The sequence below is a fragment of the Paraburkholderia sp. AV2 genome, assembly GCF_054968425.1.
Map to the genome: position 1 here is coordinate 1 of NZ_JBANLK010000012.1, position 57,671 is coordinate 57,671.

A 57,671-nucleotide genomic window follows, 5' to 3' on the forward strand; every position below is an offset into this window, starting at 1 on the left:
CGACCCCCTAGATCTACCCTATTGCCCGAGCGGCGGCCGCGACAGTTGTTTATATGAGACAGGCTAGCGCGCCTTCGGGGCGGCGCTGCGGCGCCCCGCGCCGCGTATGCTCGCCATCTACGCGCTGCTGTGCGCCTTGCTTGCGCTCCTCTACTGGAAGATGCCGCAAGGCTTCCTGCCCACCGAAGACGAAGGCCAGTTGCAGGTGATGATCCAGTTGCCGGCCGGCGCGACCCAGGCGCGCACGTTCGATGCGGTCAAGCGCGTGGAGGCGATCCTGCGCGCGCACGAGGCCGTGGGCAACGTGACGAGCGTGGTGGGCTGGAGCTTCGCGGGCAGCGGGCAAAACGTGGCGATGGCGTTCGTCGAACTGAAGCCGTGGGGCCACCGTCATGAGGATGCCGAAACGTTGCGCGATGCGCTGAACAGCCAGTTCGGCGGGTTCCTCGACGCCGATGTGGAGGCGCAACTGCCGCCGCCGGTGCCGGGTATCGGCCACTCGGAAGGCTTCACCTACCGGCTCGAAGACCGCGGCGGCCTGGGCATGGAGGGCCTCAAGGCCGCGCGCGACCAGTTGATCGACGCGGCCGGCAAGAGCCGCGTGGTGACGGGCGTGCATTCGGAAGACCTGCCCGACGCGCCGCGCGTGGAGCTCGACATCGACCGCAACCGGGCGTACGCCTACGGCGTGCCGTTCGACCGCATCGCCGACGTGCTCGGCAGCACGTTCGGCTCGAATTATGTCGACGATTTTCCGGCGGGCGGGCGCATGCGCCGCGTGATCGTCGAGGCCGACGCGGCCACGCGCATGAGCGATAGCCAGTTGCTCGATCTACCCGTGCAGAACACGGCGGGCGGCACGGTGGCGATGTCGTCGATCGCCTCGACGCACTGGACCGTCGGTCCCGTGATCCTGAGCCGCTACAACGGCTATCCGTCGGTCGACGTGACGGGGCGCGCCGCGTCGGGCCACAGCTCGGGCGAGGCGATGGCGGAGATGGAGAGGCTCGCGCTCGCGCTGCCTGTGAGCGTCTCGGGCGAATGGACCGACACCGCATTCGAGGAGGCCGAGGCCGCGCGGCAGACGCCGCTCCTGATCGGCCTCTCGCTGCTGGCGGTGTTCATGGTGCTGGCCGCGCTCTACGAAAGCTGGATCACGCCGTTTTCGGTGCTGCTCGTTGTGCCGCTCGGAGCGATTGGCGCCGTATCGGCCATGTTGCTGCGCGGGTTGCCCAACGACATTTACTTCAAGGTGGGCATGGTGACGGTGATCGGTCTCGCCGCGAAGAACGCGATTCTGATCGTGCAGGCCGCGAACGTGCGTCGTGTGCGCGGCATGCCGCTCGGCGCGGCCGTGGTGGGGGCGAGCGCCGAGCGCCTGCGGCCCATCGTGATGACCTCGGCGGCGTTCCTGCTCGGCGTGTTGCCGCTCGTGCTCTCGCGCGGCGGCGGCGCGGAGAGCCGGCATTCGATCGGCACCGGCGTGTTCGGCGGCGTGATCGCGGCCACGGTGCTGGGGCTCGTGTTCACGCCGGTGCTCTATTTCGCGGTGGCAAGGCGCGCACGCGGCAGTCGCGCGCCGGCCACGGCGCAACACGAGCACGGCGTGCGCGTGCCGCAGACAGTGGAAGACGACGAGCCGGAGCTACGCTAAGTGGCCTGAGGGCTTCCGGGAATGGAGGGCCCCGCTGTCGTCCGGCGGGAGCCCAATGTCCGTTTTAGAAGAGGCGCGGCGTGCCTACCCACACGAGCACGGTTTCCTGTTCGGAGGTATTGGTCCACGCGTGCGGCACCGTCGACTCATAGTGCGCGCTGTCGCCCACACCCAGCACGAACGACTGCCCTTCGAGCGTGAGCGTCACCTCGCCGGAGAGCACGTGCAGGAACTCTTCACCCGCGTGCGTGGTGACTTCGCTCGGACGGTCGCCGGGCGGCATGCGCACGAGAATCGCTTCGAGCTGGCGTCCGCCGGAAGGGTTCGTGAGGCGTGCGTAGAGATCGGTGGAATCGGCGAAGCCGAAGAACTTGAGATCCTGGCCCCGGCACACGCAGCCCGCTTCGGTGGGCGTATCCACGAAGTAGCTGACCGGCACGCCGAGCGCTTTGGCGATGCTCACCAGCGAAGTGATCGAGGGGCTTGCGAGATCGCGCTCTACCTGCGAAAGAAACGGTTTGGAGAGCTGGGCCGCCGTAGCGATGTCGTCCAGGGTGCGGCCCTGTCGCTGGCGCAGCCCGCGAATCTTGCTGCCTACGGAGACGACGTTTTGTGATTCGACGGCTTTCGAAACCATGACGAAATGTAATTGTCAGATGAATACGTTTTAATCTGGAGACGCTCTGGCTTAATGGCGCTTCATTCGTGTTTCATTCGCGCCTCTTTGATTTCCCCGTCGTCATATCCGGTTATCCCCTGGTGGCCACTAATGCCGGTATGCGGTGGTAAATCATCCGATAACGTCTTTGATTTGCGGGCGCTCCCCAAAAGTTTAATTGTATTTCTCGCAGCGTGGGTGCGTGTACGAGGTGGGAAGGGCTCCGGCTCGCCGGGGGTTCTGGCCCGTTGCGTGCCGTGCGGGATGCATGGCTGGTAAGCCTGCACGTTGCGAGCATAGCATTAATTGTCCTTACGAAAAATCACCAATAAATTCAGCCGCGTGTTTTGGCCCGGCGTAATTCAAGCGTATTCGCCATGGCAAACGTTTCGCTTATGCGAGGCGCGGCTGGAATCGCTCGCGGCGCAAGGCGGGTGCGTTACGCCGCTTGCGTCATGCGAGCTTTGCGTATGCCGCCGCAGTGCCGGGTAATCTCGATACAGGTATTGGCACTACCACCCAACTCCCTGTTTTTTATCGCTTTTTCCCGTGTTGGGCCTGCGTGGGGCGGGTATCGCGTGGCATAATCGGCTCACACCGTATTGCCCGTAGTCACTCATTCCCCGCATATCATGGCAAAGACGCTCTACGACAAACTGTGGGACTCGCATGTGGTCCACACGGAAGAAGACGGCACGACGCTCCTCTACATCGACCGTCATCTGCTGCACGAAGTCACCAGCCCGCAGGCCTTCGAGGGTCTGAAGCTGCACGCGCGCCCGGTCTGGCGCATCAGTGCGAACCTGGCGGTCTCCGACCATAACGTGCCCACCACCGACCGCAGCCACGGCATTGCGGATCCGGTCTCGAAGCTCCAGGTCGATACGCTCGACGCGAACTGCGATTCCTATGGAATCACGCAGTTCAAGATGACCGACCAGCGCCAGGGCATCGTCCACATCGTCGGCCCCGAGCAGGGCGCGACGCTGCCGGGCATGACCATCGTGTGCGGCGACTCGCACACGTCCACGCACGGCGCGTTCGGCGCGCTCGCGCACGGTATCGGCACGTCGGAAGTCGAGCACGTGCTCGCCACGCAAACGCTGCTGCAAAAGAAGAGCAAGAACCTGCTCGTGAAGGTGGAAGGGCAGTTGCCGCGCGGCTGCACCGCGAAGGACATCGTGCTCGCCATCATCGGCAAGATCGGCACGGCGGGCGGTACGGGCTACGCCATGGAGTTCGGCGGCTCGATGATCCGCGGCCTCACCATGGAAGGCCGCATGACCGTCTGCAACATGGCGATCGAAGCCGGCGCGCGCGCGGGCATGGTCGCCGTGGACGACACCACGGTCGACTACCTGAAGGGCCGTCCGTTCTCGCCGCAAGGCGCGGAGTGGGACCAGGCCGTCGAATACTGGAAGACCTTCCGTTCCGACGAAGGCGCGCATTTCGACCGCGTGGTCGAGCTGACCGTTGCCGACATCGTTCCGCAGGTCACGTGGGGCACCTCGCCCGAAATGGTCACCTCGGTCGACGGCCGCGTGCCCGATCCCGAGCGGGAGAAGGATCCGGTTAAGCGCGACGCGATGGAGCGCGCGCTGCAATACATGGCGCTCGATCCGAACACGCCGATCGAGTCGATCAAGCCGGACAAGATCTTCATCGGCTCGTGCACGAACGCGCGCATCGAAGACCTGCGCTCGGCCGCTTACGTCGTGAAGAAGCTTGGCCGCCGCGTAGCGCCGAACATTCGCCTCGCCATGGTGGTGCCGGGATCGGGTCTCGTGAAGGCGCAGGCCGAACGCGAAGGGCTCGACAAGGTGTTCGTCGACGCAGGTTTCGAATGGCGCGAGCCGGGCTGCTCGATGTGTCTCGCGATGAACGCCGACCGCCTCGAACCGGGCGAGCGCTGCGCGTCCACCTCGAACCGCAACTTCGAAGGGCGTCAGGGCGCGGGTGGCCGCACCCATCTCGTGAGCCCGGCGATGGCGGCGGCAGCCGCCATCGAAGGCCATTTCGTCGACATTCGCAAGCTGGGCTAAGCGGAGCAAAGCTATGAAGGCAGGCATTTTCTGGCGTCGCACCGCGCTTCTTTCGCTCGTGGGCCTGCTGCTCGCGCTGACGGGCTGCAACACGGTGGCGGGCTTCGGCCAGGACATCACCGACTCGTCGCGCGCGGTGCAGCACGCGCTGTAAGCGCGCTGCGTCTTACCGACGTACCCTGCATCCTTCTGGATTACGGATCATGGAAAAATTCATCGTACACACCGGCGTCGTGGCGCCGCTCGATCGCGAGAACGTGGACACGGACGCGATCATTCCGAAGCAGTTCCTCAAGTCGATCAAGCGCACGGGCTTCGGTCCCAACGCCTTCGACGAATGGCGCTACCTCGACCACGGCGAGCCGGGCCAGGACAATTCGAAGCGCCCGCTCAATCCCGACTTCGTGCTGAACCAGCCGCGCTATCAGGGCGCTTCGGTGCTGCTCGCACGCAAGAACTTCGGCTGCGGCAGCTCGCGCGAGCACGCCCCCTGGGCGCTGCAGCAATACGGCTTTCGCGCGATCATCGCGCCGAGCTTCGCCGACATCTTCTACAACAACTGCTTCAAGAACGGCCTGTTGCCGGTCGTGCTCACCGAGCAGCAGGTGGATCATCTGTTCAACGAAACGGTTGCGTTCAACGGCTTTCAACTGACGATCGACCTCGACAAGCAGGTCGTGCGCACGACCGACGGCGCGGCGGAATATCCGTTCGAGGTGGCCGCGTTCCGCCGCTACTGCCTGCTGAACGGCTTCGACGACATCGGCCTCACGTTGCGCCACGCCGACAAGATCCGCCTGTACGAAGCCGAGCGCATTGCGCGCCAGCCGTGGCTGAGCAACCGCGTGCTCTGAGCGCGAGCCGGACGGCTTGCGCGCATCCGCGTATAGCCGAACCTGCAGCGCAATAACAGCGAAACAACAGCGAAACCCGCGAGGAATCCCAGGATGAAGATTGCAGTGCTGCCGGGCGACGGAATCGGCCCCGAGATCGTGAAAGAAGCCGTCAAGGTGCTGAATGCGCTTGGCGAAAAGTTCGAGATGGAAGAAGCGCCCGTTGGCGGCGCGGGCTACGAGGCGAGCGGCCATCCGCTGCCTGAAGCCACGCTCGCGCTGGCGAAGTCGGCCGACGCGATCCTGTTCGGCGCCGTGGGCGACTGGAAGTACGACTCGCTCGAGCGCGCGCTGCGCCCCGAACAGGCCATCCTGGGTTTGCGCAAGCATCTGGAACTGTTCGCGAACTTCCGTCCGGCGATCTGCTATCCGCAGCTTACGGGCGCCTCGTCGCTGAAGCCCGAGATCGTCTCCGGTCTCGACATTCTGATCGTGCGCGAACTGAACGGCGACATCTACTTCGGCCAGCCGCGCGGCACGCGCGAAGCGCCGGACGGTCTCTTCAAGGGCGCGCGCGAAGGCTTCGACACGATGCGTTATTCGGAGCCCGAAGTACGACGCATCGCGCATGTGGCCTTCCAGGCGGCGCAGAAGCGCCAGAAGAAGCTCACGTCGGTGGACAAGGCCAATGTGCTCGAAACTTCGCAGTTCTGGAAGGACATCATGATCGATGTCTCGAAGGAATATCCGGAAGTCGAGCTTTCGCACATGTACGTCGACAATGCGGCCATGCAGCTCGTGAAGGCGCCGAAGGCGTTCGACGTCGTGGTGACGGGCAACGTGTTCGGCGACATTCTCTCGGACGAAGCGGCCATGCTCACGGGTTCGATCGGCATGCTGCCCTCGGCCTCGCTCGACAAGAACAACAAGGGGCTGTACGAGCCGTCGCACGGCTCGGCGCCGGACATCGCGGGCAAGGGCGTTGCGAATCCGCTCGCCACGATCCTCTCGGCCGCGATGATGCTGCGCTACTCGCTGGGCCGCGCCGGGCAGGCCGATCGCATTGAAAATGCCGTGAAGAAGGTGCTCGAACAGGGCTATCGCACGGGCGACATCCTCACGCCGGGTTGCCGGCAGGTGGGTACGGCGGCGATGGGCGACGCCGTGGTCGCGGCGCTGTAAAGACGGTTTTCGTGTATATTGTGGCGATGGCGACGATCCCCCAGATCACCTCTGTTTCGAAAATCCACGGCGCAGCCCGTGCGATTTCGCTTGCCATCGCCACAAAAGCGACCACGAAAACGACGATTATCAAAACGATCACCATTCGTTGATCGCTCGTCGTGCCCGCTCATCTTCCCCGCGCGGCCACGCCGGGCGAGCGAAGCGGGGAAGTGTCCATTTCAAGGGTAAGTCATGAATGTAGGTCTCGTAGGTTGGCGCGGCATGGTCGGCAGCGTGCTGATGCAGCGCATGCAGGAAGAACGTGATTTCGACCTGATCGAGCCGGTGTTTTTCAGCACCAGCAACGCAGGCGGCGCGGCGCCGTCGAACGCCCGAAACGAGACGAAGCTCAAGGACGCGAACAGCGTCGATGAGCTCAGGAAGTGCGACGTCATCATCACCTGCCAGGGCGGCGACTACACCAACGAGGTGTATCCGAAGCTGCGCGCGGCGGGCTGGAAGGGCTACTGGATCGACGCGGCTTCGGCGCTGCGCATGAAGGACGACGCCGTCATCATCCTCGACCCGGTGAACCTCGACGTCATCAAGGACGCGCTCGTCAAGGGCCAGAAGGACTTCATCGGCGGCAACTGCACCGTGAGCCTCATGCTGATGGCGCTGGGCGGCCTGTTCCGCGAGAACCTCGTCGACTGGATGACGGCCATGACGTATCAGGCCGCATCGGGCGCGGGCGCGCAGAACATGCGCGAACTGCTCGCGCAGATGGGCACGCTCAATGGCGCGGTGGCGGCGGATCTCGCGAATCCTTCGTCGGCGATTCTCGACATCGACCGCAAGGTACTCGCCGCGATGAACAGCGACGCCATGCCGACGCAGCATTTCGGCGTGCCGCTCGCGGGCTCGCTGATTCCGTGGATCGACAAGGATCTCGGCAACGGCATGTCGAAGGAAGAGTGGAAGGGCGGCGCCGAAACCAACAAGATTCTCGGCAAGCCGGCCATGGGCGAGCCGGGATCGATCCCCGTGGACGGTCTGTGCGTGCGGATCGGCGCGATGCGCTGCCACTCGCAGGCGCTCACGATCAAGCTCACGAAGGACGTGCCGCTCGACGAGATCGACGGCATCCTCGCTTCGGCCAACGACTGGGTCAAGGTCGTGCCGAACCAGCGCGAAGCGTCGATGCGCGATCTGTCGCCGGCCGTGGTGACGGGCACGCTCACGGTGCCGGTGGGCCGTCTGCGCAAGCTCGCGATGGGTGGCGAGTATCTGTCGGCCTTCACAGTGGGCGATCAACTGCTGTGGGGTGCCGCCGAACCGCTGCGTCGCATGCTGCGCATTCTGCTCGACAAGTGAATCATTTAAACTACGCGGCTAATGACGCGTAGAGACGATGAAAAGCGCCGCGCCAGTCGCGGCGCTTTTTTATTTGGCACGTCCCGCAGTTCGCTTCCGTATCTGATTCATCGACAACCGCGCGAGCGGTATGCCAGGGCACCTGATGATCGTTCGATTTGATTCTGTTCCCGCAGCCATGGGGCGGCGGGCAGCAAGCGTCGCCATGGCGGCGGCTTTCCTTGCGCTGAGCGGCGTCGCCAGCGCGCAAGGCGGTGCGGCGGCCACGGCCGCTTCGGCGTCTTCCGCATCGGCCCCGGCCGCACCTCAGCCGGCCGCACCGATTGTCGGCCAGTATTCGGTCCATCCGGGGCAATCCCTGCACGACATCGCCATCGATCTCACGCAGTCGCATGACAAAAGTCTGCTTGCCAACGTGAGCCAGGCGCTGTTCGATGCCAATCCCACCGCATTCGCGAAGCACGACCCGAGCCGTTTGAAGATCGGCGCCGTGCTGAACGTGCCCGGCGTGCCGGGCGTCGTGGCGGGGGCTTCCGGCGTGACGGCCGCGTCTGCGCCTGCGCCCGTGGCGGCGGCTTCGGCCCCGGCGGCTGGTGCGGGTGCGAATGCGCCCGCGAGTATGTCCACGGGTGTGCCCACTGCGGCGTCTGCGGCGAGCGCGCCGGCACAGGCTGCGTCGCAAGGCGCGTCTGCCGCCGTGGTGACGGGCGCCAGCGTTGCGGCGGCCGCGCCAGCGAGTGCCGTGTCCGCGGCCTCCATGCCGGCGATGGCAGCCAGTGCGGCGACCGCCGCGAGCGGTGCGAGTGCCCCTGGCGTCGCGGCATCGGGCGCGTCGGCTGGCGCTGCCGCAAACCTGGCTAGTCCGGCGAGCGATACCCATGTCTGGAGCGGCTCGGTCGTCGCCGTGCCCGCTGCCAGCGCGGCGTTCGCCCAAGGGGCGTCGTCGGCGCGGATGTCGGTTCCGCTGTCGAGTCTGCAGCAACTGCTGGAACTCAAGAACCGCGTGCTCATGGCGCTGCAGAAGCATGGCATCGGCAAGCCGGTTCAGGCCGTAGGCGCGAGCGGTGCCATATCCGCGAGCGGGGCTGTCGCTCCCGGAGCGAACCGTCCCGCGCCGGGTGCGGCGAGTCCGGCCGCGAGCACGGCGCAGCCGGATCTGTCGCCCGTGGCCTTGGGCATCGCGGCGGTCATTGGCGCTGCGCTCCTCGCGCTGATTCTTCGTTTGTTGATACGCAAGCGCAAGAAGCCCGTTGTGGCCGATGCAGCGCCGTTGGACGTGCCCGAAGCGCCAGTCGCGAATGAGGCCGCCGAGCTGCCTGTACTGGAGACGCCGCTACACGAGGTATCCGCTGCCTCCGTTGTGCCGCGCGCGCCGGAGGCCGCTACGGCCGTATCGTCGGCCGAAGCTCCGCAGCATGACGAAACGCCCGACCACGCAACCGATGCCGCGCGCCTTCCGGCTGCGGCGGATCTGGACGGCGAAGCGCGTGCGCCGGCACACTTCGAAGCGTCACACGAACAGCCGGAGCAGGGCGCCCAGGCCGCGCCGCAACATGAGGAGCCAGCGGAACAAGGCCCTGCAACGCACGATGTCGAACCGGCCGAGCCGGAAACGCTCGCGGCCGCCAGCGAAGCGGCGCGCTTCGCCGCCGCGGCCGAACCAGGCGCTGCTGCGCTGTCGCCGGAGAGCCTCGTTCCTGAGCGCAACGCAGCAGGCGAAGCTGAAGAACTGGCGCGGGCCGCCGAGCCGGCATTGCCCGAAGCGGTGCCGGAACCGCATGGCGATACGGCACCCGGCGAGCCGGTTGCCGAGCCATCGCTGCCGCCGGCGGAGCCGGAAGTGCCTGCGCTGGATCTGGGCGCACCACATGCCGTGCCCGAGCCGGAACTCAGCCTGCCGCAGCACCATGAGGACACGCCGTTCCCTGAAGTCGCGCCGTTTGCCGAGCCCGTATTGCCCGCAATCGCCGCAGAAGACATGAATTACCCGGCCGTACCGCCCGAGTTCCCGCCCGATGCCGTCCACGCCCTCGGCGGTCTCGACATGCCGCTGCCTCCGCGGATCGAAGCGGGCCCTGCCGACCCGTTCGCGGCACACGCGCCGCTCTCGACGGAGCCGGTGAACTCGCCCGAAACGACGGCGGCGCAAGCGGTGCCGTTCGCCGAGCCGCCCGCGCCGCCGGCCGGCGAGGCCATTGAAGCGGGCACGGCAGGTCCGGGTGCGATCGCGGGCCTCGGTGCCCCGCGCTTCGGCCCGCTTACGCTCGACTTCGACCTGAACCTGCCGCCCGACTTCGCCGAGCCGCTGCCGGTCTTCACACCGGAGCAACTGGCGCGAATCGCGCGCAACAAACTCGAACTCGCGCACGAGTACATCGCGCTCGGCGATCTGGCGGGCGCCCGCTCGCTGATCAACGAGGTGATCGAGTCGAACGACTACGCCACGCGCTCCGACGCGCAGGCGTTGCTCTCGACGCTCGCGCCGCTTTCGTGACCGTAAGCGGACGAGTTCGTATGCGTATCGCGCTAGGCGTTCAATACGACGGGGCCGCGTTCTGCGGCTGGCAATCTCAGCCGCACGGCAAGACGGTGCAGGACGCGCTCGAACGCGCCCTGCGCGAGTTCGCGTGCGTGCCGCTCCCGACCGTCGTGGCGGGCCGCACCGACACGGGCGTCCACGGTCTTGGCCAGGTCCTCCATTTCGACACCGAACTCGATCGCACGCCGTTTTCGTGGGTGCGCGGCACCAACGCGTTCCTGCCCTCGACGGTCGCCGTGCAGTGGGCGCAGCCGATGCCGGAGGCGTTCCACGCGCGCTTCTCGGCGTTCGAGCGTACGTACTACTACGTGCTCTACGTGAACGCGGTGCGCTCGCCGATGCTGGCGAGCCGCGCGGGCTGGATCCATACGCCGCTCGACGTCGACGCGATGCGCGAGGCCGCCGCCCATCTGATCGGCCAGCACGATTTTTCGGCGTTCCGTTCGTCGGAGTGCCAGTCGAAGACGCCGGTCAAGCATCTCTACCAGATCGACATTCGCCCGCAGGGCGATTTCATCCATTTCCGCTTTCGCGCCAATGCGTTTCTGCACCACATGGTTCGCAACCTGATGGGCTGTCTCGTAGCGGTGGGGCGCGGGCGCTATCCGGCGGCCTGGATGGCCGAAGTGCTGGCGGGGCTCGATCGCACGAAGGCCGCGCCGACCTTCATGCCCGACGGACTGTACCTCGCCGAGGTAGGCTATCCTGACGAGTTCCAGGTGCCGGGGCCGCATACGGCGAGCTTGCCGTGGAGCGCTATCTGGGCCTGACCTCGGGGCGCAACATCGAACCGCATACCTTATCCGCCATGACTGCTGCCGATCCTTCCACGGCTCAAGCCGCCGCATCCGCCCAGCGCCGCACGCGCATCAAACTGTGCGGCCTGAGCACGCCCGAGGCGGTCGAACATGCCATCGACCTCGGTGCCGACGCGATCGGCCTCGTGTTCTATCCGAAGAGCCCGCGCTCGGTGACGGTCGCGCAGGCAGTCGAGCTCGCCCACGACATTCCGCCCTTCGTTTCGGTCGTGGGGCTCTTCGTGAACGCGACGCCGCAGTGGATCGGCGAGGTGGCGAGCAACGTCTCGCTCACGCTGCTGCAGTTCCACGGCGACGAAACGCCGGCGCAGTGCGAGGCGCTGGCGGCCGTTGCCGGTTTGCCCTGGTTGCGCGCGCTACGGGTGGCGGCCGATACTCGGCAGGCCGATTTGATAGAATCGGCAAACAGTTATTCGTCAGCCAGCGGCCTCCTGTTCGACACGCACGTCGAGGGGTACGGCGGTGGCGGGAAGGTCTTCGATTGGTCACTTATCCCCGCAGGGCTCGCGCGTCGGGCCGTTTTGAGTGGTGGCTTGAACGCGCAAAACGTCAGTGATGCGATTCGCCAGGTGCGTCCGTACGCCGTCGATGTCTCCAGTGGCATCGAGGTCCCGGGCGCAAAGGGCGTGAAGGATCACGCCCGCATGGCGGCGTTCGTGCGCGCAGTGCGCGAAGCGGACGCGGGATGAAAAACCTTGGCCGGCAAGCCCTCGCGCAACGCGAGCGCGCCCAGGGCCCAAGCGAGTGACTCATGTACAACTTACCTGATGAACGCGGCCATTTCGGCCCTTATGGTGGCGTGTTCGCTGCCGAAACCCTCATGCAGGCGATCGACGAACTGCGCGACGCCTACGAGAAGTTCAAGAACGATCCCGACTTCGTCGCCGAATATGAACGCGAGCTGAAGCATTTCGTCGGCCGTCCGTCGCCGATCTACCATGCCCAGCGCTGGAGCGAGAGGGTGGGCGGCGCGCAGATCTATCTGAAGCGCGAAGACCTGAACCACACCGGCGCCCACAAGGTGAACAACGTGATCGGCCAGGCGCTGCTCGCGAAGCGCATGGGCAAGCCGCGCGTGATCGCCGAAACGGGCGCGGGCCAGCACGGCGTGGCCACGGCCACGATCGCGGCGCGCTTCGGCATGGAGTGCGTGGTCTATATGGGCGCGGAAGACGTGCGCCGCCAGGCCGCGAACGTCTACCGCATGAAGTTGCTGGGCGCGACCGTCGTGCCTGTGGAGTCGGGCTCGCGCACGCTCAAGGACGCGCTCAACGAAGCGATGCGCGACTGGGTCACCAACGTCGAAAACACCTTCTACATCATCGGCACCGTGGCGGGTCCGCACCCGTACCCGATGATGGTGCGCGACTTCCAGCGCGTGATCGGCGACGAATGCCGCGTGCAGATGCCGGAAATGACGGGTCGCCAGCCCGACGCCGTGATCGCGTGCGTGGGCGGCGGATCGAACGCGATGGGCATCTTTTACCCGTATATCGACGACACTTCGGTGCAGTTGATCGGCGTGGAACCGGCCGGCGACGGCATGGAAACGGGCCGTCACGCCGCCTCGCTCGCGGCCGGCACGCCGGGCGTGCTGCACGGCAACCGCACCTACCTGCTGCAGGACGAGAACGGCCAGATCATCGAGACGCATTCGATTTCCGCGGGTCTCGACTATCCGGGCGTCGGTCCCGAGCACGCGTGGCTGAAGGACAGCGGCCGCGCGCAGTACGTGACGATCGACGACGAGGAAGCGCTCAAGGCGTTCCACGACTGCTGCCGGATCGAAGGCATCATTCCGGCGCTCGAATCGAGCCACGCGCTCGCGTACGCGGCGAAGCTGGCCCCGACACTGCCTAAGGACAAGATCCTGCTGGTGAACCTGTCTGGCCGGGGCGACAAGGACATGCACACGGTCGCCGAGCGATCGGGCATCCAGTTCTGAGCGCCCCGAGGTGACTCAAGCGATGCGCGACGAGTTCGACGAGCCGCAAGCCCCGGCGCCCGACAGCGATCTGACCGAAGCGGTTGCCGCAGCCACACCCTGCGCGCAGCCGCCCGAAGGCTCGCTGCCGGTCGTGCCGGACGGCATCCGGCTCCTGAACCGCGATTTTCTGACCGATGCAGCGAACCTGCCCGACGCCTCGATCGACCTGATCGTCGCCGACCCGCCCTACGGGCTCGGCAAGGACTACGGCAACGATTCCGACATGCGTTCGGGCGAGAACTTCCTCGCCTGGACGTATGAATGGCTCGAGCTGGCGATTCCGAAGCTCAAGGCCAGCGGGTCGCTCTACGTGTTCTGCACCTGGCAGTACGCGCCGGAAATCTTCGTCTTCCTCAAGTCGAAGCTCACGATGATCAACGAGATCGTCTGGGACCGGCGTGTGCCGAGCATGGGCGGCACGACGCGCCGATTCACCTCGGTGCACGACAACATCGGTTTCTTCGCGGTGTCGAAGAATTACTACTTCGACCTCGATCCCGTCCGCATCCCGTACGATGCCGTCACGAAGAAGGCGCGTTCGCGCAAGATATTCGAAGGCAGCAGGTGGCTGGAGCTCGGCTACAACCCCAAGGACGTCTGGTCCGTTTCGCGGCTGCATCGCCAGCACGCGGAGCGGGTGGATCATCCCACCCAGAAGCCTCTTGAGATCGTCGAGCGCATGGTGCTCGCGAGCTGCCCGCCGGGCGGCCGCGTGCTGGACCCGTTCATGGGCAGCGGCACCACGGCTGTCGCCTGCGCACGCCAGAAGCGCGAATTCGTCGGCTATGAAATCAACGAAAGTTACTGCGCGATCGCGCGCGAACGCGTGAGCGCGGCCGTTGCTCCGGCGACTGCCGCCTCCGCGCCCGTCGCGCCCGCAACCGCCGTGGCAGGCGCCTGATGCGCCGCCACCGTCGCCACGCGCGCGGTAACGACTGAAACAGAGGACCCTGAAATGTCCCGTATCAAGAACACGTTCGACACGTTGGCCGCCCAAGGCAGGAAAGGCCTCATCCCGTTCATGACCGCCGGCGATCCCGATCCGGCGCGCACCGTCGAATTCATGCACGCGCTCGCCGCCGGCGGCGCGGACGTGATCGAACTGGGCGTGCCGTTCTCGGACCCGATGGCCGACGGCCCGGTGATCCAGCAATCCTCGGAGCGCGCGCTGGCGAAAGGCGTCACGTTGAAGAGCGTGCTGGCCGACGTGAAGCGTTTCCGCGAAACCGACGACAAGACGCCGGTCGTGCTGATGGGCTATGCGAACCCCATCGAACGCATGGGCACCGAGGCATTCGCCGCCGCCGCGAAAGCGGCGGGCGTGGACGGCGTGCTCGTGGTGGACTATCCGCCCGAAGAATGCGTGACCTTCGCCGCGTCGATGAAATCGGCGGGCATCGATCCGATCTTCCTGCTCGCGCCCACCTCGACGGACGAACGTATTGCCGAAGTCGGCCGCGTCGCGAGCGGCTATGTCTATTACGTCTCGCTCAAGGGCGTGACGGGGGCAGCCAATCTGGACGTGGCGAGCATCGCGAGTAAAATGCCGGCCATCAAGTCGCGCGTGCCGCTGCCCGTTGGCGTGGGCTTCGGTATTCGCGACGCGCAGACCGCCGCCGCGGTTGCCGCCGTGAGCGATGCCGTCGTGATCGGCAGCCGTATCGTGCAGTTGCTGGAGCAATCGCCGCCAGATGCCGCAGCCGAAACGCTCAAGGCATTCATTGCAGGCGTCCGCGCTGCGCTGGACGGCAAGGAATAAGAGACCTGCAGGACCTGCGGTAAAATCCACTTTTCGCCATGCGCGGTCGGGGTCGGAACCCGGTTGAGATTGCCGGATTGCTCGTTTGGAGCGTTCCGTCCGCGCCGCGCATCACGAAGGTCAAGGAAGGATAATCAATGAGCTGGCTCGACAAACTGCTGCCGCCGAAGATCAAGCAAACCGATCCGAAAAGCCGCAAGAGCATTCCGGAAGGCCTGTGGATCAAGTGCCCGTCGTGCGAAGCGGTGCTGTACCGCAACGACGTCGAGGCGAACCTCCATGTTTGCCCGAAGTGCGATCACCACATGCGCATCGGCGCGCGCGAGCGTCTCGACGCGCTGCTGGATCCGGAAGGCCGCTATGAGATCGGCCAGGAGATCGTGCCGGTCGACGCGCTCAAGTTCAAGGACAGCCGCAAGTACCCGGACCGCCTGAAAGAGGCGATCGACGAAACCGGCGAAACCGACGCCATGGTCGTGATGGGCGGCGCGATCCACACGCTGCCGGTCGTGGTGGCGTGCTTCGAGTTCTCGTTCATGGGCGGCTCGATGGGCTCCGTGGTGGGCGAGCGCTTCGCGCGCGGCGCGCAGAACGCGCTTGAGCAGCAGGTTCCGTTCATCTGCTTCACGGCCTCGGGCGGCGCGCGCATGCAGGAAAGCCTGCTCTCGCTCATGCAGATGGCCAAGACCACGGCCATGCTGACCAAGCTCGCCGATGCGAAGCTGCCGTTCATCTCCGTGCTGACCGACCCGACCATGGGCGGCGTTTCGGCGAGCTTCGCGTTCCTTGGCGACGTGGTGATCGCCGAGCCGAAGGCGCTGATCGGCTTTGCCGGCCCGCGCGTGATCGAGCAGACCGTGCGCGAGAAGCTGCCGGAAGGCTTCCAGCGCTCGGAATTCCTGATGCAGAAGGGCGCGATCGACATGATCGTGGACCGCCGCAAGCTGCGCGAAGAGATCGCACAACTCATCGCCATCTTGTCGCGCCAGCCCGCGGACGCGGTGGCCTGACGCGTTTCTCCCGCATTTCCCCACGCGCCGCAAGCCTTAGGCAAGCGGCGCGTTGTCATTTCCGCGATAATGCCGTTTTTTCCTCGCAGGCCTGACGGGCTGCGGCCAGCAGAAGCGGCAGGGCGCGCCCCCGCATAGCGATATCCGATGAGTACCTTTCCCACCCTCGACGCGTGGCTCACGCACCTCGAAACCGCGCATCCGGTCGGCATCGACATGGGGCTCAACCGGATTCGCCAGGTGAAAGAAGCGCTCCAACTGAAGTTCGATTGCCCGATCTTCACGGTGGGCGGCACGAACGGGAAGGGCTCGACCTGCGCGATCCTCGAAACGATCCTGCTGAAATCCGGCTACCACGTGGGCTGCCATACCTCGCCGCACCTGCTGTCGTTCAACGAGCGCGCGCGTCTCGACGGCCAGCAGGCGAGCGACGCCGAGCTGCTGCCGTACTTCGAGGCCGTGGAGGCCGCGCGTCTGTCGCTGCCGCAGCCGGTCTCGCTCACGTACTTCGAGTTCACGACGCTCGCGATCATGCTGCTGTTCGCCTCGCGCGGGCTCGACGCGGTGATTTTCGAAGTGGGCCTCGGCGGCCGTCTGGACGCCGTGAACGTGCTCGATACCGACTGCGCGATCGTCACGAGCATCGACATTGATCACACCGAGTATCTGGGCAACACGCGCGAGAAGATCGCCTTCGAAAAGGCCGGCATCTTCCGTCCCGGCAAGCCCGCCATCTGCGCCGATCCCATGCCGCCGCAGTCGCTCGTCGATCATGCCGAGGCGATCGGCGCCGATCTGTGGCGCTTCGGGCGCGATTTCCGCTATGAGGGGCAGGCGGGCAGCGAGCGCCAGCAATGGAATTACGTGGGCCGCGCGCAGCGCCGCTCGGCATTGGCCTACCCGGCGCTGCGCGGGGCCAATCAGTTGATCAATACCTCGGCCGCGCTCGCCGCGCTCGAAGCCCTGCGCGACCGCGTGCCGGTCTCCGCGCAGGACATCCGCCTCGGCCTCGCGAACGTCGAGCTGCCGGGCCGCTTCCAGGTGCTGCCGGGCAAGCCTTCTGTGATCCTCGACGTGGGCCACAACCCGCATGCCGCCGCCGTGCTCGCGCAGAACCTCGGCAGCATGGGCTACTTCCCGTACACCTACGCCGTGTTCGGCGCGATGGGGGACAAGGACCTTGCCGGCGTGATCGAGCACCTGAAGGGCGAGATCGATCACTGGTGCGTGACCGGTCTGCCGGGGCCGCGTGCGGCGTCCGCGCAACAGCTCGAAGCCGTGTTGCGCGAGGCCGGCGTCGAGGATGGCCCGGACAGCAGCGTGACGCGCTACGAATCGCCCGCCTCGGCTTTTCAAGATGCGCTAAAACGCGCATCTGAAAATGATAGAATTCTTGTTTTCGGTAGTTTCCTGACAGTTGCCGGCGTGATGGCCTGGCGAAAGTCGCAGCAGCACTGAACCTGCACACGCCGCCACGCTACGCAGATACAGGCCTAAAGCAGCCATACATGGGAATTTTCTCGTTCGGCAAGAAAGACGACGCGGCGCCCCGACGGCGCGGCGCGGAAGCCGGCTCGGGCCGGCGTAGCAGCCAGAGTGCGCGCGTGGAGCGGCGCAGCCGCCGGCCGGACCGGTCGGCCGACGCCGAAGCGATGCTGCTCGATCCCACCCTTCCTGAGAAGCAGCGCGCGCGCCGGCGCCTCGTGGGCGCGATCGCGCTCGTGGTGGCGGCTATCGTGATCCTGCCGATGGTGCTCGATTCGCACCCGAAACCTGTTACCGACGACATCGCGATCGACATTCCGAGCCGCCCGACACCGCCCGGCGAGAAGGCCGCGGCCCGCGACGACGCCGATAGCGACGACGATACGCAGGCCGGCGTCGCGCCCGACAATCCCGGCGCGTCCAATCTCGCGACGGTGGCTTCTGGCGCCACCGCGGCACCGGCGCAGACCGCCCATAGCACGAACCCAACCAGCGCCGGCGCGAAGGCCGCCGCACAAACCCAGACGACAGCCGCCGCGAAGACCGCTCCGGCGCAGACTTCCGCCACCAGCAAGCCTGCCGGCAAGTCCGCCGCGCCTTCGGCGAACACGGCCGTCGCCTCGAACCAGAACACGGATGCCGCCGACAGCGGCGACAACAGCAGCGCGCCGCCCACACCGCCGGGTTCGCGCTTCGCCGTGCAACTGGGCTCGTTCAGCAACGCCACCGCCGCGAGCAACTGGGTGACGAAGTTGAAAGCGGCCGGCGTACCCGCATATACCGAACAGCGCAAGCAGCCCGACGGCTCGACGCGCACGCTCCTGCGCGCAGGCCCGTTCCCGGACCGCGCGGCGGCTTCGGAGGCGATCGCGAAGGTGCGCGGCGCGGGTTTGATGGCAGGTTCGAACGGGGCAGCGGATTAAGCCGCCGATGTTCACCGCCTTCGACTACGCTGTAATGGCGGTGATTGGTTTGTCGGCGCTGCGCGGGGCGTGGCGCGGATTGATCGGCGAGATTTTCGGATTGATCGGCTGGATCGTCGCGTTTCTGGTGGCCTGCCGCTACGTGGAGCGCGTAGTGCCGTGGATTCCGGCGCACTGGCCGGGCGGCGCCCTCACGCAGTGGCTGATCGCCTTCGCGCTGATCGTGATAGGCGTGGTGCTCGTGGCCGGCGTGGCGAACGCGCTGCTCGGGCGCATCGTGCAGGTGAGCGGACTGTCCGGCGTGGACCGGTCGCTCGGTTTGATGTTCGGCCTCGTGCGAGGCGTCGTACTGGTGCTGATTCTCGTCGTCCTCGGCGGACTGACCGAGCTGCCCCAGCAGGACTTCTGGCGCAATGCGCTGCTGCGGCCCTATGTCGAGCAGGGCGTGCACGAACTGAAACCGCTGCTGCCCGACGCGCTCGCAGGCTACGTTCGCGTCTAGCCCGCCCGGAGCCGACCCGATACAAACGGGGCAAGGCCGCTCGAAAAAGCAGCACTGCCCGCGCGGCGCAGGCGAGGCCCAGACCGCCCGCCGCTACCGCGCAGTTTTACCGATTTCGCTTTCTTGAAGGACCTGCCATGTGCGGCATCGTAGGCGTAGTTTCCCGCTCTCCCGTCAACCAGCTTCTCTATGACGCGCTGCTGCTCCTGCAGCACCGCGGCCAGGACGCGGCCGGCATTGCCACCGCGGACGGCAGCACCATCCACATGCACAAGGCCAACGGCATGGTGCGCGACGTGTTCCGCACGCGCAACATGCGCAGCCTGCCGGGCACGAGCGGCATCGGCCAGGTGCGCTACCCGACGGCCGGCTCGGCGTCGAGCGAAGAAGAGGCCCAGCCGTTCTACGTGAACGCGCCGTTCGGTCTCATCCTCGCGCACAACGGCAATCTCACGAACTGGCAGCAGCTCAAGGAAGAGATGTTCCGCGTCGATCGCCGGCACATCAACACCAACTCCGACACGGAAGTGCTGCTCAACGTGCTCGCGCACGAACTGCAGACGGCCAGCTCCGGCCTCGAGCTCGATCCGGCGGCGCTGTTCAAGGCCGTCTCAGGCGTGCACAAGCGCGTGCGCGGCTCGTACGCCATTGTCTCGCTGATCGCCGGCTACGGTCTGCTCGCGTTCCGCGACCCGTTCGGCATCCGGCCGCTGTGCATCGGCAAGCAGGAAACGCCGGAAGGCACCGAATGGATGCTGGCGTCGGAGTCGGTGGCGCTGGAAGGCATCGGCTTCGAGTTCGTGCGCGACGTGGCGCCGGGCGAGGCGGTGTTCATCGACTTCGAGGGCAATTTCCACGCGCAGCAGTGCGCCACGGCTCCGAGCCTGAACCCCTGCATTTTCGAGCTCGTGTACCTCGCGCGTCCGGATTCGGTGCTGGACGGCGTGCCCGTCTACAACGTGCGGCTGCGCATGGGCGACTATCTTGCCGAGAAGGTCAGGCGCGAGCTGCCCGACGTGAGGATCGACGTTGTCATGCCGATTCCCGATTCGTCGCGTCCGGCGGCCATGCAGGTCGCGAAGAAACTCGGCGTGGAATACCGCGAGGGCTTCTTCAAGAACCGCTACGTGGGCCGCACCTTTATCATGCCGGGCCAGGCGATGCGCAAGAAGTCGGTGCGCCAGAAGCTCAACGCCATGGGCATCGAGTTCAAGGGCAAGAACGTGCTGATCATCGACGACTCGATCGTGCGCGGCACCACCTCGCATGAAATCGTGCAGATGGCGCGCGACGCGGGCGCGACCAAGGTGATCTTCGCGTCGGCGGCGCCGCCCGTGAAGTATCCGAACGTCTATGGCATCGACATGCCCACGCGCGGCGAACTCGTGGCGCACGGCCGCACGGACAAGGAAGTGGCGCGCATCATCGGTGCGGACCATCTCGTGTATCAGGACGTCGAGGCGCTCAAGCAGGCGGTGCGCGACATCAATCCGGAGCTCAAGCGCTTCGAAGCCTCGTGCTTCGACGGCGACTACATCACCGGCGACATCACGAGCGCCTACCTCGACAGGATCGAGACCGCGCGGCTCGCCCCGCAGGCGCAGTCGGACCGCGACGCCGCGAGCGACGCGATCGAAGGCGCCGCCGCGCGTTCGCAGCTGCACCTGCAGCTCTCGGTGGAGTGAAGCGGGCCGGGAAGCCTGCGTGCCGCGACGTGCACGGCGCGCTTCCCGTGTTAGCATAGGGGCTTGCGTCGATTTGATATCAGCTTGCGGACGCGGGGCAACCCAAAACAGCTAAAGCGAAAGGCGTCGAAACCGCAGTTTGATTTCCGATCCGCCTCGCTTGTGCCTTAGTTCTGCCCCGAATACCCGAAAGCCCGCTTCTGCCGACGCAAAGCGGGCTTTTTTGCGCCCCCGGTTCTCGCGGCCCGGGGGTCTTCGAATGGGAAACAACACGAACATGGACGACACTTTCAACTTCGACACCCTCGCCGTACGCTCGGGCACGCTGCGCAGCGAGTTCAACGAGCATTCGGAAGCGCTTTACCTCACGTCGAGCTTCTGTTTCGGCAGCGCCGCCGAAGCGGCCGAGCGCTTCAAGAACTCCGAGACCGGCTATACCTACGCGCGCTTCACGAACCCGACCGTGACGATGTTCCAGGACCGGCTTGCCGCGCTCGAAGGCGGCGAGGCATGCATGGCGACGGCCTCGGGCATGGCCGCGATCCTTTCGGTGGTGATGGCCGCGTTGCAGACGGGCGATCATATCGTCAGCTCGCAGAGTATTTTCGGCTCGACGCTCGGCATGTTTTCGCAGATCTTCAGCAAGTTCGGCATCACGACCACCTTCGTCGATCCCACCGATCTCGACGCCTGGAAGAACGCCGTGCGCCCCGAAACGAAGATGTTTTTCCTCGAGACGCCGTCGAACCCGCTCACCGAAGTGTCGGACATCGAAGCAATCGGCAAGATCGCGAAGGCCGCGGGCGCGCTCTTCGTGGTCGACAACTGTTTCTGCAGCCCGGCGCTGCAGCAGCCGCTCAAGTTCGGCGCGGACGTGGTGATGCACTCGGCCACCAAGTTCCTCGACGGCCAGGGCCGCGTGCTGGGTGGCGCGCTCGTGGGCTCGAAGCAGTTCATCATGGAGAAGGTGTTTCCGTTCGTGCGCAGCGCGGGCCCGACGCTCTCCGCATTCAATGCGTGGGTGCTGCTCAAGGGCATGGAAACGCTGTCGCTGCGCGTGGAGAAGCAGTCGGCCAACGCGCTCGAAATCGCGCGCTGGCTCGAAACGCATCCGGCCGTGAGCCGCGTGTTTTATCCGGGGCTCGCATCGCATCCGCAGCATGCGCTCGCGATGCGCCAGCAAAAGGCGGGCGGCGCGATCGTCTCGTTCGAGCTCAAGGGCGATACGCCCGAACAGCAGCGCGAGAACGCCTGGCGCGTGATCGACAACACGAAGGTGTGTTCGATCACGGGCAATCTGGGCGACACGCGCACGACCATCACGCATCCGGCGACGACCACACACGGCCGCATCACGCCGGAAGCGCGTGCGGCAGCGGGCATCACGGAAGGCCTGATTCGCCTTGCGGTGGGGCTCGAGAATGCCGAGGACGTTCGCAAGGACCTTGCGCGCGGGCTCGACGCGGCGGCCTGATGGCGCTTCCTTGTTTCGTTCGCGCTACGTAGTATTTATTTCGGGCCGCCTGTCGCGGCCCGTTTTCATTCGTCGTTCGAGGTCGATTGCCATGCCTGTCATTCGCGCGCTGTTCGTGTATCCGGTCAAATCGTGCGCGGCCATCGCGCTCGACGAGGCGCCGCTCGAAGCCGAGGGCCTCAAGTGGGACCGCCACTGGATGGCGGTGGACGGGCATGGTCGCTTCGTTTCGCAGCGCGAGCATGCGGCAATGGCGCGTATCGTCCCGGCCTTCGTCGAGGGCGGCGTGCGGCTTTCCATGGCGGGCATGCCGTCTACGCTGCTGCTGCCGTTCGAGCCGCGAGGCGATGCACGCCGCGTCGCGGCGACGGTGTGGAAGGACACGTTCGAAGCGCTCGACGAAGGCGACGAAGCGGCGCACTGGTTTTCTCAGGCCGTGGGCGTGCCGCTGCGGCTCGTACGTTTCGCCTCCGACGTCACGCGTTTGTCCAGCCCGAAATGGACCCATGGCGCTCAGGTGCCGACGCAGTTCGCCGACGGCTTTCCGCTGCTCGTCACGAGCGAGGCGTCGCTCGCGGACCTGAACGCGCGACTGGCGCAGAAGGGTGCGCCGCCGGTGCCGATGAGCCGCTTTCGCCCGAATATCGTCGTGGACGGCGAGGGCGCCTTCGACGAGGATTTCATCGAGACGATGTCGATCGACGGCGACGGCGTGGTCTTGCGCTTCGCGAAGCCGTGCGCACGTTGTCCGATCACGACGATCGATCAGCAAACGGGCTTGCGCGACGCAGCGTGGCCCACCGAGCCGCTCGACACGATGGCGGCCTTTCGCGCCGATCCGCGCGTGGACGGCGGCCTCACGTTCGGGCAGAACGCGATAGTCGTGGCCGGGGCCGGTACGCGCGTGGCCGTGGGGGCCGAGGTTCAGTGGGAGTGGCGCTTTGATGAATAAGCGCGAATCACTGCGAATAAGCGCGCGTGAGCGCTAATGCGGCAACGCTCGCCATTGGCCCGGCGCGATGCCGAAGCGCCGTGTGAAGGCGTGCGTGAAGGCGCTCTGATCGCCGAAGCCCACTTCGAGCGCGACGTCGATGAGCGAGCGGCGCGGATCGGCCAGCAGCGTCACCGCCGTGTCGAGCCGCAGACGCTGGAGGTAACGGTGCGGCGTTTCGCCGAACGCCTCGACAAAAAGCTGATGAAAGCGCCGCATGCCGAAGCCGAAATGCGCGGCGAGGTCCGCAATGCGCAGCGGTTCCGCGAGACGCGCGCGCAACCAGCGATCGATGCGCGCGAAATCGGGGCCTGCCGCGGCGTCGAACGAAGCGCCGGCCAGGATGCCGGTTTGCGCAATCACGGCGGCGCAGAGCCGCGCCGAGGCATCCCAGTGAAAGCGCCGCGTGCCCGGGTCGCCGCCCGCAGGCGGCGCGGCAAGCGCCGCGCGCTGTGCGATCTGCCGGGCGAGCTGCGCGAGCGCGGGGTCGATGCGCAAGGCGCGTGCCGAATCGAAGAGCCGCTCGGGCACGGCGAGCGACGCAGCGGGCAGGTCGAGCACGAGCTGACGGTTCTCGCCGATGCCCACATAGTCGTGCTGCGCGCCGGCCGGAATCAGCCAGGCCGAGCAGCAGTCGATACGCTCGCCCACGCCTCTCACGGTCATTTCCATCGCGCCGTCGAGCCCGAGCACGATCTGGTGGAAATCGTGCAGATCGGTCTCCTCGATCGCGCCGTAGCAGCGCAATTCAACGCTGGGCGCGACGACGGGAGCGTGGTGATGCGGATTCATGGCGGGGCGAATTTGAGCCACTGCGCAAACTATGGTTTAAGACGCGGTGCAAAAAGCGGCGACGCTCAGACGTCGAGCAATTCCACTTCGAACACGAGCGTCGCGTTCGGCGGAATCACGCCGCCTGCGCCGCGTACGCCGTAGCCGAGCTGCGGCGGGATCGTGAGCTTGCGCACGCCGCCCACCTTCATGCCCTGCACGCCTTCGTCCCAGCCCTTGATGACCATGCCGCCGCCCAGTACGAAGGCGAACGGGTCGTTGCGGTCCTTGCTCGAATCGAACTTCTGGCCGTCCGTCAGCCAGCCGGTGTAGTGCACGCTGACGGTCTGGCCCGCGCGCGCTTCGGCGCCGGCGCCCTCGGTCAGGTCCTCGTACTGAAGGCCGGATGCGGTGGTCACGATAGACATGAAAGACTCCTGAATCGGATGGGATAAAGACGCTATTGTAGGCGCACGAGGCGCAACGCAGGCACGGCGCGTGCGAGACAAACCCGCCAGACGCTTTCGGGTGCCTGCCTATAATGAGGGCTGGCCCGGGGCGCGAACTGCTCTGGTTGGCCCTTCATGGGCGAGAGACGAGGACACCGATGGCGTCGACTTCCGATTCCCGATCCGAACGCACGGCGCGGCTGTGCGCCGAAGCCGCGCTGTTCATGCGCGACCATGTGCTCTCGCGCGTCTCGCATGACCTGCGCAGTCCGTTGAACGCGATCCATAGCTGGGCCTACGTTCTCGAACGCAAGATCGATGCCGCCGATCCGGCGGCGCAGCGCGCGCTGGGCGGCATCCGCACCGGTGTCGAGCAGCAGGTGCAACTGCTCGAATCGCTCGTGGACAGGACGCGTACACAAACGCGCAAGCTGCAGATCGACCGCGCCCCGTTTGCGCTCGACGCGGCGATCGACGAAGCCGTGGATGCCGTGCGCGGCGCGCTTGCCGAAGCCCGCGGGGTTGCGCTTGCCGTGCAGGGCATGCCGACGGGTCTCACGCTCGACGGCGACCGCGAGCGCCTCGTGCAGGCACTATGGTTGATGCTGGCCTTCGCGGTCGAGTCGAGCGCGCCAGGCGGGAGCGTGACGCCGGGCGTGAGCGCGACGGGCTCCGCCGTTCAGTTCGACGTGACGTGGACCGCTGTGCCGCGAGCGCTTACCGACGCATCGCTGCCGCATCTGCTGGAACCGTTTGCGCGCGAGCAGGCGCTCGAACCGCTGGAGTCGGGCCGCACGGCCTGGGTGCTGGCGTTGTGCCTGCGCGTGGCCGAGGCGCATGGCGGGCGGTTCGAGCAGCGGCCGCTGGCCGAAGGCGGGGCCACCGCGCTCGGGCTGAACGTGCCGCTGGCGTGAGCCGCGGCGGCCCTGCGGGCGTGATGCCGTCGTCGTGCGCCTTGTCTGGATGCGCTGCCCGCGCCTTACCCCCTGTCTTTCGCCCCTTATACTGACCGCTTCGCCCTACCGGAGCCTTCCGTCTTGATCCAGGTTATCGCCCTTGTCGGCGCGCTGCTGCTCGTCGCCCTCAACGGTTTCTTCGTAGCCGCCGAATTCGGCCTCGTCAAGCTGCGGCAGACGCGCGTGCAAAGCCTGGCGTCCGGGCATGGCCTGCGCGGCAAGCTGCTCGCGAAGGTGCACGGTCAGCTCGATGCGTATCTGTCCGCGTGCCAGCTCGGCATCACGCTCGCGTCGCTCGGCCTTGGCTGGATCGGCGAGCCCGCCTTTGCGCAATTGCTCTCGCCGCTGTTCGAGTTTTTCGGCGTGCAATCGGCGCAACTGATTCACGGCATTTCGCTCGTGTTTGCCTTCACGGTAATCTCCTTCCTGCACATCGTCGTGGGCGAACTCACGCCGAAGTCGCTCGCGATTCGCCAGGCCGAGAAGATTTCGCTATGGACGGCCACGCCGCTCTACGGCTTTTACTGGACTATGTACCCCGCCATCTGGACCCTCAACGCCAGCGCGAACGCGGTGCTGCGCATGGCGGGACTTGCATCGGGGCACGGCTCGGACGCCCACTATTCCACCGACGAACTGAAGCTCATCCTGCGCAGCCGCCGTGCCGCAGCCGAAGCCGAGGCTGCCCTGCGCATGCACGGCGCGAACGGTACGGGTGGTGCAAACGGCACAAGCGGCACGAGCGGCACGGGAGGCACAAGCAGCACGCGCCCGCCCGCTCTGGCAGCCGCGGCGAATACCTACAACGCCGACGAATGGAACACGCTCGCGCACTCGCTCGATTTTTCGCGCATGACCGTATCGGACCTCATGCGGCCCACGCACGAGATGGTGGGGCTGCGGCGCGACCGGCCGCTCGCCGAGAATATGCAGGTTGTCGCGCGCCATCGCTTCAGCCGCTATCCGCTGTTCGAGGACGGGTCGGGCGAGCGCGTGGCGGGGCTCATTCATCTGAAGGATCTGCTGCTCGCGCGCGAGGCCGGGCAGGCGCTCGACGATCTCGGCAAGTTCGTGCGCCCGGTGCAATATGTGAAGCCCGAGGCGCCCGCGCTCGCGCTTTTCAGGCGCTTTCGCAAGGGGGCGCCGCATTTCGCGCTCGTGGGGCGCAAGGGCGCGCGGCCCAATGGCTTCCTCACGCTCGACAATCTGCTGGGCGCGCTGGTGGGCCAGATCCACGACGAATTCCATCAGGCCGACACGGACTGGACGCGCATGGACGACGGCACGTTGATGGGACGCGGGAGCCTGCCTGTGGTGTCGCTGGAGCAGGCGCTGGGCATCGACATCGACGAAGGGCGCGCGGAGTCGGTGGGCGGGCTTGTGATTCATGCGCTGAACGATTTGCCGACCGAAGGGCAGCGTGTGTCGTTCCCGCAGTTCGACATTGTCGTGAAGAAGATGAAGGGGCCGCGTATCGTGCTCGTGCGCGTTTATCCGAAGGGGCTGGTGGACGAGGGAGGGTGAGCGGCAAGTGGACGCCGGACCTGCCTTCATGCACGCCCAGGCGCGAGATTCGACAACACCGCCACAGGCAGCACCGCGAGCACGTCGCGCACGGACAGCCGGTTTTCCCCATCCGGCGTTCGCGTGGCATTGCTGAGCCAGTCGTACCACTGGGGCTCGGCCATCCCTTGCGGCAATACCACGGCCGTATCGCTCCAACGCTGCGCCAGAACGAGCGGCATGCCATCCTCCAGTAGCGGTGCCGCGAGGCGCGTGCCGATAATCAACGCACACGAGTCTCGATGGCGGCGCGCAAACGCGACAACATGCGCCGCGCCTTCGCCGCGCACTTCGAGCGGCATATACGAACCTTCCCGCAGCAGTTCCGGCGCGCGGGCGCGCAATGCCAGCAGACGCCGCACGGTGGCGAGCTTGACGTGCGCGTCGCGCCAGTGCGGGAGTTTCGCCGAGGGCGGTTCGTCGTCGAGGGCCGCCGCGCGCAGCGCAAAGTCGACAGGGCGGCGGTTGTCCGGGTCGACGAGACTGAAATCCCATAGCTCCGTGCCCTGATAAAGATCGGGCACGCCCGGCGACGTAAGCCGCAGCGTGGTTTGCAGCAGCGAGTTGACCGCTCCGGCCGGCGCAATGCGTGCCACGAATGCGGCCAGTTCGTGCAGAAAGCCGTCGAGGCGCTGCGGTGCGAGGATGTCGAACAGAAATGCCTGGCAGTCCGATTCATAGGCCTCGTCGGGCACGAGCCAGTTGGTGCGCAGCTTCGACTCGCGCAACGCCTTCAACTGCCACTGTGCGATGCGTTCGGCGAGCGCCCGGACGCCCGCTTCGTCGCCGGGGTCGAGCGCGGGCGGCCAGCAGCCCACGAGCGTCTGGTACAGCATGGCCTCTGCGGTCGGGCCGGGCGCCCAGTCGGCGCTGCCCGCGCCGCCGTTGCGGCGGTGCGGCTGATTCAGCGTGGACCACGCGCGCAGCGTCGCGCCCCAGTCTCCGGAAAGCTCGCTCAGAACGGCGAGGCGCGCCCGCACGTCTTCACCGCGTTTGTGGTCGTGCGTGGCGGTGGCCAGCAGCGCATAGGGCGCGCGCCGTTGCCGTTCCCGATTGGCGGCGTGGAACTCGTCGACGCTGCGGGCGAAATCGTCGGGGTCCGCACCGACCTCGTTGCGCGAAAGCAGGCGGCCATAGCGGTAGAGCGCGGTGTCTTCGGTCGCCTTGGCCGCGAGCGGCGCGGTGAGTTGCGAGAACAGCGCGAGCGCCGTGCGTTGTGCGATGAGCGCATGGCTGAGCGGGCCGTTGGCCGGGCCATTCGGCGCTGCGCTTTGCCCGCGTTGCGGTTTCGTGCCGGGGGGCGTGGCCGGTGCCATGGCAGGCGCGGCTGGCGGCGCGGCGTCGGGCGACCGTCCGCCCAGCCACGCATCGACCTGTTCGAGCGCGGCGCGGTTCGCGCGGGGCAAGGCTCGCCGCGCGGCGTCGAGTGCCTTGTCGAAATAGCGGTTGTCGAGCGGCCCGCGCAGCCCGTTCACAGGGTAGATGCGATACACCGGAAAGTGCATGGCAAGCTGCGCGATGGCGCGATGCACGCTCGCATACGTGAAGTCGCGCGTGGCGGGTTGCTCGCGCGCGATGCGGTGCAGGGCGCGCGCGGCGTGGTCCAGTTCGGCGGCGAGATACGCGGCCAGCACTTCGCGGCGTGCGTCGAGCGCGACGCGCGCGAACGGCGCATCCGATCCGCTGATGGCCGCCCACGCTTCGGCTAGCGGCTTGGCGCCGGCTGGATCGTGTAGCAGCGCACCCACGTCGTTCATGAAGTCGTAGCCCGTGGTGCCCTGCACGGCCCAGTCGTCGTGCAACGCTTCGCCGTGCGCGAGGATCTTCTCGACCACGATATACGGCAGCGTCGCGCGCAACGGCAGCAGCCGCTGGCGCAAACGCTCGCAGTATTCGCGCGGGTCCGCGAGTCCGTCCACATGATCGACGCGCAACCCGTCGATCACACCGTCCGCGTAGAGCCGGAACACGAGTTTGTGCACGGCCTCGAACACGTCGTGCCGTTCCACACGCACGCCTGCAAGGGCGCTGATGTCGAAGAAGCGCCGCCAGTTCACTTCGTCGGTGGCCGTGCGCCACCATGCGAGCCGGTAGTGTTGGCGCTCGAGCAGGCGGTGCAGCCGCTCGCGCGGCACCGGGTCGGTGCCTGTATAGGCATCGAGCACGAAGTCGAATGCGTCCGTGCCGTTGCGTTCGGCGAACGCGCGCAATGCGTCGCGCGCGGCTGCCGCGCGTGGCTGGTCTTCGGGCTGCGTCGTGAGACCCTGGAACGGCGCGGCCAACGCATCGAGATCAGCGCGGTTCGCCGATTGCAGCAGTGCGGCGTAATCGGTCGGGCAGATCGGGCAAACGTGCGGCCCGTACGCCACGAAGAAGCGCCCTTCGCACGCGTCGAACTTCAGTTCGATGCGGCCCGCGGCCAGTTCTTCGCCGTATTGCGCGCCGAGGAACGGCATCAGCACCTTGCCGCGCAGTACGGGGTCGGGCGAATGCCAGTCCACGTCGAAGTGGCGCGCAAAGGCGCTATGGCGTCCCCATTCGAGTATGTCGAGCCACCATGCGTTGTGCGCGCCACCCACGCCCATGTGGTTCGGCACGATGTCGACGATGAGACCCATGCCGCGTTCGTGCAGCTTCGCGGCAAGGCGTCTCAGGGCCGCCTCGCCGCCCAGTTCCGCGCTGACCGTGCCGTAATCGACGGTGTCGTAGCCGTGCATCGAGCCAGGCTGTGCCGTCGTGATCGGCGAGGTGTAGAGATGGCTGACGCCGAGCGCCGCGAAATAGTCGAGTTGCGCGAGCGCGTCGTCGAAGGTGAAGTCGTGATGTAGCTGCAGGCGCAGCGTCGCGCGGGGCAGGGTCATGGCGTCGGACCGGTGAGCGGCGCCGCATGCGCGCCGGGGTCGTGGAGAGACGCCGTGACTGCCTCGCGCGCTCGGACGACGCTCTCGACGCGCGCCGCGAACCCGGAATCCGCGTAGAGCGCATCGACAGGCAGCGGCAGGCGCTGTCGCCAGTTCGGATGCTCGTCGATCGAGCCCGGCAGGTTGGGTTGCTCCGCGAGCCCGAGCAGGTCTTCGAGCGGGCAGGTCACGAGCGGGCTCGCCGTGGCGCCGACATAACCGAGCGCGGCCTCGACGGGCGCCCGCTCCGCGGCCGGCACGGGCGCGTCCTGCGGCGCGAATCCCGCTTGCTGGAGCGCGTGCCACAGCTCGGTGCGATCGGCGGCGCGCTGCGCGTGCTCGAGCGCTACCGGGTCGCGTCCGTCCGCGCGCGGCAGCGTCTGGCCGATGCGGTTGCGCCAGTCGATGTCGAGGCCGCGCCACCAGCCGGCAACGGTCGGCAGGTCGTGCGTGGTGGTGGTCGCGATGCCGTGCGGGTCCCAGCGCCGCGGGGCGAGAAACGCGTTGCCGTGGCGCTCGAACCAGAGCACGCGGATGCCGTAGAGCGCATGCGAGGCGAGCCGCTCGCGCAGGCCGGGCGGCACGGTGCCCAGGTCCTCGCCGATCGCGATGGCGCGATGACGCCACGATTCGAGCGAGATGAGGCGCACGAGGTCCTCGAACGGGTAGCGCAGATACGCGCCGTGCTTCGCGCTTTCGCCTTCGGGCACGAGCCAGAGGCGCCGCAGGCCGAGGATGTGGTCGATGCGGACGCCGCCCGCGTGCGCGAACGCGGCGCGCAGCATGTCGATGAAGGCGCGAAAACCGTTGTTGTGCAGTGCGCGCGGCGAGAACGTGGTGAGGCCCCAGCTCTGGCCGGCCTGGTTGAAGAGGTCGGGCGGCGCACCTACCGAGACGCGTTGCAGCATGTCGTGCGGCAGCGACCAGGCGTGGCTGCCTGCGCCGTCGCAGCCCACCGCGAGATCGGCGATCAGGCCGATCGACATGCCCGCTTCGCGTGCGTCCTGTTGCGCACGCGCGAGGCCGGCGGCGGCCAGCCATTGCAGGAAGCGGTGGAAGTCCACTTCGCGGCGACGCTCCACGGCAAAGGCGGCCACCTCGGGGCTGCGCGGGTCGCGCAACCCGGCGGGCCAGTCGCGCCAATGCGCGTTGCCGCCGGGGTTCGCCAGCATCGCAGCCTGCAGTGCCTCGAAGCGCGCGTGATCTTCGAGCGCTTCGCCGCCGCGTGCACAGAAGTCGTCGAACGCGGTGGCGCGCGGCGAGCCGCTCGTGCGCTCGTCCTGGTCGAAGCGTTCGAAAAGCGAGCGCAGCACTTCGAGCTTGAGCGGCACGGCCCGTTTCCAGTCGATTTGCGCGCGTGCTTCGAGCTCCTGAAAGACGCCTTCGGCGTGGACGGCGACGCTCGCCTCGTGCGCGGCTTGTGCGCCGAACATCGCGGCAGGATCGATATGCGCGACGTTGAGCCAGAGCCGCGACGAAGGCGCATATGGGCTGAAATGGCCAGGCAGTGCGCTGAACATGGCATGCGTCGGACTCACGGCCAATGCCTGGGCGCCGTGGCGCGCACTCTCCGTGGCCAGCGTCGCCAGCGCGCTGTAGTCGCCGATGCCGCCGTCGCCTTTACGTCGGAGTCCGTAGAGTTGCGCCGCCACGCCCCACTGTGCGGGCACCCGTGCGGTCTCGCCGTGGCGCGCGCGCCAGGCGTCGGCGACCGTATGGCAGTGCGGTGGCGCGACGGCGAGCGTGAGCCGGTGGTCGTTGACCGTGAGCGTGTGATAGCCCGGTTCGCTGAGCGGCGCGAGCAGCGCGGTCTCGCCTCGCGGCGCGGTGAAACGTCCTTCGATGTGCTCGCCGCTTTCGAGATCGATGCGGTAGTGGCTGCCCGAACGCACCGCCGAGGCCGGCAGGGCGATGGCGCTTTCATATTCGGCCGTGATGAGCGGCGGCAAGCGCCGTGCCGACTGCTCCGCGTTCAGGAGAGACGCGCTCTGGCGCAACTGCGTTGCGTTCGCGCAGGGCAGGCCCGCGCATTCGAGCAGCGCTTCGAGCGTGCTGTCCGGCACGCGCTGCATGGCGCCGTGCGCGTCGGACCATTCGACTTCGAAGCCCGCGCGCGCGGCAAGACTTGCGAGCGTTTCCCTGCGCGGATTCATGCGCGCGGCTCCTCGCGCGGTACGGCGAGCGCGTCGTGCAGGCGTGCGTACTCGGGTACGTCGCCGGTCAGCCACGCCACGCAGGCGTGCTCGGCGAGCACGCCGTTTGCGATGCGGTCGCGCGCGCGCGGCGGTGTTTCGAACACCACCATGCCTTCGGGCTCCGGTTCGAACCGCACGCCTTCGTGGCCGAGATTCAGGGCGATCGTGAGCACCACGTGGTCGGCGAGGCGCCAGCGCGCGACGAGCGCCGCGAGGTCGTTGCCCGCGTCGTCGGCCAGCACGGTCGCGTCGAGCGCGCGCGCGTGGGCGAGGCGCGGCATCAGGAGGTGCGCGCGCACCGCGAGCGCCGACTTGTAGAAGTGCATCCATTCGGACCGCTCACCGTCGAGACGGGTGTCGAGCGCCGGCGACGAATTCGCGAACGTCCGCGGGTCGTTGGGATCGGGAATCTGCTCGCGCCGCGTGGGATCGGCAAATGCGCTGAATGCCGCGAACTCGCGGCGCCGTCCCTCGCGCACCGCATCGGCGAGCTGGCCCGTATACGCCGTGAAGTACTGGAAGGGCTGCGTCGAGCCGTATTCCTCGTCCATGAACAGCATGGGAATCTGCGGCGTAAGCAGACACAGCGCCGTGGCCGCGCGCAGTGCGTCGTCGTTGCGGCTGAGGCTGCGAAGCCGTTCGCCGAAAGCGCGGTTGCCGATCTGGTCGTGGTTCTGCAGGAAGGTGACGAACGCCGTGGGCGGCAGATGCGCGCTCGCCTCGCCGCGCGGCTTGCCGTCATGCGCCGGCGAGGCTTCGCCCTGGTACGCGAAGCCTTCGGCCAGCACGCGCGCCAGCAGGCGGATGGGATGTTCCGCGAACGAGCGGTAGTAGCCTTCGCTTTCCCCGGTCAACAGGACGTGCAGCGCGTGATGCGCGTCGTCGTTCCATTGCGCGTCGAAGTGGGCCTCCAGCAGGTTTGCCGCGTTGTGCTCGTTCTCCAGCACCAGATGCACGTGACGGTCGGGCTCCACGCGCGCCCGGACGTGATCGGACAGCTCGCGCAGCCAGTGCACGTTGCCGATGGCGTGCGCGGCATCGATGCGCAGGCCGTCGAAGCGATACTCCGAGAGCCAGTACAGCGCGTTGTCGCAGAAGAAGTCGCGCACTTCCAGACGGTCGAAGTCGAGCGCGTCGCCCCACGGCGTTTTCGTGCCCGCGCGGAAGAACGGCTTCGCATACTGGCCGAGCCAGTTGCCGTCGGGGCCGAAGTGGTTGTAGACGACGTCGATGAAAACCTGCAGACCGAGACCGTGCGCGGTATCGACCAGGGCTTTCAGTTCGTTCGGACTGCCGTAGGCCGCGTGCGGCGCGTAGGGCAGCACGCCGTCGTAGCCCCAGCCGCGCTCGCCCGCATAGTCGTTCAGCGGCATCAGTTCGACGGCCGTCACGCCGAGCTTCGCGAGCGCCGGCAGCCGTTCGGTCACGCCCCGATAGCCGCCCAGCGTGCCCACGTGCAGTTCGTAAAGCACTGTTTCTTCCCAGGGCCGGCCGCGCCAGTGCGCGTGCTGCCAGGCGTAGGCGCGCGGATCGAGCACCTCGCTCGGGCCGTGCACGCCCTGGGGCTGGAAGCGCGACGCGGGATCGGGCACCGCCTGGCCGCCGTCGATGCGGTAGCGGTAGAGCGTGCCGGCGCCGCACGGCGCTTCGGCTTCGAACCAGCCGTTGCCCGTGGGCGTCATGTCGAGCGGTGCGGGCGGCGTGCCGCCGTCGGCCGCGCCTTCGAAAATCACCTGAACCGTGCGGCAGGACGGTGCCCAGAAACGAAAGCGCGTATGCGGCTGCGCGCGCGCCGCGCCGGTCAGTTGCGCGCCGAACGGCAGGCAATGCGCGTAACGCCGGGCGTGCGGATCGTGTGAGGTCGAGGACATGACGAGTTCCTGTTTCTGGCCGGTGCTATTCGGCCGGCCCGTTCGGGACAGTGCCTGGCAGCGTCCGCGGGTCGGGCGGCGGCGGCGGTGCGCCGTCTGGGCCCGATGGCGGCTCCTGGACGGCCTTGCGCGTGGGCCGGGCGCACAGCACCGCGATCGTGTGCGCCGCCACGTCGAACGTCGCGCCGGGCAGCGTATGCGCCGCGGCCTCGGGGTGGGCGCTGTCGAGCAGCACCTCCCACTGCATGGACGGCGGCGGCGCCGAGAACGCGATTGCCGCGGGCGTAGCGTTCAGCATGATCAACAATACTTCCAGTTCGCCGTCGAGACCGGGGCCCGCGCGGCGCAGCGCGAGCGCGCGCCCTTCGGGGTCCTGCCACGCCTCGGGCGAAAGCCCCTCGCCGCGCTCGTCGAACCAGTCGATGTCGTGCACGCCGGGCAGCAGTTCGCGATCGCCGAACAGGAAACGTGTTTCACGCAGCAAAGGATGGTCCCGGCGCAGGGCGATCGCGCGCGCGGCGAAAGCGGTCAGCGCCTCGCCTTCGGGCGACTCTGCAAGGGTCCAGTCCATCCACGATATCTCGTTGTCCTGGCAGTAGGCATTGTTGTTTCCCCCCTGTGTGCGGCAGGCCTCGTCACCCGCGAGCAGCATCGGCGTGCCGAGCGCGACGAAGAGCGTCGCAAGCATCGAGCGTGCCACGCGGGCGCGCGTGTCGAGGATCGCCGGGTCGTCGGTCGGGCCCTCGGCGCCCCAGTTCCTGCTCCAGTTTTCGTTGTGGCCGTCGCGGTTGTCCTCGCCATTGGCCTCGTTATGCTTGTGATCGTAGGCGGCCAGGTCCGCGAGCGTGAAGCCGTCGTGCGACGAGATGAAATTGATCGACGCCCACGGCCGCCGTCTGCGCTTGTCGAAGAGATCCGCCGACCCCGTGAGCCGCGCGGCGAGCTCGGGGCGCTGGAGGGCGTCGCCGCGCCAGAAGCGGCGCACGCTGTCGCGAAAGCGGTCGTTCCATTCGGAGAAGCCGGGCGGGTGGTTGCCGAGCTGATAGCCGCCGGGGCCTACGTCCCACGGCTCGGAAATCAGCTTGCACTGCGACAGCACCGGGTCCTGGCGCAGCGCGTCGAAGAAGCCGCTGTCCGGATCGAAGCCGTGCGCTTCGCGCCCGAGCGTGACGCCAAGGTCGAAACGAAAGCCGTCGATGCGGTACGACGTGGCCCAGTAGCGCAGCGAATCCGTCACCATCTGCAGCACGCGCGGATGCGAAAGATTCAGCGTGTTGCCGACCCCCGTGTCGTTGATGAGGTGGCGCTCGTCGCCGGGGACGGCACGGTAGTAGCTCGCGTTGTCGAGGCCGCGCCACGAGACCGTGGGCCCCGTCTCGCCCCCTTCGCAGGTGTGGTTGTAGACCACGTCGAGAAAGACCTCGATGCCGGCCGCGTGCAACTGGCGCACGGCGATGCGCATCATGTCGGGGTCGTAGCCGCCCAGATACGACGGTTCCGGCGCGAAGAACGCCGCGGTGTTGTAGCCCCAGTAATTGCGCAGCCCGCGCTCGATGAGAAAGCGTTCGTTGAGAAAGGCATGCACGGGCAGCAGTTCGACGGCGGTGACGCCGAGCTTGTGCAGGTGCTCGACGAACTGCGGCGTGGCGAGCCCGGCGAACGTGCCGCGCGTATGCGCGCGCAGTTCCGGGCGGGTGATCGAAATGCCGCGCAGATGCGTTTCGTAGATCACGGTCTGGTCCCAGGGCACATTGGGCCGCAGGTCCTGGGACCAGTCGAAGGTGTCGGCGACCACCATGGCCTTCGGCATGGCGGGCGCGGAGTCGCGGCGATCGAGCGAGAGGTCCGCGCGGTTCGAATGCACGCGGTAGCCGAACATGGCGTCCGACCAGCGGAACTGGCCGACGAGACGCCGCGCGTAGGGGTCGAGCAGCAGCTTGTGCGGATTGAAGCGATGCCCCTGCTGCGGCTGATAGGGACCGTGCGCGCGCAGGCCGTACACCGTGCCCGGGTGCGCGCCCGGCAGGTAGCCGTGCCAGACCTCGTCGGTGCATTCCGGCAGCGTGTAGCGCGTGCGCTCCTTGCGCCCTGTGCGGTCGAACAGGCACACTTCGATGCGCCAGGCGTGGGCCGAAAACACGGCGAAATTCGTGCCGAGGCCGTCCCACGTCGCGCCGAGCGGCCAGGGCTTGCCCGGCAGCAGGCGCTCCGTCAATCCGTTAGCCATGGCGATGCTCCGTTTTTATTCCTTCGTATTGCATCGGAATCCTGAGGTTATTCGCGGTGTCCGCAACGATCTGCCTTACCGGCGAAGAAGGAAGTAGAGCGTGCCGAGCGGCGGCAGCACCAGGGCCGCGGACTGCGGCCGGCCGTGGCTCGCCACCGGTTCCGTCGCGATCTGCCCGCCGTTGCCCATGTTCGAGCCGCCGTAGACCGCCGCGTCGGTGTTCAGCACCTCGTCCCACTGGCCGGGCTGCGGCATGCCGATGCGGTAGCCGTGGCGCGGCACCGGCGTGAAGTTGCAGACGGCCACCATCTCGCGGCCCGTACCATCCACGCGGCGCCAGGCGAGCACGCTGTTTTCCGCGTCGTCGGAGACGAGCCATTCGAAGCCGCCCGGCTCCGCGTCCAGCGTATGGAGCGCCGGTTCGCTCGCGTACAGGAGGTTCAGGTCGCGCACGAGCGTTTGCGTGCCGCGGTGCAAGGGGTCGTCCAGCAGGTGCCAGTGCGGCGTGCCGTCGTGGTCGAACTCCGCCATCTGTCCGAACTCTCCGCCCATGAAGAGCAGCTTCTTGCCCGGGTGCGCCCACATGAAGCCCAGATAGGCGCGCAGGTTCGCGAAGCGCTGCCAGCGGTCGCCGGGCATCTTGCCGAGCAGCGACCCTTTGCCGTGCACGACCTCGTCGTGCGAGAGCGGCAGCACGAAGCGCTCCGACCACGCATAGACCATCGCGAAGGTCATCTCGTGGTGGTGATAGCGGCGGTAGACAGGATCTTCGTGCAGGTAGTGCAGCGTGTCGTGCATCCAGCCCATGTTCCATTTGAACTGGAAGCCGAGTCCGCCATCCTCGGGGCGCGCGCTCACGCCGGGCCACGCGGTGGATTCTTCGGCGATAGTGATGACGCCGGGGCGCTGCGGCACGTATTGCGTTTCGTGGTTCAGGCGCTTGAGGAAGGCAATCGATTCGAGGTTTTCGCGGCCGCCGTAGAGGTTCGGCACCCACTCGCCCGCGTTGCGCGAGTAGTCGCGGTACAGCATCGAGGCCACGGCATCCACGCGCAGGCCGTCCACGTGATAGCGCAGCAGCCACGCGAGCGCGGAGGCGATCAGGAACGCGCTGACCTCGCGGCGGCCGAGGTTGTAGATCATCGTGTTCCAGTCGGGGTGGTAGCCCTCGCGCGGGTCGGCGTGCTCGTAGAGCGGCGTGCCGTCGAAGTCCACGAGACCGTGCGCGTCGTTCGGAAAATGCGCGGGCACCCAGTCGAGGATCACGCCGAGACCGGCTTCGTGCGCGCGATTCACGAACGCCGCGAACTCGACCGGCGAGCCCAGCCGTGCCGTGGGCGCGAACTGGGCGAGCGGCTGATAGCCCCACGATCCGCCGAACGGATGCTCCGCCACCGGCATCAGTTCGAGGTGCGTGAAGCCCATGCCCTGGGCGTACGGGATCAGGCGGTCGGCCAGCGAGGTCCAGTCGGGCGAGGGCGCCTCTGCGCCATCGTGCGGCAGCCACGAAGGCGCGTGAACCTCGTAGATCGAGATCGCGCTGCGTGGGGTCTGCCGTTCGCCGCGCGTTTGCAGCCAGTCATGGTCTTGCCAGGCGTAGTGATCGAGCGCCTCGACCGGCGCGACGATGGACGCCGTGGCGGGCGGGCATTCGGTCTGCAACGCGCAGGGGTCGGCCTTGAGCGGCAGCACGTCGCCGCGCGCGCCGAGGATCTCGTACTTGTAGCGCGTACCCGCTGCCAGGCGCGGGATGAAGAGTTCCCAGACGCCGGCCTCGTGGCGCAGCCGCATGGGATGGCGGCGGCCGTCCCATGCGTTGAAGTCGCCCACGACGGAAACGCGCCGCGCGTTCGGCGCCCAAACCGCGAAGCGCACGCCGGGCACGCCGTCGCAGGCGAGCGGCCGCGCGCCGAGGCATTCGAGCACCGCGTACGGATCGCCGTCGGCGAGGCGGCGCAGCGCTTCTTCCGGCAGTTGCGGACCGAATGAATAGGGATCCTCCACTTCCTGGATCACGCCGTTCCAGTCGATTTCGAGCCGGTACGGTACGGACTCGGCAAGGGGGCCCGCGAACAGTCCCGCCGGATGTACGCGGGCGAGCTCGGCCAGCGTATGGGCGCGGTCGCGCGCCAGCACCCGCACGCGCGTGGCGTTGGGCAGCCATGCGCGCACATAAGGTGTGCCGTCGATCGTATGCGGACCGAGCACGGCGAACGGGTCCGAATGGCGCGCGGCGGCGACGGCATCGATATCGTGGAGTTGCAGCCCGGCGTCGGGCGCGTGTTCAGCCATGGGCGCCTCCCGCGGCCGGCGCGCCGGTCGGGCCGAGCACGCGGCCGGCGATCGCGGCGAGGCCGCGTATCGGCAGCCCGAGCCAACTGGGCCGGTTCGCGGCTTCGTAGCGGATCTCGTAGGCCGCCTTCTCGATCAGGAACAGGTCCAGCAGTTCCTGCTCGTGCGTCGCGCTCACGAGGGGTTGCGGCGCGTCGGCCACCGCGGCGCGATACTGGCTCAGGAACGACTCGACGGCATGGCCGCGGAAGCGCTCAAACAGGGTGCGCTTGCGGTCGGCGGTCTGCTGCGGCGCGCTTTCGGTCGTCGACTGCGCGGCCGCGCCCGCATAGGAGAGCGAACGAAGCAGGCCCGCCACGTCGCGCAGCGAGCACGCTTTCGCGCGCCGGTACGCGAGCGGCCGCGCGGGCTCGCCTTCGAAGTCGATCAGCCATGCGTCGCCTTGCGCGATCAGCACCTGGCCCAGATGGAAGTCGCCGTGAATGCGAATACGCCATGCGGCGGCGTCGAGCGGCACGAGATGCTCGACCGCCGCGATCAGCGCGTCGCGGCGCGCGAGCAGACCGAAGGCGAGCTCGCGGGTGTCGTCGTCGAGCGGATGCGCGTGCACTTCGCTCGACGTCTGGCGCTCGACGATGTCGAGCGCCTCGATCAGCATGGACTTCGTGTCGGCGATCCAGTGGCGTATGTCGTCGCGCGTGGCTTCGACGGGGGCGAAGGCCGGATCGTCGGTGGGCGTGGCGAGCGCCACGTGCAGCTCGCCGAGCCGCTTGCCGATGATGCCGATCATCGAGCCGTAGGTCCGCAGGGCTTCTTCTTCGTGAGCCTGGTCGGCGCCGCCGTCGTCCACGGCGAGCGCCAGTTCGTCGATCGTGCGGCGCAGGTAGTCGAGCGCCCAGTCCCACGCGTCGCCCTGATTGTCGATATAGCCCTGCAGGATCGCGAGCGTGTGCGGCACGCCCGCCGGATCGACGCGCACCACTTCGCCATAGAGCGGTGCCGTGTTCGCGTAGCCGAGGCGCGTCAGGTAGCGGCACATCTCCACCTCGGGATGCACGCCGGGCAGGAGCCGCCGCACGAGCTTGAGCACGAGCGCATCGGCGATCACGAGCGAGCTGTTGCTCTGCTCGGCGGCGAGCCAGCGGACCTCGGGCGTTTCGCCCAGGTCGAGCGCGTCGAGGCGGTCGGTGGGGCGGAAGTGGATCACGCTCTGCTGCACGGTGGTCACTGCCGCATGCTCGCGCAGCTTGTGCAGCACGCCGTAGGCGAACCACGGCAGCGAGAACGCGTCGGTCAGATAGCCCACCGTACGGCCGCGGCGCACGCGCGAAAGCGCGAGCTGGATATGCAGCGGCGTCGTGGTGTCGGTGCCCCAGGTGATGGCGATGGGCAGCACGTAACGCTCGCTCGTGCCGTCCGCGAGCTCGGCCTCGATTTCCGTGAAGGCGAAGCCCGCGCCGTGGATCGTCGTGAGCGCGGCAAGACGCACGCTCTTGAGCGCCTTGTCCTTCGAGGCGAACCAGCGCCGCCGAGAGAGCCACGAGGGCAGCACTTCCGATTCGAGCAGGCGCACGTTCTCCGGTGTCGGTCCGGCCTGCCCCTCGCGGATCACGACCGTGACGAACTCGGGCAACTGTTCGGAAGCGGGCTGGCTCCACGCGGGACGCTCGTTGCCGGGGCACAACAGGAACCACAGGAAGCCGTAGGGCGGGAACGTCAGCAGATACGGCAACTGGCCGATGGGCGGAAACACCGAGTCGGCCGTCATTTCGACGGGGGACGTGCCCGCGTATTCGGAGAGGTCGAGCTCGACGGCCTGCGGTGCGCGCGAGAGGTTCGCCACGCACAGGATGGGCGCCTCGCCCGGCATCTCGCGCAGGTACGCGAGGATCTTGCGGTTGGCCGGGCGCAGGAAGCGGATCGTGCCGCGGCCGAAGGTCTGCTTCGCGCGGCGCGTGGCCAGCATGCGCCGGGTCCAGTTGAGCAGCGAATGCGGGTCGCGGTTTTGCGCCTCCACGTTGATCGCGTCGTAGCCGTAGAGCGAGCCCATGAGCGGGGGCAGCACGAGCAGTTCCGGGTCGGCGCGCGAGAAGCCGCCATTGCGGTCGGACGACCATTGCATCGGCGTGCGCACGCCATCGCGGTCGCCCAGGTGGATGTTGTCGCCCATGCCGAGTTCGTCGCCGTAGTAGATGACGGGCGTGCCGGGCATCGACAGCAGCAGCGAGTTGATCAGTTCGATGCGGCGGCGGTCGCGCTCCATGAGCGGCGCGAGGCGCCGGCGGATGCCGAGGTTCAGGCGCGCGCGCCGGTCGCTGGCGTAGGTGTTCCAGAGATAGTCGCGTTCGGAATCCGTGACCATTTCCAGCGTGAGTTCGTCGTGGTTGCGCAGGAAAACCGCCCACTGGCAGCTTTCCGGCAAATCCGGTGTCTGCTTCATGATGTCGATGATCGGAAAGCGGTCCTCGCTCGCGATCGCCATGTAAAGGCGCGGCATCAGCGGGAAGTGGAACGCCATGTGGCATTCGTCCTCGTTGCCGAAGTACTCCTGCACATCCTCGGGCCACTGGTTCGCTTCGGCGAGCAGCATGCGGTTGGGGTAATGCGCGTCGATGGTCGCGCGGATCTGCTTGAGGATCGCGTGCGTCTCCGGCAGGTTTTCGTTATTCGTGCCTTCGCGCTCGACGAGGTACGGCACGGCGTCGAGGCGCAGCCCGTCGATGCCCATGTCGAGCCAGAAGCGCATGACTTGCAGCACCTCGCGCAGCACGGCCGGATTGTCGAAGTTCAGGTCGGGCTGGTGCGAATAGAAGCGGTGCCAGTAATACGCGCCCGCGACGGGGTCGTGGGTCCAGTTCGAGGGTTCCGTGTCGATAAAGATGATGCGTGTGCCCGTGTACTTCGTATCGGTATCGGACCACACGTAGTAGTTGCGATGATTCGAGCCCGGCTTCGCGCGGCGCGCGCGCTGGAACCAGGGATGCTGGTCGGACGTATGGTTGATGACGAGCTCGGTGATCACGCGGATGCCGCGCGCGTGCGCTTCCTGGATGAAGCGGCGCACGTCGGCGAGCTGGCCGTAGTCCGGGTGCACGTTGCGGTAGTCGGCGATGTCGTAGCCGTCGTCGCGGCGCGGCGAAGGGTAGAACGGCAGCAGCCAGATCACGGTCACGCCGAGTCCCGCGATGTAGTCGAGCTTCGCGAGCAGGCCCGGGAAATCGCCCACGCCGTCGTTGTTCGCGTCGTAGAACGACTTCACGTGCACCTGGTAGATCACGGCGTCCTTGTACCAGAGCGGGTCGTCCGTGAGCAGCGAGGGCTTGCCTCGCCGCTGGGCGGCCGCCGCGCCGCGAGCGCCGTCGTCCTCGTGGTCCTGCGACTGCGTTTCGTGGGAAGCGGGATCGCGTTTCATGTCGCTCCTCCGGGCGGGAAGTCTGCGTCGAGTTCGGGGTGGCCCTCGATGGGCGTCTCGTCCGCTTCGGGAGGCGGCTCTTCGCGCGGCAGGCCGCGCGCAGGTTCGATGCGCCAGATGACAAACGGCCGCGTGTGGGGATCGAGGCGCGCGTGCTGCCAGCGGCCGTGCCATGCGAAGCGCTCGCCGCTCAGTTCGTCGGTCACGGCGAGCGGCGCGCTGTCGTCGATGCGCCAGTGCTGGAAGGTTTGCCACGACAGTTCGAAGTCCGCGCCCTGCTCGCCATAGGGATCGAGGTTGATCGCGACGATCACGACGTTGTCGCGTGCGGGCGTGGCTTTTTCGAAGCAGAGGATCTGGTCGTTGCGCGCGTCGAGAAAGGTCACGCCCAGATGCGTCTGCAGCGCGGGGTTCGCGCGCCGGACGCGGTTGAGCGCCGCGATTTCGGCGACGATGTTGCCGCGCCGGTTCCAGTCCCATGCACGCAGCTGATATTTTTCGGAGTCCAGATATTCTTCGCTGCCGGGAAGCGCGCGGCCCTCGCAAAGTTCGAAGCCGCAATAGACGCCCCACAGGCCCGAGAGCGTCGCGGCCAGCGCCGCGCGGATCAGGAAGCTCGCGCGCGCGCCGCTCTGCAGATGGCGCGGATTGATGTCGGGTGTGTTGACGAAGAAATTCGGGCGATAGAAGTCGCGCACGGGCGGCTGCGTCAGTTCCGTGAGGTACTCGGTGAAGTCGCGTTTGCTCTCGCGCCAGGTGAAGTACGTGTACGACTGCGAGAAGCCGAGTTTGGCGAGCCGGTACATGAGGCGTGGCCGCGTGAAGGCTTCGGAAAGGAAGATCGTGTCGGGATGGCGCGCGCGCACGTCGGCGATCATCCATTCCCAGAACGGCAGCGGCTTGGTATGCGGATTGTCGACGCGGAAGATGCGCACGCCCTGGTCTACCCAGAAGAGGATCGCGTCGCGCAGCGCGAGCCACAGGTCGGGCTTCGAATCGTGCGCATAGAACTCGGGATTCACGATGTCCTGGTACTTCTTCGGCGGATTCTCCGCATAGCGCAGCGAACCGTCCGGGCGCCACGCGAACCAGCCGGGGTGCGCCTTCAGCCAGGGATGGTCGGGCGAGCACTGGATCGCGAAGTCGAGCGCGATTTCGAGGCCGTGCTCGTGCGCGGCGGCCAGCATGCGCCGGAAGTCTTCGAGCGTGCCCAACTGCGGATGAATCGCCGTATGGCCGCCTTCGGGCGCGCCGATCGCATAGGGGCTGCCCACGTCGCCGGGCTCCGCCGTGAGCGCGTTGTTGCGGCCCTTGCGGTTGGCGAGGCCGATGGGGTGGATCGGCGGGAAGTACAGCACGTCGAAGCCCATGTCGCGGATGCGCGGCAGCTTCGCGATCACGTCGTCGAAGGTGCCGTGGCGCGCTTCGTCGTCGCTCATCGAGCGCGGGAAGATCTCGTACCAGCTTGCGAAGCGTGCTTCGCGGCGCTCGGCGTCCACGCGGCGGACGTGGTCGTCGCGCGAGAGGAACGGGCGGTGGCGGGCCGCGCGCACGGCCGCTGCCGTGGCGGGCGAGGCGAGCAATGCGCAGCGTGTGCCGGTGTCGGCGCCAATGAAGCGCTGCACGATGGCGTCGAGTTTCGCGCAGGTCTCGGCGTGGAGCGCGCCGGCTTCGTCGGGGGCATCGGAGGTTTCGGCGCAGGCCAGCACCAGCGCGAGCAAGCGGCTCGCTTCCTCCATTTCGAGGTCGACGTTCTGGTTGGCCGCGCGCTTTTTCAGCACGTGATCGGCGAGCGTGGCGAATTCGTCGCGCCACGCGATCACCGTGAATTCGTAGCGGCCCACGCGATCGAGCGGGAAGTGGCCGCTCCACATGTCGGCGCCCGGGGGCTGCGCGGGCAGCATCGGCGCTTCGTGCCAGGCCGTTTCGTCGGCGGCGCGCCAGAGTATCGCGGCGTCGATGCGGTCGTGGCCGTCGGCGAAAATCGCCGCGCGCACTTCGAGGCGTTCACCCGCCGTGCGCTTCGCCACGAAGCGCCCTTCGTCCACCGAAGGGCTCACGCTTTCGATCGCGATGCGCGGGGCGGCGAGCGCCTCGACGACGCTTCGGTGAGCGCTCGTGCGCGCCCTGGCCACGTCTTCGGGCGGCGCGAGCACCACGGGCGGTGCCGCGAGCGCGCGGAACATCCAGCATGCGCCGGCCGGTAGCGTGAACGCTTCGGGCACGACGCTCGCGTCGCGCGGTGTGCCCATGCGCGCGCCGCGCAGCGTCTCGGCGTCGAGCGGCGCGTAGCGCGTGAAGCTGCCGGGCGCGCCGTCGAGCAGGTGCGCGAGGTTCACGCGCACGGGCGCGGCGAGGGCGGGGTTGACGAGCGAGAGGACGGCGTCGTCCGCGTCGCGCAGGTCGGCGCGGTCGCCGCGCAGCAGGGCCACGACGGGCGCCCCCGGGCCGTTCAGCGCGCGCAGTTCGCCGTTGGTCTGCAGCGTCCAGGTTTCGCGCTGCAGGGCGTTGGCGTGGGCGATGTCGGCGGAAAGATCGAACGGCGAGTGCGCTTTCGCTTCGCCGTAAGCCGTGGCGCTGCCGCCGGCATGGAGGGTGGCGTCGCCCACGCCGTATTCGAAGCCCATCGGCACGAGCCAGCCGGTGCCGAGCGCCGCCGCCGTGCGCAGCATGCGCCGGTACGCGCGCTCGACCGCGCGCGCATCGGCGGCGCCTTCCTGGTCGTGCACGTAGCGCATGCCATAGGGGGCCTCGGGAAACGTCACCGGCGAGCCTACGTGGCGCAGCGCCTCGTGCTCCTCTGCGAGCCAGCCCGCCGCGAAGTCCCACCAGCGCAGCGACGTGAAGGCGGCGTCGAAGCCCACGCCTTCGAGGCGCGCAATGTCGCCGCGCGCGAGCCCGGGCGTGGCGGCCAGCCAGCGCGTTTCGGCGTGGCGCTCGCGCACGGCGTCGAAGATGCCGCGCAGCACCGCCGGCGGCACGCGATGCGGCGAGTCGATGCGAAAGCCGCCCAGCCCGGCGCCGACGAGCTCGATCATCCGCTGCGACCACCACGCGGCGAGCGGCGCGCCCGCGCGATCGAAATCGGCGTAGGCGACGTTGGCGTCGCGATGCCCGTGCCGTGGATCGAGACGCGCGTCCTCGGGCTCGAACGGATGGAACCATTCGGGGTGGGCGGCGTAGAGCGCGCCGTCCGCGGCGGCCCGGTCGAGCGTGAGATCGGCGAGCAGGGTGAGGCCGCGCTCGCGCGCCGCGGCGCAGAGCGTGCGCAAGGCGTCGTCGGCCGCTCGTGACGTTTCGAAAACGGGATGCAGCCGGCCATGATCGGCGACGATGCGGCCGTCGCCGGAGGACCCGGGCGCGAACAGCGCCCCGATCAGCACATGGTCGAAGCCGAGCGAAGCCGCATGGGCAAAGCACGCAGGCCACGCGTCGAGCGGGCCGACGAGGACGGAATGGACGAAATAGATCCGCGGCGCATAGGCGTGAGGAGCTTCCATCGGTCGTCTTCCAGATGCGTCGGGCGGCGCGGATGCCTGTTTCGTGCGATCACGCTGCCCGGAGTGTGCCGGAGCCACGGCGTTGGATTGCGCTGCGCTCGCGGCGGCGCGTCCTGTTCAATGTAGTGCAAGAGCAGGCCGGAACCAAACCGCGAACGCCGCCTGGCGTTCTGACCTGCCGGTCAGCAAAGGGCATGCCCAACGGTGGGGCAATGGGGCGCGGAAAGAGGGCGCGCGGGGTCAGCCGCCTACCATGCTGGCCGCGATATTCACGCACAGGCCCAGCACGGCGACGTTGAAGTAGAAGGACAGGATCGATTGCGCGAGCACGCTGCGCCGCGCGCTGCGGCCGCGCATGCCGACGTCGGCGGTCTGGGAGGCGACCGCGATGGTGAACGAAAAGTACAGGAAATCCCAGTAATTCGGCGCGAGGTCGCGGTCGGGAAAGACGAGCGCGGGCTCGGCCGGATCGGAACCGTAGAACACGCGCGCATAGTGCAGCGTGAAGATGGTCGGGATCAGGAACCACGCGCCGATCAGCGTGAGGCCGGTGATGGCCGAATGCAGCACCTTCGAGGCGATGCCGAGGTCCTTCGTCGTGCCGAGCTCGAGCACGATCGCGAGGATGCTGGCCACGGTCGCCGTGCAGATCACGAAGAGCACCGTGCCGGCGCTCTGGTCCTCACGCTGCGCATTGCGGCGCACGCTCTCTTCGGTGGCGAGCGCCATGTGAATCCAGATGAGGACGAGGTACACCCAGATGGCGGCGTCCCAGCCGAGCAGCGCGCGCGCCGTGGCCTTCAGCGCGGCGGGCGAAAGGAGTCCGACCGCCAGCCCGGCAGCCATGCCGAGCATCATGTGAGGCCGGTTACGCAACACCTGCGGGATATAGTTCATGACGTGAGCGGGTTGGTGAGCTTCGGGCGCATGCGGGTTGCGGGGATTCTACCGCGCGTTCGCAGACTCAATTGCAGCAAGCGGTTTGTCGAATCGGGTCAGGAGAGGCTATATTGCTTGCGCGGCGCGTCATCGCTGCCTGTCAGCCGGAAAGCGATCCGGAAGGCGATCCGCGCGGTAACATGATTGATAACCTTTTCGTATCGCCCCGGACCCGGCATGCACCTTGCTGCCGGCTCGCCACGAAACTCATCTGGAGAGCGCATGACAGATGTGACGCAGGACGGGACGTCTCCCCCTTCGGGCCATCGGCCCGGCCGCCGGCAGTTCATGACCGGCGCCTGCGCCGCGGCGGCGGCGCTGGCTTTCACGATGGCCGGCCGCCCCGGCGCGCCGTTCGGCTTTGCGCGGGTCTTCGCCGCGACGCCCGCCAGCGGCGGCGATAGCGGCTACGACGCCTTCATCGCGCTCTCGCAACACCTCACCGGACGCACGAGTTTCGACCAGCCGCTCGGCCAGCGCGTCTATGCCACGCTCGCGCGTGCGAGCAGCCAGTTCGAGCAGGACGTGGGCGCGCTCAACACCTGGCTGCAGGGTCACGGCGGCGTGCCTTCGGACAGCGTGACGGCGGCGCTCAAGGGCGAGCAGCCCGAGCTCGCAACCACGGTGGGCAACATCATGCGCGCGTGGTATCTCGGCCTCGTCGGGGACTCGCCGCACATTCAGGTGGTGGCGTACGAGAAGGCGCTGATGTTCGATCCGGTAAAAGATGTACTGACGATTCCGTCGTATTGTCGCGACGTGCCGTTCTATTGGACGCAAAAGCCCGACGGCGGTTGATCGCACGCCAGGGCTTGGCAAGACCACGCGCGAGCAGCCTCTCGCACGGTGGCCGACGTGTTTTCGCGGGTGCATTCGCGGCACGGCGGCAACGCAATGCTGCGCGCGGTCCCCACAACGAGAGCCAGAAGAAAGAGGACGACAATGGCGATAGAAAACTCTGCCGACGTGGTCGTGGTCGGTTCAGGCGTAGCGGGCAGTCTGGTCGCGCATCAACTGGCCCAGGCGGGCGCCTCCGTGATCCTGCTCGAGGCGGGGCCGCGCCTCGCGCGCTGGCAGATCGTGGAGAACTTCCGCAACTCGCCCGCGAAAGCCGACTTCGCGACGCCCTATCCGTCGTCGGCCTGGGCGCCGCATCCCGAGTATTCGCCGCCCAACGACTACATGATCCAGAAGGGCGACTATCCGTACAACTCGCAATATCTGCGCCTCGTCGGCGGCACGACGTGGCACTGGGCCGCCGCCGCGTGGCGTCTCCTGCCGTCCGACTTCAAGCTCAATACGCAATACGGCGTGGGCCGCGACTGGCCGTATCCGTACGAGACGCTCGAACCTTGGTATCAGCTCGCCGAGATCGAGCTGGGCGTTTCGGGGCCGGGCGCCCCTTACGATCTGGGCTCGCCGCGCTCGCACCCGTACCCCATGAGCATGCTGCCGCTCTCGTACATGGACCAGCGCTTCTCTGATGTGCTCAACGCGAACGGCTTTCACGTCGTGCCCGAGCCCGTCGCGCGCAACAGCCGTCCCTACGATGCGCGCCCAACCTGTTGCGGCAACAACAATTGCATGCCGATCTGCCCGATCGCCGCCATGTACGGCGGCGTGGTGCACGCGGAGAAAGCCGAGCGCGCCGGCGCGAAGCTCGTTCCCGAGGCCGTGGTCTACCGCATCGAAGCCGACAACAAGGGGCTCATCACGGCAGTGCACTACAAGGACCCGAACGGCAACAGCACGCGCGTGACGGGCAAGCTCTTCGTGCTCGCCGCGAATGGCATCGAAACGCCCAAGCTGATGCTGATCTCCACGAGCGACGCGTTCCCGCACGGCATCGGCAACAGCTCGGACCAGGTGGGCCGCAACCTGATGGATCACCCGGGCACGGGCGTCACCTTTCTCGCCAACGAGCCGCTGTGGCCGGGGCGCGGACCGATGGAAATGACCTCGGTGGTGAACTTCCGCGATGGTTCGTTCCGCTCCGATTACGCCGCGAAGAAGCTGCATTTGTCGAACGGCGTCGGCACGATGGCCGTGACGGCCGCGCTCATCCAGCAGGGCGTGACGGGCGCCGAGCTGGACCGCCAGATACGCGACCGCGCCGCGCGCATGCTCAATATCAACAGCTTCCACGAACATTTGCCGGAGCCGCAGAACCGCGTGCTGCCTTCGGGCGAGCACAAGGACTCGCTCGGCATTCCGCAGCCCGAGATCTACTACTCGATCAACGACTACGTGAAGAAGAGCGCGGCCAACACGCACGACCTCTACGCGCAGATCGCGCAGCTCTTCGGCGGCACCGAAGTCTCGTTCGACGACACCTTCGCGCCGAACAACCACATCATGGGCACGACGATCATGGGGGCGAATCCGGCTGACTCGGTCGTCGATGCGGACTGCCGCACCCACGATCATTCGAACCTGTTTGTCGCGAGCAGCGCGGTGATGCCGACCGCGGCGTCGGTGAACTGCACGCTGACGATCGCCGCCTTGTCGCTGAAGCTGGCCGACAAGCTGCGGCACGAGCTCTGATGCGCACCGGCCGGAGACAGACGATGAACGAACGAAAGTCCCCATCCGTACCGACCGCTGCGCTCGCGCCCCTGGCTTACGCACGACGGACGTGGCGCACGCGCGCCGCTTTCGCGGCGGTGCTCTTCAGCGCGTTCGCGCTCTATATCGCATGGCATGCGTCGCACGACGGCGCGGCGCGTCCCGTGGACGAGCTGCCGGTGTCCGTCGCACACGGCGAGGCGTCGGACGCGGCGCCCGGCGCCGCTGCGGCGGACCAGCCCGAGCTCGTGAAGCGCGGCGAATACCTCACGCGCATGGGCGACTGCATGGCCTGCCATACCGTCGACAAGAGCCGTCCGTTCGCGGGCGGACTCGCGATCTCGACGCCGTTCGGCAAGATCTACACGCCGAATATCACGCCCGATCCCGATACCGGCATCGGCAAGTGGAGCGACGCCGACTTCCTGCGCGCGATGCACGAGGGCGTCGGCAAGGACGGCGAGCACCTCTATCCGGCGTTTCCTTATGTGGAGTTCACGCGCGTCACCGAACAGGACGTGCTGGCGATCCGCGCGTATCTGAACACCGTCGCGCCGGTGCATTACACGCCGCCGCCCAACGATCTGCGCTTCCCGTTCAACCTGCGCTGGCTGATGATCTTCTGGAACCTTTTCAATTTCGACGAAGGGCGTTTCGTGCCGGACCCGCAGAAGAGCGCCGAATACAACCGCGGCGCGTATCTCGTCGAAGGGCTCGCGCATTGTGAGGAGTGCCACACGCCGCGCAACTTCATGCAGGGCCTGAAGAAGACCGACCGCTTCGCCGGTGCAGTCCAGGCGGGCTGGCAAGCCTACAACATCACGCCGGACCGCACGGGCGGCATCGGCAACTGGAGCGACGACGCACTGATGGCCTATCTCGCCACCGGCGCCGCGGGCGGCCACGCGAATGCGGCGGGCCCGATGGCCGAGGTCGTGCAGAACTCCACGCAATACCTCACGAACGAGGACCTGCGCTCGATCGTGGCGTATCTGCACGCGCAGCAGCCTATAGAGGGCGGCGTGACGCGTGCACGCGACTCGTGGGGCCAGCCCGCCATCGACGACGTCACGACGCTGCGCGGTACGACCGTCACGAGCGTGAACGGCGCGCAGCTCTTCATTGCGAACTGCGCGACCTGCCACAACTGGACGGGCGAGGGCATCGGCGCGAGCGCGCCGGGCGCGTATCCGGCGCTGATCCACAACAGCGTGGCGGGCGCGGCGAGCGCGAACAACCTTGCCATGGTGATCCTGCACGGCGTGACGCGCAAAACGAAGAACGCGGACGTGCTGATGCCGGCCTTCGGCGGCGAACTCACGAACGACCAGGTCGCCGCGATCACGAACTACGTGACGAAGCAGTTCGGCAATCCGCAGGCGACGATCACGCCCGATCAGGTCGGCACGCTGCGCGCCCAGCCGCAGTGACGGTGCGCGGTGGGCCTCATACGCGAATGCCGCGCGGCGCTATGATGAGAGGATGACACCCTCTCCCGCCACCGTCGTCCAGCATCACGCGAGCAATCTCGCCGGCCGCGATTTCGTGGTCGGCGACCTGCACGGCTGCGTGGACGCGCTGCGCTTTCTGCTGCGCGACGCGGCCTTCGATGCCGCGCGCGACCGGCTCTTCTCGGTAGGCGACCTCGTCGATCGCGGCGACCAGTGCGAGGAGGCGCTCGGCCTGCTGGACAAGCCCTGGTTCTACGCGGTGCTCGGCAATCACGAGGATGCGATGTGCGCCGTCGCCGAAGGGCGCCTGCCGCGTTTTCGCTGGTACGGCATTGGCGGCGCATGGGCCGAGTCGCTGTCCGAAGACGCGCTTGCGCGGCATGCGGCTCGTCTGCGCCAGTTGCCGCTCGCCCGCGCGATCGGCGCGGGCGAGTCGCGCTTCAACGTGCTGCATGCGGAATTCTTCGGCGACGACGCCGAACTCGACGCGGGCCGTTTCGACGCCACGGTGCGCGAACGTCTGCTCTGGGGACGGGAACTCGCGCTCGGCGAAACGAAGCCGCAGCCGCGCGCGCTTTCCACCACCTACTGCGGGCATACGCCGATGCGCGACGTGTCCCGGATCGGCTCCCAGATCTTCATCGATACGGGCGCGTTCATTGCCGAGGGCCGGCTCACGATGGTCGAGGCGCTGACCTCGCGGCAGTGGTCGGTTTCGACGCGCGGTGCGCGCGAGCAGGGCGCCGCGCACATCGCGCTGCCCTGAACGCAGCCCCTCCGCCTCAACCGATGCGGTTCAGCTCGAACACCATGTCGATGGCGTGCCCGTTCCAGTTGTATTCGAGGTAGGCCGCGTGATGGCACGCCCGCACGAGCGACGTGCGCAACGCGGCGAGGCATTCGCCGCCCGCGTGGCGCACCGACGGATAGGCGATGCCGGGCGCACCCGCGGCCCGTACCGCGCGCCCGAGCGCCTGGCCTGCCGCGTAGCTGTCGGGGGCGAGCACGGCGGAGTCGACCGTGGGATCGTCGCGCAGGTCCACCGCCTCGCCCGCGGCCGTGACGGTGTAGAGCCGCATTTGCTGGCGCAGCGGCGGCTCGCGGGTGGCCGCGAGGAAGAGCGCGGAGTGATAGCGCGTTTCGGCGATGGCGGTCTCTTTCGCGCGGGCGCAGTAGAACACGCCATACGTTCCGTCCGAAAAGCGGCTGCCCTGCGGATTCAGATGCGTGAAGGCCGCCATGATCGGGCCGTAGCCCGGCCCGAAGCGGCGCTCCTCGCGCGGCACCAGATCGAGTTCGCCCGTTTCGGTGCGCAGGCGGTCATTGGTCAGCGCTTCGAGCGCGTAAAGCGCCTCGAAGTCTTCCGCCGATGCCACGCGGTCGAACAGGTTCACGGCGGGAAAGCGGGTGGGAATGACCCGGTACGCGGGCGACCAGGTGAGCGGCGCGCTGCGCCAGCGGTCTTGCCAGTTCGTTTGCGTCACGCCCAGCCGCCCCGCATTGCGTCCAAATACTGCCGTACCGCCACGAGATCGCTGACGTTGCCGGCCAGCATGCGGTCGAGTGCGCGCCGGCCGCCGAAAGGCGGCGCGCTGTTGGGGCGTTTGATCCAGGCGTCCGCGGCCGTGGGCTGGGGCAGGAGAATCTGTAAGGCCTTGTAGATGCCGAGCAGCAGCGAGAGGCGCTCCAGCGTGTCGCGGCCAAGGCGCGCGCTTTCGGGCGCCTGCTTCCATTTGAAGAAGGTCGAGCGGCCGGGTGTGCCGAGCAGGACGATCTGCTCGTCCACGGTGAGATCCCAGTCGTGCGCAATGTTGAAGAAGGCGCGCAGTCCGGCAGCGGACATCTGGGTAAGCGTGGGCTCGGCGCCCGGTCGCCGGGCCGGAATGGTCGACGACGCAGCAATCGCATGAGGCATGATTGAGTCCTGAAATGAACTTTTACTAAATAATAGTCTATATATGGATTATTGCAAGCTCTGGTTGGATATAATCGCCGCCCGATAACGCTGAGACAGACACCCGGCGCGCACCGCGCTCGTTCAACCCGAGCCCAGGCTGGCGGCCAGCAGTTGCAGCGTGGCCGCCGAGCGCGGCTCGCGCACACGCGAGTGCAACTGCACGCGCGAAACGGGCAGCGCAGGCAAATCGAACCGCGATCCCACATCGATGAGCGTACGCGGCGCTACCCGCCGTGCCAGCGGCGAAACGGCGAGGCCCGCCTCCAATGCCGCGCCGACGGCGGCGACTCCGCCGCCCACGAATACTTCTTCCCAGCCTGTATCTGCGGCGTCGAGCGCGCGGATGGCCGCCGTCCGCACCGCACACGGGGCGGTAAGCAGTGCGAGCGGCAGTCGCGTGCCCGGCTGCCACTGGAACCCGGGGGCAGCCAGCCAGACCAGCGGTTCGGAAAAGAGCGGCTGCGCGCCGCCGCGCGGCAGTTCGTCTTCGTCCTGACGGGCGATCACGGCGTCGAGCCGGCGCTCGTCGTACTGCGCGAGCAGTGCCGCCGACTGTCCCAGATGCAGTTCGATCACGAGCGCCGGGTCGTGCGCGCGCAGATTCGCGAGCTGGCGGGCAAGCTGCGCATCGGCGACGTGCTCGCTCAGCCCGAGCGCGAGGCGCCGCTCATCGCCGCCGAACGCACCGAGCGCGCGCTCGTGCGCGCCGAGCAGATCGCGGGCGGCATGCAGGAAGGCAAGACCGTCGGCGGAAAGCCGTACGACGCGCGGCGTGCGTTCCAGCAACTGGCGCTCGAGGTGCCGCTCGAGCCGCTTGAGCTTGAGGCTGACGGCGGATTGCGTGGTGTCGAGCGCGTCGGCGGCGCGCGTGAAGCTGCGCAATTCGGCGACCAGCACGAAGGCGCGGACAGCATCCAGATCGAGTGTCGGGGTCATTTTATTTCCAGCGTAAATGGATGAAATATCCAGTCATGTCTGTTTATTATGATAGCGCTTGCCTATTCTTGTGCATGTTCATTCACCGAAGGAGAACGACATGCCATTTACCCGAATCGCCGTTCGTGCCGGCAAGCCCGCCGAATATCGCGCAGCCCTCGTGAAGGGCGTTCATGGCGCACTGAGGGAGGTGTTCAAGGTGCCGGAGGACGACCTCTTCATGCTCGTCAACGAGCACGACGCGGAGAACTTTTTCTTCGGTCGCCACTATCTGGGCATCGAGCGTAGCGACAACCTCGTGATGATTCAGATCGCGGTGAACAACACGCGCGGGCAGGACCAGAAGAAGGCGTTGTTCGCGCAGATCGCGCGCAATCTCGCGGAAAGCCCGGGCGTGCGCCCCGAGGATGTGTTCGTCACGCTCGTTGACGTGGCGCGCGAGAACTGGTCGTTCGGCAACGGGATTGCGCAGTACGCGACGTAAGAGGACAGGAAAGGGCGGCAGGAAAGCGGCGCGAGGAAGGCCGCCGCGCGCCAGAGGGACGGTGCGCGGCGGCGCAGGAGCGTAAGGCAGGGCTTGAAGCTCTGGCCTAAAGCGCGCGGCTCACGAGCAGCGGATCGACAGAGCCGACGGTTTCGGAATCGCGGCTCGCGTAGGGGAGTTTGTGCAGCACGAAGCGCATCGCGTTCAGGCGCGCGCGTTTCTTGCAGTCCGAGCGGATCACGGTCCAGGGCGCGTCGGCCGTATCTGTCTGCGAGAACATCGTTTCTTTCGCGAGCGTGTAGTCGTCCCACTTGTCGAGCGATGCCAGATCGACGGGACTCAGCTTCCATTGCTTGAGCGGATGCACCTTGCGTTCCTTGAAGCGGCGTCGCTGCTCGGCGCGGCTCACCGAGAACCAGAACTTGATCAGGTGGATGCCGCTGCGGATCAACTGGCGTTCGAATTCCGGCACCTGCTGCATGAACTCGCCATATTCGCCGGGCGTGCAGAAACCCATGACGCGCTCGACGCCCGCGCGGTTGTACCACGAGCGGTCGAACAGCACGATTTCGCCCGCCGAAGGCAGATGCTGCACGTAGCGCTGAAAGTACCACTGGCCGCGCTCGACCTCGGTCGGCTTTTCCAGCGCAACCACCCGAGCGCCGCGCGGATTCAGGTGCTCCATGAAGCGCTTGATCGTGCCGCCCTTGCCTGCCGCGTCGCGTCCTTCGAACAGAATCACCACGCGCTGGCCGGTCTCGCGCACCCACGCCTGGAGCTTCAGCAGCTCGACTTGCAGACGGTATTTCTGTCGCTCGTAGGCGCGGCGCGACATCAGGTTGCGGTAGGGATAGTCGCCGTTGCGCCAGCCTGGCACGAGTTCATCGTCGGGATGTCGCGTGCGCGCGGCCCGCCAGTCGGCGGGGTTGCCGTTCAGGATCATGCTGCGCAGTTGCGCGGCTTCGTCGGGCGACAGGCCTTTCATGATCGCCGCAATCGAATCGAGCAGCGACGACGGCGATTCGCTGGTTGCGGCGCTTGCCGAGACGAGATCCTGCACGGTGCCCGCGATGATTTGCGCGGCGGCCTCGACGCGGTCGTCAACGGTGCGCCGTTCGGCGCCGCGGGGCGTGATGGCCGGCGCCTGGGTGTCGCGGTCGGCTCCATGAAGCGTGGGTTCGGGTGTGACGGAGTGAAGGGAAGACGGCGTGTCCTGGCGGGTGTTCGGCATACGTATCGATCGTGCGTCGTACAGGGCGCAAGCGTTGCACGCAGGCGATGCTTGCGGACGAGAGGTGGCAGGGGCGCGTGGCTGCCGGAGCGGGGCGAACGCCGGATGCCGCCGTGGCGCGGATTTGCGCGGGCAAAATCAACGCGCGCCTGCCAGCGCGAGATGCCGCTGGCGACCCACGCCACGCGGGGTCAGGCGTTCGAGACCTTGCGAAGGATCTGGTAGAGCGAGTCCTTGAGCTGCAGTTTTTCTTTCTTCAGTTGCTCGATCTCCATGCCGTTGGCCGGCACGAGACCCGCTTCCATGTTTTTGATCTGCTGGTCCAGTTCGTTGTGACGATGGAAGATTCGCGCGAAATGCTCGTCCTCCGTCTTCAGGCGCGAAATCAAATCTCTGAATTCCGGGAACACTCGCTACTCCTTACAGATAATCGGATTGCTGGAATGAACATGTAAACATTTTTTCACTGTCGCATATTTGCTGTCTTGATAATAGTCAAGCCGCACGGGCATGGGGAAGGATGTGCCCGACTGTCGCGCCTTGACGTCCGCACCATGGCGAACAGGCCGTTGTACTATTGGGGACATAGGGTCTGCCGTCGCCGTTTCGATTCCTTCCGCCACCTTGTTTCGCCCTCCGATCGATCTCTGGAGCGTTCATGGTTCGTGTCCTCGAAATCGTGCTGGATATTGTCGTTCCCGCGCCGTGCCCCGCGACTGACGAAAACGGGCAGTCGGATACGGCGCAGGCCGCCGCGCTCGCGGCGTCGTTCACTGCCGCACTGCCGCAACTCGCCGCGCCCACGGCACAAGGCGAGCGCGTCACCACCGTCGTATTCGACGGCGAGGCCCTGCTGGCCCGGGACGGCTGGCGGATTGCCGTCGAGACGTGCGGCGGCGCGCGCGAGGTGGCGGTGTCGCGCCGCCGCACCGTTACGCCGGGTGTCACGGCGCTCACACCGATCTTCGCTGCGCCGCTCGATGCGGACGACGTAGCCAATGCGCTCTTCGACGCCGCGCCGGAGCCGTTTCGCGAGGCGCTGGCCGAGGCTGGCGAGCCGGTCGCCGTTGCCGCGCTGGAGTTCGTGCGTTATCGCTGGCCATGGGTGTGCGAGGGCGTCGAGGCCGAGCTGATACTGGAGTCGGGCCTGCGCAAACGAGCGACGCCTGACGACGTGGCGGGCGATCCGCCTTGCTTGCACGAACTGCGCCTGCGCGCGCCCTGGCCCGACGGCGCCGAAGCCGCGCCCATCGTGCAGGCGCTGTTCGCCTGCGGCGACACGCTGGTCGACGCCGCGAGCACGGATGCGCCCGCGTTCGTGCGCATGACGGATGCCCTGGAGCGCGCCGCGTCCGGCAGCCTGGCTGGCGATGCCGAGGCCGTGCGCGCCGCACCGGTCGATCTGGCGGGCGCGGACACGGACGAGGCGGCACTCGTCGCGATCGGGCGCAACATCAGCGCGCAGTGGTTCGGCAACGACGCAGGCGTGCGCGACTCGGCGAAAACCGAGTTCATTCACCAGATGCGCATATCGCAGCGGCGGCTGCGCACGGCGATGCGGATCTTCAAGCGTTGGCAGGACGAGACCTGGACCGTGCGCCTCAAGCCGGACCTGGCATGGCTGGGCACCCTGCTCGGCGACGCGCGCGATCGCGACGTCTTCGTGGAATCGACGCTGCCCGCGCTTGCCGCGGCCGACGTCGAGCCCGCGCGCTGGGATGCCATGCGTGCGGCGGCGGATTCGGAGCGGCTCGCGGCGCGCGCGCGCGTGCGCGACGCCTTGCGTTCGCCGCGTTATGCGCACCTCGCTCTGGCGTGGTTGCGCTGGCTGGCCGCGCTGGCCGACCGTGAGGCGGCGGACGGCGAGTTCGCGCGCTCGCTGCACGAGCACGCGCGAAAACGGGTGCGGCGCTATTACACTTGCCTGGCCGAAACGAAGAATCTCACTTCGATCGACGAAGCGAGCCGGCATCATGCGCGTATTCATGCGAAGTATCTGCGCTACACGCTGGAGTTTTTTACACCGCTGCTCTCGCGGCGTACCCGAACGGAGACCGTCCGTACCCTCGCGCGGCTCCAGGCTGTGCTTGGCGACGGGAACGATGCGGCCGTCGGGCTGCGTTTTATCGAAGGGATGGACGTGGAGCCGTATCAGCTTGGCTTCGCGCGCGGCTGGTGCGAAGCCGTCAAGCGCTATACAGCGAAGGAGGGCGAGCGCCTGCTGCGCGAGCTGCGCCGGCCCAAGGTTCCGCGTGACTGAGGCGCCGGAAACGCGGGCACCCCGTCTCTATAATCGGATACCCAAACGCGCGCTTCGCCTTTGCAGCCACGACGATGAATTCTTCCTCCAGTGATCTGCCGTCGACGGCGGCGGCGTCCGGGCCCGAACTCGGTGTCGGCGGTTCGCTCTGGTTTCAGTCCGGACCGCAGATGCTGGGCGGTGCGGTGCGCATCGGGCTACTCGCCGCGATTCGCGAGACCGGCTCGATCACGGGCGCCGCCAAGGCGGTCGGCATGAGCTACAAGGCCGCATGGGACGCCATCGACGCCATGAACAATCTCGCCGGCGAGCCGCTCGTGATTCGCGCGACGGGCGGCAAGGGCGGCGGCGGGACAACGCTCACGCCGCGCGCGCTGCGCCTTATCGACACCTGGCGTGTCCTCGAGCGCGAGCATCGGCGCTTTCTGGAGCGGGCGGCGGCCGCTGCGGTAGCGCTTGGTGGCGCGGAGGCCGCAAGCAGCGTCGATAGCGATTTCGCGCTCCTCGGGCGCTTCGGCCTGCGGACGAGCGCACGTAATTACCTCTACGGCACCGTTGCGGCAATCGTGCGGGGCGAGGTGAACGACGAGGTGTCGCTGGCGTTGCCGGGCGGTCAGACGGTGGTGGCCGTGGTGACGCGCGAAAGTACCGAAGTGCTGGGGCTCGCCGAAGGCGCTGCCGCCGTTGCGCTCGTGAAAGCGTCGTCGGTCGTGCTGGTGGCCGGAGCGGCCGGAGACGCCGCGCGATTGTCGGCGCGCAATCGCCTGGGCGGGACGGTGAGCCAGGTGCGGCGCGGGGCCGTGAATGCCGAAGT

At 67.3% G+C, this 57,671-nt stretch carries 44 protein-coding genes and 1 pseudogene (1 of these 45 running past the window's edge); 29 read left to right on the top strand and 16 right to left on the bottom strand.

The features are described 5' to 3' along the window. Window positions 1-85 precede the first annotated feature (85 nt). Window positions 86-1,654, top strand: a pseudogene (locus tag V8683_RS11225) (efflux RND transporter permease subunit); the annotation flags it as partial. 64 nt (window positions 1,655-1,718) lie between these two features. Here the strand turns inward: V8683_RS11225 and V8683_RS11230 are convergent. Then, window positions 1,719-2,291 carry a cupin domain-containing protein gene (locus V8683_RS11230; RefSeq protein ID WP_411191698.1) on the bottom strand — a complete coding sequence of 191 codons (573 nt, stop codon included), beginning with the start codon at window positions 2,289-2,291 and terminating at the stop codon, window positions 1,719-1,721. A 653-nt stretch (window positions 2,292-2,944) separates the two neighbouring features. Here V8683_RS11230 and leuC point away from each other — a divergent pair. The 19 genes from leuC to V8683_RS11325 all read left to right on the top strand — a co-directional run bounded on the left by leuC (window position 2,945) and on the right by V8683_RS11325 (window position 22,859). Continuing rightward, entirely contained in the window at window positions 2,945-4,354 is a 1,410-nt protein-coding gene (gene leuC / locus V8683_RS11235; RefSeq protein ID WP_411191697.1) for a 3-isopropylmalate dehydratase large subunit, read from the top strand. Between the two features lie 13 nt (window positions 4,355-4,367). Further along, complete coding sequence (locus V8683_RS11240; protein ID WP_411191696.1) at window positions 4,368-4,508, top strand: hypothetical protein; 141 nt, start codon at window positions 4,368-4,370, stop codon at window positions 4,506-4,508. A gap of 49 nt (window positions 4,509-4,557) precedes the next feature. Further along, window positions 4,558-5,208, top strand: a complete 651-nt coding sequence (gene leuD, locus V8683_RS11245; protein ID WP_411191695.1) for a 3-isopropylmalate dehydratase small subunit — start codon at window positions 4,558-4,560, stop codon at window positions 5,206-5,208. A gap of 93 nt (window positions 5,209-5,301) precedes the next feature. Further along, window positions 5,302-6,369 (top strand): 3-isopropylmalate dehydrogenase, encoded by a 1,068-nt coding sequence (leuB, locus tag V8683_RS11250; RefSeq protein ID WP_411191694.1) that lies wholly within the window; start codon window positions 5,302-5,304, stop codon window positions 6,367-6,369. Between the two features lie 26 nt (window positions 6,370-6,395). Further along, window positions 6,396-6,521, top strand: coding sequence for a hypothetical protein (locus V8683_RS11255; protein WP_411191693.1), 126 nt, complete (start codon window positions 6,396-6,398; stop codon window positions 6,519-6,521). Between the two features lie 82 nt (window positions 6,522-6,603). Continuing rightward, window positions 6,604-7,725, top strand: a complete 1,122-nt coding sequence (gene asd, locus V8683_RS11260; protein ID WP_411191692.1) for an aspartate-semialdehyde dehydrogenase — start codon at window positions 6,604-6,606, stop codon at window positions 7,723-7,725. Between the two features lie 205 nt (window positions 7,726-7,930). Continuing rightward, complete coding sequence (locus V8683_RS11265) at window positions 7,931-10,219, top strand: FimV/HubP family polar landmark protein (RefSeq protein WP_411191691.1); 2,289 nt, start codon at window positions 7,931-7,933, stop codon at window positions 10,217-10,219. A 20-nt stretch (window positions 10,220-10,239) separates the two neighbouring features. Continuing rightward, a complete protein-coding gene (gene truA / locus V8683_RS11270; protein WP_411191690.1) occupies window positions 10,240-11,034 on the top strand; it encodes a tRNA pseudouridine(38-40) synthase TruA in 795 nt (264 codons plus the stop codon). A 38-nt stretch (window positions 11,035-11,072) separates the two neighbouring features. After that, window positions 11,073-11,771: a phosphoribosylanthranilate isomerase gene (locus V8683_RS11275; protein WP_411192525.1), complete on the top strand. Its 699-nt coding sequence runs from the start codon at window positions 11,073-11,075 to the stop codon at window positions 11,769-11,771. A gap of 62 nt (window positions 11,772-11,833) precedes the next feature. Further along, complete coding sequence (gene trpB / locus V8683_RS11280) at window positions 11,834-13,027, top strand: tryptophan synthase subunit beta (protein ID WP_411191689.1); 1,194 nt, start codon at window positions 11,834-11,836, stop codon at window positions 13,025-13,027. 22 nt (window positions 13,028-13,049) lie between these two features. Continuing rightward, window positions 13,050-13,970 (top strand): DNA-methyltransferase, encoded by a 921-nt coding sequence (locus V8683_RS11285; RefSeq protein WP_411191688.1) that lies wholly within the window; start codon window positions 13,050-13,052, stop codon window positions 13,968-13,970. A gap of 54 nt (window positions 13,971-14,024) precedes the next feature. Beyond that, window positions 14,025-14,828 carry a tryptophan synthase subunit alpha gene (trpA, locus tag V8683_RS11290; protein WP_411191687.1) on the top strand — a complete coding sequence of 268 codons (804 nt, stop codon included), beginning with the start codon at window positions 14,025-14,027 and terminating at the stop codon, window positions 14,826-14,828. Between the two features lie 137 nt (window positions 14,829-14,965). Beyond that, window positions 14,966-15,838, top strand: coding sequence for an acetyl-CoA carboxylase, carboxyltransferase subunit beta (accD, locus tag V8683_RS11295; RefSeq protein ID WP_027797819.1), 873 nt, complete (start codon window positions 14,966-14,968; stop codon window positions 15,836-15,838). A 147-nt stretch (window positions 15,839-15,985) separates the two neighbouring features. Beyond that, window positions 15,986-17,296 (top strand): bifunctional tetrahydrofolate synthase/dihydrofolate synthase, encoded by a 1,311-nt coding sequence (gene folC, locus V8683_RS11300; protein ID WP_411191686.1) that lies wholly within the window; start codon window positions 15,986-15,988, stop codon window positions 17,294-17,296. Between the two features lie 50 nt (window positions 17,297-17,346). Then, window positions 17,347-18,246, top strand: a complete 900-nt coding sequence (locus tag V8683_RS11305; protein ID WP_411191685.1) for an SPOR domain-containing protein — start codon at window positions 17,347-17,349, stop codon at window positions 18,244-18,246. A gap of 7 nt (window positions 18,247-18,253) precedes the next feature. Then, window positions 18,254-18,748 carry a CvpA family protein gene (locus tag V8683_RS11310; protein ID WP_411191684.1) on the top strand — a complete coding sequence of 165 codons (495 nt, stop codon included), beginning with the start codon at window positions 18,254-18,256 and terminating at the stop codon, window positions 18,746-18,748. Window positions 18,749-18,885: 137 nt separating this feature from the next. Beyond that, window positions 18,886-20,433, top strand: coding sequence for an amidophosphoribosyltransferase (gene purF, locus V8683_RS11315; protein ID WP_411191683.1), 1,548 nt, complete (start codon window positions 18,886-18,888; stop codon window positions 20,431-20,433). A 277-nt stretch (window positions 20,434-20,710) separates the two neighbouring features. Beyond that, entirely contained in the window at window positions 20,711-21,907 is a 1,197-nt protein-coding gene (locus V8683_RS11320; protein WP_411191682.1) for an O-succinylhomoserine sulfhydrylase, read from the top strand. A gap of 91 nt (window positions 21,908-21,998) precedes the next feature. Beyond that, window positions 21,999-22,859 carry an MOSC domain-containing protein gene (locus tag V8683_RS11325; protein WP_411191681.1) on the top strand — a complete coding sequence of 287 codons (861 nt, stop codon included), beginning with the start codon at window positions 21,999-22,001 and terminating at the stop codon, window positions 22,857-22,859. Between the two features lie 33 nt (window positions 22,860-22,892). On the opposite strand, the gene V8683_RS11330 is transcribed toward V8683_RS11325, so the two are convergent. Together V8683_RS11330 and V8683_RS11335 are read right to left on the bottom strand one after the other, a co-directional pair. After that, window positions 22,893-23,690 (bottom strand): AraC family transcriptional regulator, encoded by a 798-nt coding sequence (locus tag V8683_RS11330; protein WP_411191680.1) that lies wholly within the window; start codon window positions 23,688-23,690, stop codon window positions 22,893-22,895. A 65-nt stretch (window positions 23,691-23,755) separates the two neighbouring features. Next, window positions 23,756-24,097, bottom strand: a complete 342-nt coding sequence (locus V8683_RS11335) for an FKBP-type peptidyl-prolyl cis-trans isomerase (protein ID WP_411191679.1) — start codon at window positions 24,095-24,097, stop codon at window positions 23,756-23,758. A gap of 179 nt (window positions 24,098-24,276) precedes the next feature. On the opposite strand from V8683_RS11335, the gene V8683_RS11340 reads away from it, so the two are divergent. Together V8683_RS11340 and V8683_RS11345 are read left to right on the top strand one after the other, a co-directional pair. Continuing rightward, complete coding sequence (locus V8683_RS11340) at window positions 24,277-25,032, top strand: sensor histidine kinase (protein WP_411191678.1); 756 nt, start codon at window positions 24,277-24,279, stop codon at window positions 25,030-25,032. A 123-nt stretch (window positions 25,033-25,155) separates the two neighbouring features. Then, entirely contained in the window at window positions 25,156-26,598 is a 1,443-nt protein-coding gene (locus tag V8683_RS11345; RefSeq protein ID WP_411191677.1) for a hemolysin family protein, read from the top strand. Window positions 26,599-26,624: 26 nt separating this feature from the next. On the opposite strand, the gene treY is transcribed toward V8683_RS11345, so the two are convergent. From treY to V8683_RS11385, 8 genes are all read right to left on the bottom strand, one after another. After that, complete coding sequence (gene treY, locus V8683_RS11350; RefSeq protein WP_411191676.1) at window positions 26,625-29,498, bottom strand: malto-oligosyltrehalose synthase; 2,874 nt, start codon at window positions 29,496-29,498, stop codon at window positions 26,625-26,627. Then, a complete protein-coding gene (gene malQ, locus V8683_RS11355; RefSeq protein WP_411191675.1) occupies window positions 29,495-31,690 on the bottom strand; it encodes a 4-alpha-glucanotransferase in 2,196 nt (731 codons plus the stop codon). The genes treY and malQ overlap by 4 nt, the downstream gene beginning before the upstream one ends. Continuing rightward, window positions 31,687-33,603: a malto-oligosyltrehalose trehalohydrolase gene (treZ, locus tag V8683_RS11360; protein ID WP_411191674.1), complete on the bottom strand. Its 1,917-nt coding sequence runs from the start codon at window positions 33,601-33,603 to the stop codon at window positions 31,687-31,689. Before treZ ends, malQ begins: the two co-directional genes overlap by 4 nt. A gap of 25 nt (window positions 33,604-33,628) precedes the next feature. Beyond that, the gene (glgX, locus tag V8683_RS11365; protein WP_411191673.1) at window positions 33,629-35,830 is read right to left on the bottom strand and encodes a glycogen debranching protein GlgX; all 2,202 of its coding nucleotides are present in this window, start codon (window positions 35,828-35,830) and stop codon (window positions 33,629-33,631) included. Window positions 35,831-35,905: 75 nt separating this feature from the next. Then, complete coding sequence (glgB, locus tag V8683_RS11370) at window positions 35,906-38,122, bottom strand: 1,4-alpha-glucan branching protein GlgB (protein ID WP_411191672.1); 2,217 nt, start codon at window positions 38,120-38,122, stop codon at window positions 35,906-35,908. After that, complete coding sequence (gene treS / locus V8683_RS11375) at window positions 38,115-41,534, bottom strand: maltose alpha-D-glucosyltransferase (RefSeq protein ID WP_411191671.1); 3,420 nt, start codon at window positions 41,532-41,534, stop codon at window positions 38,115-38,117. The genes glgB and treS overlap by 8 nt, the downstream gene beginning before the upstream one ends. Continuing rightward, window positions 41,531-45,034 (bottom strand): maltotransferase domain-containing protein, encoded by a 3,504-nt coding sequence (locus V8683_RS11380; RefSeq protein WP_411191670.1) that lies wholly within the window; start codon window positions 45,032-45,034, stop codon window positions 41,531-41,533. Before V8683_RS11380 ends, treS begins: the two co-directional genes overlap by 4 nt. A gap of 240 nt (window positions 45,035-45,274) precedes the next feature. Next, window positions 45,275-45,931 (bottom strand): DUF1345 domain-containing protein, encoded by a 657-nt coding sequence (locus V8683_RS11385; protein ID WP_411191669.1) that lies wholly within the window; start codon window positions 45,929-45,931, stop codon window positions 45,275-45,277. A gap of 264 nt (window positions 45,932-46,195) precedes the next feature. Here V8683_RS11385 and V8683_RS11390 point away from each other — a divergent pair, with 264 nt between their 5' ends. The 4 genes from V8683_RS11390 (at window position 46,196) to V8683_RS11405 (ending at window position 50,755) form a co-directional block, all read left to right on the top strand. Beyond that, window positions 46,196-46,771 carry a sugar dehydrogenase complex small subunit gene (locus V8683_RS11390; RefSeq protein ID WP_411191668.1) on the top strand — a complete coding sequence of 192 codons (576 nt, stop codon included), beginning with the start codon at window positions 46,196-46,198 and terminating at the stop codon, window positions 46,769-46,771. 144 nt (window positions 46,772-46,915) lie between these two features. Continuing rightward, window positions 46,916-48,517 carry a GMC family oxidoreductase gene (locus V8683_RS11395; RefSeq protein ID WP_411191667.1) on the top strand — a complete coding sequence of 534 codons (1,602 nt, stop codon included), beginning with the start codon at window positions 46,916-46,918 and terminating at the stop codon, window positions 48,515-48,517. Window positions 48,518-48,540: 23 nt separating this feature from the next. Then, the gene (locus V8683_RS11400; protein WP_411191666.1) at window positions 48,541-49,968 is read left to right on the top strand and encodes a c-type cytochrome; all 1,428 of its coding nucleotides are present in this window, start codon (window positions 48,541-48,543) and stop codon (window positions 49,966-49,968) included. Between the two features lie 52 nt (window positions 49,969-50,020). Then, window positions 50,021-50,755: a metallophosphoesterase gene (locus V8683_RS11405; RefSeq protein WP_411191665.1), complete on the top strand. Its 735-nt coding sequence runs from the start codon at window positions 50,021-50,023 to the stop codon at window positions 50,753-50,755. 16 nt (window positions 50,756-50,771) lie between these two features. Here the strand turns inward: V8683_RS11405 and V8683_RS11410 are convergent, their stop codons facing one another. From V8683_RS11410 to V8683_RS11420, 3 genes are all read right to left on the bottom strand, one after another. Further along, on the bottom strand, window positions 50,772-51,473 hold the full coding sequence (locus V8683_RS11410) for an RES family NAD+ phosphorylase (protein ID WP_411191664.1): 702 nt from the start codon (window positions 51,471-51,473) through the stop codon (window positions 50,772-50,774). Continuing rightward, window positions 51,470-51,904, bottom strand: a complete 435-nt coding sequence (locus V8683_RS11415; protein WP_411191663.1) for an MbcA/ParS/Xre antitoxin family protein — start codon at window positions 51,902-51,904, stop codon at window positions 51,470-51,472. Before V8683_RS11415 ends, V8683_RS11410 begins: the two co-directional genes overlap by 4 nt. A 123-nt stretch (window positions 51,905-52,027) precedes the next feature. Next, entirely contained in the window at window positions 52,028-52,882 is an 855-nt protein-coding gene (locus V8683_RS11420; protein ID WP_411191662.1) for a LysR family transcriptional regulator, read from the bottom strand. A gap of 100 nt (window positions 52,883-52,982) precedes the next feature. Between V8683_RS11420 and V8683_RS11425 the strand changes: the two genes are divergently transcribed. Continuing rightward, the gene (locus tag V8683_RS11425; RefSeq protein WP_411191661.1) at window positions 52,983-53,366 is read left to right on the top strand and encodes a tautomerase family protein; all 384 of its coding nucleotides are present in this window, start codon (window positions 52,983-52,985) and stop codon (window positions 53,364-53,366) included. 106 nt (window positions 53,367-53,472) lie between these two features. On the opposite strand, the gene ppk2 is transcribed toward V8683_RS11425, so the two are convergent. Together ppk2 and V8683_RS11435 are read right to left on the bottom strand one after the other, a co-directional pair. Beyond that, window positions 53,473-54,597 carry a polyphosphate kinase 2 gene (gene ppk2 / locus V8683_RS11430; RefSeq protein WP_411191660.1) on the bottom strand — a complete coding sequence of 375 codons (1,125 nt, stop codon included), beginning with the start codon at window positions 54,595-54,597 and terminating at the stop codon, window positions 53,473-53,475. A 191-nt stretch (window positions 54,598-54,788) separates the two neighbouring features. Continuing rightward, window positions 54,789-55,007 (bottom strand): YdcH family protein, encoded by a 219-nt coding sequence (locus V8683_RS11435; RefSeq protein WP_411191659.1) that lies wholly within the window; start codon window positions 55,005-55,007, stop codon window positions 54,789-54,791. 248 nt (window positions 55,008-55,255) lie between these two features. Between V8683_RS11435 and V8683_RS11440 the strand changes: the two genes are divergently transcribed. Both V8683_RS11440 and V8683_RS11445 read left to right on the top strand, forming a co-directional pair. After that, window positions 55,256-56,857: a CHAD domain-containing protein gene (locus V8683_RS11440; RefSeq protein ID WP_411191658.1), complete on the top strand. Its 1,602-nt coding sequence runs from the start codon at window positions 55,256-55,258 to the stop codon at window positions 56,855-56,857. Window positions 56,858-56,931: 74 nt separating this feature from the next. Next, window positions 56,932-57,671 carry the 5' portion of a TOBE domain-containing protein gene (locus V8683_RS11445; protein ID WP_411191657.1) on the top strand. It continues 139 nt past the right edge of the window, so only the first 740 of its 879 coding nucleotides appear in the window; the start codon lies at window positions 56,932-56,934; the stop codon falls past the right edge of the window.

Bases quoted from the DNA above. Each gene is read 5' to 3' on its own strand.
- V8683_RS11230 (WP_411191698.1), bottom strand. From the start codon at position 2,291: ATGGTTTCGAAAGCCGTCGAATCACAAAACGTCGTCTCCGTAGGCAGC.
- leuC (WP_411191697.1), top strand. From the start codon at position 2,945: ATGGCAAAGACGCTCTACGACAAACTGTGGGACTCGCATGTGGTCCAC.
- V8683_RS11240 (WP_411191696.1), top strand. From the start codon at position 4,368: ATGAAGGCAGGCATTTTCTGGCGTCGCACCGCGCTTCTTTCGCTCGTG.
- leuD (WP_411191695.1), top strand. From the start codon at position 4,558: ATGGAAAAATTCATCGTACACACCGGCGTCGTGGCGCCGCTCGATCGC.
- leuB (WP_411191694.1), top strand. From the start codon at position 5,302: ATGAAGATTGCAGTGCTGCCGGGCGACGGAATCGGCCCCGAGATCGTG.
- V8683_RS11255 (WP_411191693.1), top strand. From the start codon at position 6,396: ATGGCGACGATCCCCCAGATCACCTCTGTTTCGAAAATCCACGGCGCA.
- asd (WP_411191692.1), top strand. From the start codon at position 6,604: ATGAATGTAGGTCTCGTAGGTTGGCGCGGCATGGTCGGCAGCGTGCTG.
- V8683_RS11265 (WP_411191691.1), top strand. From the start codon at position 7,931: ATGGCGGCGGCTTTCCTTGCGCTGAGCGGCGTCGCCAGCGCGCAAGGC.
- truA (WP_411191690.1), top strand. From the start codon at position 10,240: ATGCGTATCGCGCTAGGCGTTCAATACGACGGGGCCGCGTTCTGCGGC.
- V8683_RS11275 (WP_411192525.1), top strand. From the start codon at position 11,073: ATGACTGCTGCCGATCCTTCCACGGCTCAAGCCGCCGCATCCGCCCAG.
- trpB (WP_411191689.1), top strand. From the start codon at position 11,834: ATGTACAACTTACCTGATGAACGCGGCCATTTCGGCCCTTATGGTGGC.
- V8683_RS11285 (WP_411191688.1), top strand. From the start codon at position 13,050: ATGCGCGACGAGTTCGACGAGCCGCAAGCCCCGGCGCCCGACAGCGAT.
- trpA (WP_411191687.1), top strand. From the start codon at position 14,025: ATGTCCCGTATCAAGAACACGTTCGACACGTTGGCCGCCCAAGGCAGG.
- accD (WP_027797819.1), top strand. From the start codon at position 14,966: ATGAGCTGGCTCGACAAACTGCTGCCGCCGAAGATCAAGCAAACCGAT.
- folC (WP_411191686.1), top strand. From the start codon at position 15,986: ATGAGTACCTTTCCCACCCTCGACGCGTGGCTCACGCACCTCGAAACC.
- V8683_RS11305 (WP_411191685.1), top strand. From the start codon at position 17,347: ATGGGAATTTTCTCGTTCGGCAAGAAAGACGACGCGGCGCCCCGACGG.
- V8683_RS11310 (WP_411191684.1), top strand. From the start codon at position 18,254: ATGTTCACCGCCTTCGACTACGCTGTAATGGCGGTGATTGGTTTGTCG.
- purF (WP_411191683.1), top strand. From the start codon at position 18,886: ATGTGCGGCATCGTAGGCGTAGTTTCCCGCTCTCCCGTCAACCAGCTT.
- V8683_RS11320 (WP_411191682.1), top strand. From the start codon at position 20,711: ATGGACGACACTTTCAACTTCGACACCCTCGCCGTACGCTCGGGCACG.
- V8683_RS11325 (WP_411191681.1), top strand. From the start codon at position 21,999: ATGCCTGTCATTCGCGCGCTGTTCGTGTATCCGGTCAAATCGTGCGCG.
- V8683_RS11330 (WP_411191680.1), bottom strand. From the start codon at position 23,690: ATGAATCCGCATCACCACGCTCCCGTCGTCGCGCCCAGCGTTGAATTG.
- V8683_RS11335 (WP_411191679.1), bottom strand. From the start codon at position 24,097: ATGTCTATCGTGACCACCGCATCCGGCCTTCAGTACGAGGACCTGACC.
- V8683_RS11340 (WP_411191678.1), top strand. From the start codon at position 24,277: ATGGCGTCGACTTCCGATTCCCGATCCGAACGCACGGCGCGGCTGTGC.
- treY (WP_411191676.1), bottom strand. From the start codon at position 29,498: ATGACCCTGCCCCGCGCGACGCTGCGCCTGCAGCTACATCACGACTTC.
- malQ (WP_411191675.1), bottom strand. From the start codon at position 31,690: ATGAATCCGCGCAGGGAAACGCTCGCAAGTCTTGCCGCGCGCGCGGGC.
- treZ (WP_411191674.1), bottom strand. From the start codon at position 33,603: ATGTCCTCGACCTCACACGATCCGCACGCCCGGCGTTACGCGCATTGC.
- glgX (WP_411191673.1), bottom strand. From the start codon at position 35,830: ATGGCTAACGGATTGACGGAGCGCCTGCTGCCGGGCAAGCCCTGGCCG.
- glgB (WP_411191672.1), bottom strand. From the start codon at position 38,122: ATGGCTGAACACGCGCCCGACGCCGGGCTGCAACTCCACGATATCGAT.
- treS (WP_411191671.1), bottom strand. From the start codon at position 41,534: ATGAAACGCGATCCCGCTTCCCACGAAACGCAGTCGCAGGACCACGAG.
- V8683_RS11380 (WP_411191670.1), bottom strand. From the start codon at position 45,034: ATGGAAGCTCCTCACGCCTATGCGCCGCGGATCTATTTCGTCCATTCC.
- V8683_RS11385 (WP_411191669.1), bottom strand. From the start codon at position 45,931: ATGAACTATATCCCGCAGGTGTTGCGTAACCGGCCTCACATGATGCTC.
- V8683_RS11390 (WP_411191668.1), top strand. From the start codon at position 46,196: ATGACAGATGTGACGCAGGACGGGACGTCTCCCCCTTCGGGCCATCGG.
- V8683_RS11395 (WP_411191667.1), top strand. From the start codon at position 46,916: ATGGCGATAGAAAACTCTGCCGACGTGGTCGTGGTCGGTTCAGGCGTA.
- V8683_RS11400 (WP_411191666.1), top strand. From the start codon at position 48,541: ATGAACGAACGAAAGTCCCCATCCGTACCGACCGCTGCGCTCGCGCCC.
- V8683_RS11405 (WP_411191665.1), top strand. From the start codon at position 50,021: ATGACACCCTCTCCCGCCACCGTCGTCCAGCATCACGCGAGCAATCTC.
- V8683_RS11415 (WP_411191663.1), bottom strand. From the start codon at position 51,904: ATGCCTCATGCGATTGCTGCGTCGTCGACCATTCCGGCCCGGCGACCG.
- V8683_RS11420 (WP_411191662.1), bottom strand. From the start codon at position 52,882: ATGACCCCGACACTCGATCTGGATGCTGTCCGCGCCTTCGTGCTGGTC.
- V8683_RS11425 (WP_411191661.1), top strand. From the start codon at position 52,983: ATGCCATTTACCCGAATCGCCGTTCGTGCCGGCAAGCCCGCCGAATAT.
- ppk2 (WP_411191660.1), bottom strand. From the start codon at position 54,597: ATGCCGAACACCCGCCAGGACACGCCGTCTTCCCTTCACTCCGTCACA.
- V8683_RS11440 (WP_411191658.1), top strand. From the start codon at position 55,256: ATGGTTCGTGTCCTCGAAATCGTGCTGGATATTGTCGTTCCCGCGCCG.